This window comes from Brevundimonas sp. EU05-FHT14B11, assembly GCF_058790835.1.
Window position 1 is genome coordinate 551,085 of the sequence record NZ_JBYTCY010000001.1, and the last position, 52,197, is coordinate 603,281.

The 52,197-nt window shown below is 69.3% G+C and carries 62 protein-coding genes and 1 tRNA gene (2 of these 63 running past the window's edge); 30 read left to right on the plus strand and 33 right to left on the minus strand.

Going from position 1 to position 52,197, the window contains the following annotated elements; all coding sequences use genetic code 11:
• Positions 1–526, plus strand: partial view of an alpha/beta hydrolase family protein gene (locus AC3WRV_RS02805; protein WP_492312061.1) — the end only. It extends 1,508 nt beyond the left edge of the window; 526 of the gene's 2,034 nt are visible here — the last part of the coding sequence; its start codon lies off the left edge, out of view; its stop codon occupies positions 524–526.
• On the opposite strand, the gene AC3WRV_RS02810 is transcribed toward AC3WRV_RS02805, so the two are convergent.
• The gene (locus AC3WRV_RS02810) at positions 511–1,260 is read right to left on the minus strand and encodes a HesA/MoeB/ThiF family protein (RefSeq protein ID WP_492312062.1); all 750 of its coding nucleotides are present in this window, start codon (positions 1,258–1,260) and stop codon (positions 511–513) included. The genes AC3WRV_RS02805 and AC3WRV_RS02810 overlap by 16 nt on opposite strands.
• 39 nt (positions 1,261–1,299) lie before the next feature.
• Positions 1,300–1,689: a BLUF domain-containing protein gene (locus AC3WRV_RS02815; RefSeq protein ID WP_492312063.1), complete on the minus strand. Its 390-nt coding sequence runs from the start codon at positions 1,687–1,689 to the stop codon at positions 1,300–1,302.
• A 143-nt stretch (positions 1,690–1,832) separates the two neighbouring features.
• Here AC3WRV_RS02815 and hslV point away from each other — a divergent pair, with 143 nt between their 5' ends.
• The 4 genes from hslV to AC3WRV_RS02835 all read left to right on the plus strand — a co-directional run bounded on the left by hslV (position 1,833) and on the right by AC3WRV_RS02835 (position 5,275).
• Entirely contained in the window at positions 1,833–2,387 is a 555-nt protein-coding gene (hslV, locus tag AC3WRV_RS02820; protein WP_492312064.1) for an ATP-dependent protease subunit HslV, read from the plus strand.
• Between the two features lie 71 nt (positions 2,388–2,458).
• Positions 2,459–3,361, plus strand: a complete 903-nt coding sequence (locus AC3WRV_RS02825; RefSeq protein WP_492312065.1) for a DUF4440 domain-containing protein — start codon at positions 2,459–2,461, stop codon at positions 3,359–3,361.
• A 19-nt stretch (positions 3,362–3,380) separates the two neighbouring features.
• Complete coding sequence (hslU, locus tag AC3WRV_RS02830; RefSeq protein WP_492312066.1) at positions 3,381–4,679, plus strand: ATP-dependent protease ATPase subunit HslU; 1,299 nt, start codon at positions 3,381–3,383, stop codon at positions 4,677–4,679.
• A gap of 74 nt (positions 4,680–4,753) precedes the next feature.
• Positions 4,754–5,275 carry a lipocalin family protein gene (locus AC3WRV_RS02835; RefSeq protein WP_291839709.1) on the plus strand — a complete coding sequence of 174 codons (522 nt, stop codon included), beginning with the start codon at positions 4,754–4,756 and terminating at the stop codon, positions 5,273–5,275.
• Here AC3WRV_RS02835 and AC3WRV_RS02840 read toward each other — a convergent pair.
• Positions 5,269–5,496 (minus strand): hypothetical protein, encoded by a 228-nt coding sequence (locus AC3WRV_RS02840; protein ID WP_492312067.1) that lies wholly within the window; start codon positions 5,494–5,496, stop codon positions 5,269–5,271. The two genes, AC3WRV_RS02835 and AC3WRV_RS02840, sit on opposite strands and share 7 nt — an antisense overlap.
• A 102-nt stretch (positions 5,497–5,598) precedes the next feature.
• Between AC3WRV_RS02840 and mmcB the strand changes: the two genes are divergently transcribed.
• A complete protein-coding gene (mmcB, locus tag AC3WRV_RS02845) occupies positions 5,599–6,054 on the plus strand; it encodes a DNA repair putative endonuclease MmcB (RefSeq protein WP_492312068.1) in 456 nt (151 codons plus the stop codon).
• 109 nt (positions 6,055–6,163) lie between these two features.
• Here mmcB and AC3WRV_RS02850 read toward each other — a convergent pair whose 3' ends face one another.
• The 4 genes from AC3WRV_RS02850 to AC3WRV_RS02865 all read right to left on the minus strand — a co-directional run bounded on the left by AC3WRV_RS02850 (position 6,164) and on the right by AC3WRV_RS02865 (position 9,360).
• Positions 6,164–6,616: a COG3650 family protein gene (locus AC3WRV_RS02850; RefSeq protein ID WP_291839702.1), complete on the minus strand. Its 453-nt coding sequence runs from the start codon at positions 6,614–6,616 to the stop codon at positions 6,164–6,166.
• 56 nt (positions 6,617–6,672) lie between these two features.
• Positions 6,673–7,632, minus strand: coding sequence for a magnesium transporter CorA family protein (locus AC3WRV_RS02855; protein ID WP_492312069.1), 960 nt, complete (start codon positions 7,630–7,632; stop codon positions 6,673–6,675).
• Between the two features lie 30 nt (positions 7,633–7,662).
• Positions 7,663–8,190, minus strand: a complete 528-nt coding sequence (locus tag AC3WRV_RS02860) for a CHAP domain-containing protein (RefSeq protein ID WP_492312070.1) — start codon at positions 8,188–8,190, stop codon at positions 7,663–7,665.
• Positions 8,191–8,259: 69 nt separating this feature from the next.
• Positions 8,260–9,360: an acyltransferase family protein gene (locus AC3WRV_RS02865; RefSeq protein ID WP_492312071.1), complete on the minus strand. Its 1,101-nt coding sequence runs from the start codon at positions 9,358–9,360 to the stop codon at positions 8,260–8,262.
• Between the two features lie 130 nt (positions 9,361–9,490).
• Between AC3WRV_RS02865 and AC3WRV_RS02870 the strand changes: the two genes are divergently transcribed.
• Positions 9,491–10,219: a hypothetical protein gene (locus AC3WRV_RS02870; protein WP_492312072.1), complete on the plus strand. Its 729-nt coding sequence runs from the start codon at positions 9,491–9,493 to the stop codon at positions 10,217–10,219.
• 1 nt (position 10,220) lies between these two features.
• Here AC3WRV_RS02870 and AC3WRV_RS02875 read toward each other — a convergent pair whose 3' ends face one another.
• Together AC3WRV_RS02875 and rph are read right to left on the minus strand one after the other, a co-directional pair.
• Complete coding sequence (locus AC3WRV_RS02875; RefSeq protein ID WP_492312073.1) at positions 10,221–10,586, minus strand: hypothetical protein; 366 nt, start codon at positions 10,584–10,586, stop codon at positions 10,221–10,223.
• 80 nt (positions 10,587–10,666) lie between these two features.
• Positions 10,667–11,392 (minus strand): ribonuclease PH, encoded by a 726-nt coding sequence (gene rph, locus AC3WRV_RS02880; protein WP_291838041.1) that lies wholly within the window; start codon positions 11,390–11,392, stop codon positions 10,667–10,669.
• A gap of 46 nt (positions 11,393–11,438) precedes the next feature.
• On the opposite strand from rph, the gene AC3WRV_RS02885 reads away from it, so the two are divergent.
• Genes AC3WRV_RS02885 through grpE form a run of 3 tightly spaced genes read left to right on the plus strand, consistent with a single transcriptional unit; the run spans position 11,439 to position 13,692 of the window.
• A complete protein-coding gene (locus AC3WRV_RS02885) occupies positions 11,439–11,990 on the plus strand; it encodes a GNAT family N-acetyltransferase (RefSeq protein ID WP_492312074.1) in 552 nt (183 codons plus the stop codon).
• Positions 11,987–13,075 carry a heat-inducible transcriptional repressor HrcA gene (hrcA, locus tag AC3WRV_RS02890; protein ID WP_492312075.1) on the plus strand — a complete coding sequence of 363 codons (1,089 nt, stop codon included), beginning with the start codon at positions 11,987–11,989 and terminating at the stop codon, positions 13,073–13,075. Before AC3WRV_RS02885 ends, hrcA begins: the two co-directional genes overlap by 4 nt.
• A complete protein-coding gene (gene grpE / locus AC3WRV_RS02895; RefSeq protein ID WP_492312076.1) occupies positions 13,072–13,692 on the plus strand; it encodes a nucleotide exchange factor GrpE in 621 nt (206 codons plus the stop codon). The genes hrcA and grpE overlap by 4 nt, the downstream gene beginning before the upstream one ends.
• On the opposite strand, the gene AC3WRV_RS02900 is transcribed toward grpE, so the two are convergent.
• Both AC3WRV_RS02900 and AC3WRV_RS02905 read right to left on the minus strand, forming a co-directional pair.
• Entirely contained in the window at positions 13,689–14,591 is a 903-nt protein-coding gene (locus tag AC3WRV_RS02900; protein WP_291838032.1) for a dienelactone hydrolase family protein, read from the minus strand. The genes grpE and AC3WRV_RS02900 overlap by 4 nt on opposite strands.
• 58 nt (positions 14,592–14,649) lie before the next feature.
• The gene (locus tag AC3WRV_RS02905; RefSeq protein WP_492312077.1) at positions 14,650–15,294 is read right to left on the minus strand and encodes an alpha-ketoglutarate-dependent dioxygenase AlkB; all 645 of its coding nucleotides are present in this window, start codon (positions 15,292–15,294) and stop codon (positions 14,650–14,652) included.
• Positions 15,295–15,352: 58 nt separating this feature from the next.
• Between AC3WRV_RS02905 and AC3WRV_RS02910 the strand changes: the two genes are divergently transcribed.
• Positions 15,353–15,757: a Tat pathway signal protein gene (locus AC3WRV_RS02910; protein ID WP_492312078.1), complete on the plus strand. Its 405-nt coding sequence runs from the start codon at positions 15,353–15,355 to the stop codon at positions 15,755–15,757.
• Between the two features lie 2 nt (positions 15,758–15,759).
• Here the strand turns inward: AC3WRV_RS02910 and AC3WRV_RS02915 are convergent, their stop codons facing one another.
• On the minus strand, positions 15,760–16,734 hold the full coding sequence (locus tag AC3WRV_RS02915; protein WP_492312079.1) for an ABC transporter ATP-binding protein: 975 nt from the start codon (positions 16,732–16,734) through the stop codon (positions 15,760–15,762).
• Between the two features lie 100 nt (positions 16,735–16,834).
• On the opposite strand from AC3WRV_RS02915, the gene AC3WRV_RS02920 reads away from it, so the two are divergent.
• The gene (locus AC3WRV_RS02920; protein ID WP_291838021.1) at positions 16,835–17,074 is read left to right on the plus strand and encodes a zinc-finger domain-containing protein; all 240 of its coding nucleotides are present in this window, start codon (positions 16,835–16,837) and stop codon (positions 17,072–17,074) included.
• Between the two features lie 4 nt (positions 17,075–17,078).
• Here the strand turns inward: AC3WRV_RS02920 and AC3WRV_RS02925 are convergent, their stop codons facing one another.
• Both AC3WRV_RS02925 and AC3WRV_RS02930 read right to left on the minus strand, forming a co-directional pair.
• Positions 17,079–18,932: a DUF885 domain-containing protein gene (locus AC3WRV_RS02925; protein ID WP_492312080.1), complete on the minus strand. Its 1,854-nt coding sequence runs from the start codon at positions 18,930–18,932 to the stop codon at positions 17,079–17,081.
• A gap of 71 nt (positions 18,933–19,003) precedes the next feature.
• A complete protein-coding gene (locus AC3WRV_RS02930) occupies positions 19,004–19,315 on the minus strand; it encodes a metalloregulator ArsR/SmtB family transcription factor (protein ID WP_291838015.1) in 312 nt (103 codons plus the stop codon).
• An 88-nt stretch (positions 19,316–19,403) separates the two neighbouring features.
• Between AC3WRV_RS02930 and AC3WRV_RS02935 the strand changes: the two genes are divergently transcribed.
• Together AC3WRV_RS02935 and AC3WRV_RS02940 are read left to right on the plus strand one after the other, a co-directional pair.
• Complete coding sequence (locus tag AC3WRV_RS02935) at positions 19,404–19,862, plus strand: hypothetical protein (protein ID WP_492312081.1); 459 nt, start codon at positions 19,404–19,406, stop codon at positions 19,860–19,862.
• 550 nt (positions 19,863–20,412) lie between these two features.
• Complete coding sequence (locus AC3WRV_RS02940) at positions 20,413–20,637, plus strand: hypothetical protein (RefSeq protein WP_492312082.1); 225 nt, start codon at positions 20,413–20,415, stop codon at positions 20,635–20,637.
• On the opposite strand, the gene AC3WRV_RS02945 is transcribed toward AC3WRV_RS02940, so the two are convergent.
• Both AC3WRV_RS02945 and AC3WRV_RS02950 read right to left on the minus strand, forming a co-directional pair.
• Positions 20,634–21,251 carry a DUF6655 family protein gene (locus AC3WRV_RS02945; protein WP_291838007.1) on the minus strand — a complete coding sequence of 206 codons (618 nt, stop codon included), beginning with the start codon at positions 21,249–21,251 and terminating at the stop codon, positions 20,634–20,636. The two genes, AC3WRV_RS02940 and AC3WRV_RS02945, sit on opposite strands and share 4 nt — an antisense overlap.
• Entirely contained in the window at positions 21,248–21,688 is a 441-nt protein-coding gene (locus tag AC3WRV_RS02950; protein WP_291838004.1) for a VOC family protein, read from the minus strand. The genes AC3WRV_RS02945 and AC3WRV_RS02950 overlap by 4 nt, the downstream gene beginning before the upstream one ends.
• Positions 21,689–21,832: 144 nt before the next feature.
• Between AC3WRV_RS02950 and AC3WRV_RS02955 the strand changes: the two genes are divergently transcribed.
• From AC3WRV_RS02955 to AC3WRV_RS02970, 4 genes are all read left to right on the plus strand, one after another.
• A complete protein-coding gene (locus AC3WRV_RS02955; RefSeq protein ID WP_492312083.1) occupies positions 21,833–22,411 on the plus strand; it encodes a YqaA family protein in 579 nt (192 codons plus the stop codon).
• Positions 22,412–22,572: 161 nt separating this feature from the next.
• On the plus strand, positions 22,573–23,106 hold the full coding sequence (locus AC3WRV_RS02960; protein WP_291837998.1) for a disulfide bond formation protein B: 534 nt from the start codon (positions 22,573–22,575) through the stop codon (positions 23,104–23,106).
• A 4-nt stretch (positions 23,107–23,110) separates the two neighbouring features.
• Positions 23,111–23,692, plus strand: a complete 582-nt coding sequence (locus tag AC3WRV_RS02965) for a demethoxyubiquinone hydroxylase family protein (protein WP_492312716.1) — start codon at positions 23,111–23,113, stop codon at positions 23,690–23,692.
• Between the two features lie 77 nt (positions 23,693–23,769).
• Positions 23,770–24,072 (plus strand): hypothetical protein, encoded by a 303-nt coding sequence (locus AC3WRV_RS02970; RefSeq protein ID WP_291837992.1) that lies wholly within the window; start codon positions 23,770–23,772, stop codon positions 24,070–24,072.
• 54 nt (positions 24,073–24,126) lie between these two features.
• On the opposite strand, the gene AC3WRV_RS02975 is transcribed toward AC3WRV_RS02970, so the two are convergent.
• Together AC3WRV_RS02975 and cobT are read right to left on the minus strand one after the other, a co-directional pair.
• Positions 24,127–25,116 (minus strand): esterase-like activity of phytase family protein, encoded by a 990-nt coding sequence (locus tag AC3WRV_RS02975; protein ID WP_492312084.1) that lies wholly within the window; start codon positions 25,114–25,116, stop codon positions 24,127–24,129.
• Complete coding sequence (gene cobT, locus AC3WRV_RS02980; RefSeq protein WP_492312085.1) at positions 25,113–26,987, minus strand: cobaltochelatase subunit CobT; 1,875 nt, start codon at positions 26,985–26,987, stop codon at positions 25,113–25,115. The genes AC3WRV_RS02975 and cobT overlap by 4 nt, the downstream gene beginning before the upstream one ends.
• Before the next feature lie 102 nt (positions 26,988–27,089).
• Between cobT and AC3WRV_RS02985 the strand changes: the two genes are divergently transcribed.
• Entirely contained in the window at positions 27,090–27,695 is a 606-nt protein-coding gene (locus AC3WRV_RS02985; protein ID WP_492312086.1) for a hypothetical protein, read from the plus strand.
• A gap of 63 nt (positions 27,696–27,758) precedes the next feature.
• Here AC3WRV_RS02985 and ppa read toward each other — a convergent pair whose 3' ends face one another.
• Positions 27,759–28,316 carry an inorganic diphosphatase gene (ppa, locus tag AC3WRV_RS02990; RefSeq protein WP_291835585.1) on the minus strand — a complete coding sequence of 186 codons (558 nt, stop codon included), beginning with the start codon at positions 28,314–28,316 and terminating at the stop codon, positions 27,759–27,761.
• Positions 28,317–28,482: 166 nt separating this feature from the next.
• Here ppa and AC3WRV_RS02995 point away from each other — a divergent pair, with 166 nt between their 5' ends.
• Positions 28,483–29,166, plus strand: a complete 684-nt coding sequence (locus AC3WRV_RS02995) for a DUF599 domain-containing protein (RefSeq protein ID WP_492312087.1) — start codon at positions 28,483–28,485, stop codon at positions 29,164–29,166.
• Positions 29,167–29,418: 252 nt separating this feature from the next.
• Here AC3WRV_RS02995 and AC3WRV_RS03000 read toward each other — a convergent pair whose 3' ends face one another.
• Positions 29,419–30,285, minus strand: coding sequence for an N-formylglutamate amidohydrolase (locus AC3WRV_RS03000; RefSeq protein ID WP_492312088.1), 867 nt, complete (start codon positions 30,283–30,285; stop codon positions 29,419–29,421).
• A 146-nt stretch (positions 30,286–30,431) separates the two neighbouring features.
• On the opposite strand from AC3WRV_RS03000, the gene cpdR reads away from it, so the two are divergent.
• The 6 genes from cpdR (at position 30,432) to AC3WRV_RS03030 (ending at position 34,370) form a co-directional block, all read left to right on the plus strand.
• The gene (gene cpdR / locus AC3WRV_RS03005; RefSeq protein ID WP_291835577.1) at positions 30,432–30,788 is read left to right on the plus strand and encodes a cell cycle two-component system response regulator CpdR; all 357 of its coding nucleotides are present in this window, start codon (positions 30,432–30,434) and stop codon (positions 30,786–30,788) included.
• A 96-nt stretch (positions 30,789–30,884) separates the two neighbouring features.
• Positions 30,885–30,959 (plus strand) — tRNA-Val (locus AC3WRV_RS03010).
• Positions 30,960–31,167: 208 nt separating this feature from the next.
• On the plus strand, positions 31,168–32,274 hold the full coding sequence (locus tag AC3WRV_RS03015; RefSeq protein ID WP_492312089.1) for an ATP-binding protein: 1,107 nt from the start codon (positions 31,168–31,170) through the stop codon (positions 32,272–32,274).
• Positions 32,271–32,972, plus strand: a complete 702-nt coding sequence (locus tag AC3WRV_RS03020) for a response regulator transcription factor (RefSeq protein ID WP_291835571.1) — start codon at positions 32,271–32,273, stop codon at positions 32,970–32,972. Before AC3WRV_RS03015 ends, AC3WRV_RS03020 begins: the two co-directional genes overlap by 4 nt.
• A 49-nt stretch (positions 32,973–33,021) precedes the next feature.
• Positions 33,022–33,840: a DUF3313 family protein gene (locus tag AC3WRV_RS03025; RefSeq protein ID WP_291835568.1), complete on the plus strand. Its 819-nt coding sequence runs from the start codon at positions 33,022–33,024 to the stop codon at positions 33,838–33,840.
• Between the two features lie 71 nt (positions 33,841–33,911).
• Positions 33,912–34,370 (plus strand): hypothetical protein, encoded by a 459-nt coding sequence (locus AC3WRV_RS03030; protein ID WP_492312090.1) that lies wholly within the window; start codon positions 33,912–33,914, stop codon positions 34,368–34,370.
• Here AC3WRV_RS03030 and AC3WRV_RS03035 read toward each other — a convergent pair.
• From AC3WRV_RS03035 to AC3WRV_RS03050, 4 genes are all read right to left on the minus strand, one after another.
• Entirely contained in the window at positions 34,354–35,160 is an 807-nt protein-coding gene (locus AC3WRV_RS03035; RefSeq protein ID WP_492312091.1) for an alpha/beta hydrolase, read from the minus strand. The two genes, AC3WRV_RS03030 and AC3WRV_RS03035, sit on opposite strands and share 17 nt — an antisense overlap.
• A 27-nt stretch (positions 35,161–35,187) precedes the next feature.
• Positions 35,188–36,009 (minus strand): alpha/beta fold hydrolase, encoded by an 822-nt coding sequence (locus AC3WRV_RS03040; protein WP_492312092.1) that lies wholly within the window; start codon positions 36,007–36,009, stop codon positions 35,188–35,190.
• 125 nt (positions 36,010–36,134) lie between these two features.
• Complete coding sequence (locus tag AC3WRV_RS03045; protein ID WP_492312093.1) at positions 36,135–36,917, minus strand: alpha/beta hydrolase; 783 nt, start codon at positions 36,915–36,917, stop codon at positions 36,135–36,137.
• A 211-nt stretch (positions 36,918–37,128) separates the two neighbouring features.
• Positions 37,129–38,058, minus strand: coding sequence for a LysR family transcriptional regulator (locus tag AC3WRV_RS03050; protein WP_492312094.1), 930 nt, complete (start codon positions 38,056–38,058; stop codon positions 37,129–37,131).
• Positions 38,059–38,170: 112 nt separating this feature from the next.
• Between AC3WRV_RS03050 and AC3WRV_RS03055 the strand changes: the two genes are divergently transcribed.
• Positions 38,171–38,869, plus strand: a complete 699-nt coding sequence (locus AC3WRV_RS03055) for a pirin family protein (RefSeq protein ID WP_492312095.1) — start codon at positions 38,171–38,173, stop codon at positions 38,867–38,869.
• A gap of 122 nt (positions 38,870–38,991) precedes the next feature.
• Here the strand turns inward: AC3WRV_RS03055 and AC3WRV_RS03060 are convergent, their stop codons facing one another.
• Positions 38,992–39,693 carry a glutathione S-transferase N-terminal domain-containing protein gene (locus AC3WRV_RS03060; protein ID WP_492312096.1) on the minus strand — a complete coding sequence of 234 codons (702 nt, stop codon included), beginning with the start codon at positions 39,691–39,693 and terminating at the stop codon, positions 38,992–38,994.
• A 232-nt stretch (positions 39,694–39,925) separates the two neighbouring features.
• Here AC3WRV_RS03060 and AC3WRV_RS03065 point away from each other — a divergent pair, with 232 nt between their 5' ends.
• Positions 39,926–41,314: a methylmalonyl-CoA mutase family protein gene (locus tag AC3WRV_RS03065; RefSeq protein ID WP_492312097.1), complete on the plus strand. Its 1,389-nt coding sequence runs from the start codon at positions 39,926–39,928 to the stop codon at positions 41,312–41,314.
• A complete protein-coding gene (gene scpA, locus AC3WRV_RS03070; protein WP_492312098.1) occupies positions 41,311–43,449 on the plus strand; it encodes a methylmalonyl-CoA mutase in 2,139 nt (712 codons plus the stop codon). Before AC3WRV_RS03065 ends, scpA begins: the two co-directional genes overlap by 4 nt.
• A gap of 3 nt (positions 43,450–43,452) precedes the next feature.
• Here scpA and AC3WRV_RS03075 read toward each other — a convergent pair whose 3' ends face one another.
• The 6 genes from AC3WRV_RS03075 to AC3WRV_RS03100 all read right to left on the minus strand — a co-directional run bounded on the left by AC3WRV_RS03075 (position 43,453) and on the right by AC3WRV_RS03100 (position 49,412).
• Positions 43,453–43,869: a hypothetical protein gene (locus AC3WRV_RS03075; protein ID WP_492312099.1), complete on the minus strand. Its 417-nt coding sequence runs from the start codon at positions 43,867–43,869 to the stop codon at positions 43,453–43,455.
• A gap of 32 nt (positions 43,870–43,901) precedes the next feature.
• Entirely contained in the window at positions 43,902–45,713 is a 1,812-nt protein-coding gene (gene mnmC2 / locus AC3WRV_RS03080) for a tRNA (5-methylaminomethyl-2-thiouridine)(34)-methyltransferase MnmC2 (protein ID WP_492312100.1), read from the minus strand.
• 96 nt (positions 45,714–45,809) lie between these two features.
• On the minus strand, positions 45,810–46,097 hold the full coding sequence (locus AC3WRV_RS03085) for a hypothetical protein (RefSeq protein WP_492312101.1): 288 nt from the start codon (positions 46,095–46,097) through the stop codon (positions 45,810–45,812).
• Between the two features lie 143 nt (positions 46,098–46,240).
• Positions 46,241–46,531 (minus strand): hypothetical protein, encoded by a 291-nt coding sequence (locus tag AC3WRV_RS03090; protein WP_291840726.1) that lies wholly within the window; start codon positions 46,529–46,531, stop codon positions 46,241–46,243.
• 133 nt (positions 46,532–46,664) lie between these two features.
• The gene (gene motA, locus AC3WRV_RS03095) at positions 46,665–47,531 is read right to left on the minus strand and encodes a flagellar motor stator protein MotA (RefSeq protein WP_492312102.1); all 867 of its coding nucleotides are present in this window, start codon (positions 47,529–47,531) and stop codon (positions 46,665–46,667) included.
• 81 nt (positions 47,532–47,612) lie between these two features.
• Positions 47,613–49,412 (minus strand): long-chain-acyl-CoA synthetase, encoded by a 1,800-nt coding sequence (locus AC3WRV_RS03100; RefSeq protein ID WP_492312717.1) that lies wholly within the window; start codon positions 49,410–49,412, stop codon positions 47,613–47,615.
• Between the two features lie 325 nt (positions 49,413–49,737).
• Here AC3WRV_RS03100 and AC3WRV_RS03105 point away from each other — a divergent pair, with 325 nt between their 5' ends.
• Positions 49,738–50,280 carry a hypothetical protein gene (locus AC3WRV_RS03105; RefSeq protein ID WP_492312103.1) on the plus strand — a complete coding sequence of 181 codons (543 nt, stop codon included), beginning with the start codon at positions 49,738–49,740 and terminating at the stop codon, positions 50,278–50,280.
• 57 nt (positions 50,281–50,337) lie between these two features.
• On the opposite strand, the gene AC3WRV_RS03110 is transcribed toward AC3WRV_RS03105, so the two are convergent.
• Both AC3WRV_RS03110 and AC3WRV_RS03115 read right to left on the minus strand, forming a co-directional pair.
• Entirely contained in the window at positions 50,338–51,663 is a 1,326-nt protein-coding gene (locus AC3WRV_RS03110; RefSeq protein ID WP_492312104.1) for a PQQ-dependent sugar dehydrogenase, read from the minus strand.
• A gap of 11 nt (positions 51,664–51,674) precedes the next feature.
• Positions 51,675–52,197, minus strand: partial view of a lipocalin family protein gene (locus AC3WRV_RS03115; RefSeq protein WP_492312105.1) — the 3' portion only. 23 nt of this gene lie beyond the right edge of the window; only the last 523 of its 546 coding nucleotides appear in the window; the start codon falls outside the window, past its right edge; it ends in the stop codon at positions 51,675–51,677.

Consider the following 52,197-nt stretch of genomic DNA (forward strand, 5'->3'; position numbering starts at 1 on the left):
CATGCAGGAGGACATTGAGGACGCGGTCGCCCATGCGATAGCGCTCAAGGGTCTGGACGCCGGCAAGGTCGCCATCATGGGCACCAGCTACGGCGGCTACGCGGCCCTGATGAGCGCCGCCAAGCGACCGGATCTCTACAAGGCCGCGATCGGCATCTGCGGCGTCTACGATCTGCCGGACATGCTGGCCTGGGAAGAGCGCGAGGATGATCTGGCGGGCAAGCCGATCTACGAGTTCTGGACCAAGCGCATCGGCGACCGCCGCACGGAGGCCGCCGCGATCGAGGCCGCCTCGCCGCGGCGTCGGATCAGTGACATCACCTGCCCGGTGCTGCTCGTCCACGGCGTCGAGGACGGCGTCGTGCCGATCATACAGTCCCGGCGTATGCGCGACGCCTTCCGCGCCGCCGGACGGCCGGTTGAGCTGATCGAGGTCGAGGACTTCGGCCACGGGGACTGGGAGGACGACAAGGAGCAGGAACTTATGACCCGCTACGTCGCCCTGTTCCGTCAGGCCTTCGCCTGACCCCCGCAATCGGGGCAATCCGGATCGGGGGCGACGCGGACCGTGCGCGCCGTCCCCGCCAGTCCGTCATAGATCAGCAGGCGGCCTGACAAGGGCTCTCCGGCGCCGGCGATCAGCTTGATCGCCTCGAGCGCCGCCATCGCTCCGACCACGCCCGCCAGCGCGCCGACGACGCCGACGCGGCTGCAGGTGTCGGCGTCGGGCGGCGTCTCCGTTACCAGACAGCGGTAGCAGGGGCCGCCGTGGAAGACCCCGACCTGACCGCTCCATCGGCCCAGGGCACCCGAGACGAGCGGGATCCGGCAGGCGAGGCAGGCGGCGTTGACGGCAAAGCGGGCGCCGAAGTCGTCCGTCCCGTCGATGACCACGTCGCAACCCTCGATCAGGGCGGCGGCGTTGGCCGCGGTCAGGCGTTCGGCGCGCGGCTCCAGGCCGACATGGGGATTGAGCGCCGCCAGGGTCTCGGATCCGGCGATCACCTTGGCCCGGCCGACGTCCGCTGTGTCGAAGACGATCTGGCGCTGCAGATTGGACAGGGAGACGGCGTCGTCGTCGATCAGGCGCAGGGTGCCGACCCCGGCGGCGGCCAGATACAGGGCCGCGGGCGCGCCGACGCCGCCCAGGCCGATCAGGCCGACCCGCGCGGCCTTCAGCCGCTGCTGACCCGGGCCGCCGACCTCGGACAGCACCAGATGGCGGGCGTAGCGTTCGATTTCGTCTTCGGAAAAGCTCACCGGCTCCAGTTAGGCGCTGCGGCGGCGAAGGTCACGCCCTCAGGCGGCGTACTTCAGGTCGAGCAGGGCCTCGGCCTCATTGGCCGTGAGGCGTGAGATCTCGCCCACGCCGGCGCCCCGAAGAATCGCCTGAGGGTCCGGGCAGACGCTGACGGGATCGCTCAGAAGGCGGTCGGTGATCGGCGTATCGACCAGAATCCGCAGTCCTGTATGGCGACGGTCGGCCAGCAGGCGGCGCATCAGGCGGTCGATATCGACGCGCTTGCCCTCGATGGCCTGCACGATATGGCCGCGGTGGAACATGATGGCGGCGGTGATCTCGTCGCGCCGGTTGTTCACCTCGGACACGCCGAGAATCTGGGCGATGGAAAGAGTCGACACCCCCGTCGGGCCAACGGCTTCGCTGGCGTAGATCACGCGATGAAGCACGAAGCCTCCCTTAATTTGCGAAAATGGGGTACGGATTGACAATGTAACGCGTTACATGGGCTATATTGCGGCGGAGCCGGAACGTTGTTTTCCCAAGCTTTTCGCTTGCCGCGCCGCATTCCGGTCTCCATCTGCAAGGAATGATGAACAGCACCTCCTCATTTCCTGACTGGCACGGCACCACCATCCTCGCGGTGCGCAAGGACGGCCGCACGGTCATTGCCGGCGACGGCCAGGTCTCCATGGGGCCGACCATCGTCAAGGGCGCCGCGCGCAAGGTGCGCGTCCTGGCCGGCGGCAAGGTCCTGGCGGGTTTCGCCGGAGCGACAGCGGACGCCTTCACCCTGATCGAGCGGCTGGAAGTCAAGCTGGAGCAGTATCCGGACCAGCTGGCCCGCGCCTGCGTCGACCTGGCCAAGGACTGGCGCACGGACCGCTATCTGCGCCGGCTGGAGGCGATGCTGCTGGTCGCCGACCGCGACTCGATCTTCACCGTGACCGGGGTGGGCGACGTGCTTGAGCCGGAATACGGGGTCGCGGCGGTCGGCTCGGGCGGCAACTACGCCCTGTCGGCGGCGCGGGCCCTGATGGAGAACACCGACCTGGACGCCGAGGCCATCGCGCGCCGGTCGATGGCCCTGGCGGCGGAGATCTGCGTCTACACCAACGGCAATCTCACCGTCGAAACGCTGGAGTAGCGCCGGCTTTCCGCGATTTAACGGGACAGATCCCCGCTTCTGCCGCTCCATGGCGGCGGGAGGACTATCCAATGCGCGCTCTGATCTTCGCCGCGGCCCTGATCGCCGCCTCGCCCGTCATCGCCCAGACGCCGGACGCGGCCCCGGTCGTGGCCGCCGAGCGGGCGTTCGCTGCGGATGCGCCGTCGATGGGCGTCGCCGGCAGTTTCAACAAATGGTCGACACCGGACGCCATCGTCATCGGCGGCGGGCAGGTGCAGCGCGTGCGTGACGCCTATCCTGACGGGCTGCGACCGGCCGACGAGCCGCTGTTGGAGTGGTGGCCGAACTTCGCCGGCGTCTCGCGGTCGGGCGACATGGGTTTCACCACCGGCGGGGTGCAGGTCGGCGGTCGCCGCACCGGCCACTATTTCACGATCTGGCAACGCCAGCCCGACGGGTCCTGGAAGTGGGTCTATGACGGCGGTTCGGGTGCGAGCGCCGCGGACGTGCCGGGGCCGGAGACCGAGCCGGCGATCCTCGAACCGGGGCCCCAGCTGGTGCTCGCGGTGGGGCCGAACGGCGAGCGTCCGGCCGGCGTTCCCAGCGAATGGGCGATGCGGGATGTCACGGCGAGGGAAGTGCAATTGGCCCGGGCGGCCGCGACCGACCAGAGGACGGCCCATCTGGCGGCCATGGCCGACAACGGCCGTCTCTACGTCGCGCCGAGGCCCCCGGCGATCGGGCGCGCCGCCTTCGCCGAAGCGCTATCGGCGTGGCCGGCGACGTTCCGCTTCGGCCCCACCGAAGGCGGCGGCGCATCCCGCTATGGCGACCTCGTCTGGACCTATGGGACGGCGGCGTGGGAGCGGGACGGTCAGGCGCGAACCGGTCACTACGTCCGCCTGTGGCAACGGCAGGAAGGCGGCTGGAAGATCGTCCTGGCCCAGTTGATCCCCGCGCCGATCGCCGCGCCCCCTCCCGCCGGCGGCTGAGGCGTCCTATCTCGGTCCCATGACCGATCTGTCTCCCCGCGAAATCGTTTCCGAACTCGACCGCTTCATCGTCGGCCAGGACGACGCCAAGCGCGCCGTCGCCGTCGCCCTGCGCAATCGCTGGCGCCGCAAGCGCGTGCCTGACGACCTACGCGACGAGGTGACTCCCAAGAACATCCTGATGATCGGGCCGACCGGCGTCGGCAAGACCGAGATCGCCCGCCGGCTGGCCCGGCTGGCCGGCTCGCCCTTCCTGAAGGTCGAGGCGACCAAATTCACCGAGGTCGGCTACGTCGGACGCGACGTGGACCAGATCATGCGCGACCTGGTCGAGGCGGCGCTGGTCATGGTGCGCGACAAGCGTCGCTCGGGTGTGAAGGCCAAGGCCGAGGGCGCCGCCGAGGAGCGGATTCTGGACGCCTTGGTCGGGCCCGGCTCCCAGCCGGCCACGCGCGACAGTTTCCGCAAGAAGCTGCGGGCCGGCGAACTGGACGACAAGGAGATCGAGGTCGAACTGGCCGACACCGCCTCGCCGATGCAGGGCATGGACCTGCCCGGCGGCAACGTCGGGATGATCAACCTGTCCGAAATGTTGGGCAAGCTGGGTGGCGGTCGCACCAAGAAGGTCCGGCTGGCGGTCAAGGACGCGGTCGCGCCCCTGACCACTGAGGAGAGCGACAAGCTGCTGGATCAGGAGAGCCTGACCAACGAAGCGCTTCTGCTGGCCGAGAACGAGGGCATCGTCTTCATCGACGAGATCGACAAGGTCGCGGCCCGGTCCGAGGCGCGCGGCGGCGATGTCAGCCGCGAAGGCGTGCAGCGCGACCTGCTGCCGCTGATCGAGGGCACCACGGTGTCGACCAAATACGGGCCGGTGAAGTCCGACCATGTGCTGTTCATCGCCTCGGGCGCCTTCCACGTGGCCAAGCCGTCGGACCTGCTGCCGGAACTGCAGGGCCGCCTGCCGATCCGGGTCGAACTGAAGGCCCTGAGCCGGGACGACTTCAAGCGCATCCTGACCGAGCCCGAGGCCAATCTGATCCGTCAGAATCAGGCCCTGCTGGCCACGGAAGAGGTGACGCTGGTCTTCACCGAGGACGCGGTCGAGGCCATGGCCGACGCGGCGGTGGCGGCCAATTCGGCGGTCGAGAACATCGGCGCGCGGCGGCTGCAGACCGTGCTGGAGCGGGTGCTGGAAGAGACCAGCTTCAAGGCCTCGGACCTGACCGGCCAGACCGTGACTTTCGACGGCGACAAGGTGCGCGAGCGCATCGGCGACTTGGCCAGGAACGCCGACCTGAGCCGCTACATTCTCTGACCCGGTTCTGACCGGCGCATCCGATCCGAGCCCTGGCGCGTAAACAGGCGTCGGGACCACAGGAGAACTGCGCCATGATTCATCGTCCCGCCGTTGTCGTCCTCGCCCTGGCCTGCGCCCTGTCCGCGAACGCCGCTGTCGCCCAAGCCGTGGACATGGACCGCTTCGACGGCCGCTGGTTCGAGATCGCGCGCAGTCCCAACGATGTCCAGAAGGACTGCCGCCGGGCCCAGATCGACTTCACGCCCCAGGCGCGGGCCGACCGCTACGGCATCGTGGTGACCTGCACCCGCCGCGCCGACGGTCGGGTGGAGACGCTGCGGGCCAACGCCCGGGTCACCGACCCCGGCGAGAACCGCAACCTGCGTTTCAGCCTGACGGGCCTGCTCAGCTTCGGCGGGCTGGCCGGGCAGAACTACCGGGTGCAGGCGCACGCGCCGGACTACAGCTGGGCGATCCTGTCCCTGCCCAACCGGTCGGACTGGTGGATCTGGCATCGCAGCCAGAGCCCGTCAGAGGCCGTCCGGGCCGATCTGTTGCGGCGTGCGGCGGCGCTGGGGCTGGAGACCGGGGCGGTCGTGCAGACCGGTCAGTAGGGCTCCGCCCCTCCCTTCGGCGGGGCGTGCGCGGGAATGGACGATGGCGCTTCCGCGTGGGCCACGACGGCATCCAGCTCGCGGCTGGCGCGCTGATCGGCGGCGATCGACTTCAGCACGACGGCGACGATGAGCAGGGCGACCGCGACGCCGAGCGCCGCCAGCAGCCAGAGGCCGCGCGGGTTGCCGCGATTGCGTCGGGCGACGCGGTCTTCGGGCATGGACTGGGTCCTTCAGGGCGTTTCAAGGCGAGCTTATCACCCGCTCTGCGGCCAAGCTTAATCCTCTCTTGAACCGTGAACAGAGCCGGAACATAAAGGCGGATGGCCGCCGCCGCCCTGCAGATCGACCTCGTCTTCAGTCGTCCCGACACCACGCTGTCGGTGACGCGCGGGGCCGCGCGGCTGATGCTGAATCTGGGCTATGCGCCCTTGCTGGAGGTCGGCCTGCCCAACGGGCGGCGCGCCGACGTCATGGCTCTGGGGCCGCGCGGCGACATCGTCATCGTCGAGGTGAAGTCCGGGATCGAGGACTATCGCGTCGACCGCAAATGGCATGAGTACGGGCCGTTCTGCGACGCCTTCTATTTCGCCGTCGCGCCCGAGTTTCCGCAGGGCGTCCTGCCCGACGAACCGGGGCTGATCGTGGCTGACGGCTTCGGCGGGGCGGTGGTGCGCGAGGCGCCGTCCAGTCCGCTGGCCCCGGCCCGGCGCAAGGCCCTGACCATCGCCTTCGCCCGTCTCGGGGCGATGCGCACCCTCAGGGATCAGACAGTCTAGACCATTTTTGCTTCAGGTCGGATCGACCTGAATCCAAAAAGTGGTCCAGCATCAAACTGGAGCGAAATCTGAGCCGAGTTGGACTGCGTCCAACTCAACCGATTTCGCTCTAGACGACCAGGCCGCTCTCGCCCGCGCGCGCCAGGGCGGCGGTCGAGGCCGCGCAGCCCATCAGCGTCTCCTCGCCGACCTTGACCACGGCGGTCAGCGGATAGGTGCGGTCGCTCATCCCGTCGCTGCATTCGGTCGCGGTCAGGGTGATGTCGAAGGTCGTGCCCGCCGCCGACTGGGTCTGGAAGGTGGCGACGGTGCCCTGAACCTCGATCTTCGGCTGCGGCGCGCGTTGCTCGGGGCGATCCAGGCCTTCGTAGATCAGTTCCGCGCCGGTCAGCTTGATCGTCCAGAACGGCTCCGTGCCCGACACGGTCACCGGTTCCGACAGGTTCACGCCCGACAGCACCGGCGGCGGCCCGGCGGGCTCGGCGGGCGCGGCCGGCGTCTCGGCCCCCTGCGAACAGGCCGACAGGATCAGGGCTGAGGCGGCGAGGGCGAGCAGGCGCATGAAGGACTCCGGCGAAGGGCGGGCAGGAAGCCCCGACCGGCGGGGCGGGTCAAGCTCTACAGCCAGCCCTTGTGCTTGAACCACATCAGGGGAAGCAGGGCCGAGATGACCATGGCGGCCACCGCCAGCGGATAGCCGCCCATCCAGTGGAGCTCCGGCATATGGTCGAAATTCATGCCGTAGATGGAGGCGATCAGGGTCGGCGGCAGGAAGGCGACGGCGGCCACCGAGAAGATCTTGATGATCGACGACTGCTCGATGTTGATCAGGCCCAGCGCGGCCGAGAGCTGGAAATTGATCGAGGCCGCGACCGACTGGTTATGCGCGGTCAGGCTTTCCACGTCGCGGCTGAGCGAGCGCAGGTGGGCGCGGGCCTCGCCGCTGTCGATCCGTTCGTCGATGGCCACGAAGGCGAAGACCCGGGTCAGGCCGGCCAGGCTCTGCTCGATGCGGGTGTTGGCGATCTGGGCCCGGCCCAACTTACCGATCAGCTTCTCGAAGCCGACCGTCTTGCCACCCGAGAAGACGTGGCTGGCGATGCCTTCGACCCGCGTCACGGTCCGGGACAGGATGTCCGAGGCGCGGTCTACCACCAGCTCCATCAGGTGCAGGAACAGTTCCGCACCCGAGGCGCACAGTCCGGGCTCGCGCTCCAGCTTCTCCAGCAGCATCGTGAACGGCTTGGGGTCCACATAGCGGATGGTGATCAGCGGGCCGGTGGTCAGGACGAAGGTCACCGGCTCGATGCCCGGGATGTCCTCGTCGCCCCGGGTGATGATGTCTGCGGTCAGATAGGTGGCCCCGTTCTCGCGATAGACGCGGCTGGACGCCTCCAGTTCCTGCATCTCTTCGCGCGTGGGCACGGAGACGCCCAGGACGGCTTCGACGGCGGCGTCTTCCTCGCGCGTCGGGTTGATCAGGTCGATCCACAGCACGTTCGGCCCCAGCTTCAGGGCGCCGGCCTCAAGCTGCACGTCCTCGCAGGCCGAGCCTGTCGAGCGATAGAGACGGATCATGCGGAAGGCCCCGTCGACGAGGCCGAACCCTCAATGCTGGCCGGGGCCGACCGGCTGGACCGAAGCCATCTGCACGCCGGCGGCCTGCGGGGCCTGCTGGTAGATGAAGCCATGGGTCGGGTAGACGGTCGTGCCGAGGTCATGGATCGGGTTGTACCAGACCTTGACCGCCGTCCAATCGTTGCTGTTCGAGACGTCCACGACGGTGACGTTTTCCTCGACCTTGCCGCGGCTTCCGCCCCAGTTGGCGTGGGTCACGCGGATGACGCGGTCAGTCAACACTTCCGAGACGACGGCGACGTGGCCGCGGTTCATGCGGCCATTGGCTTCGAAGGCGAGAACCGAACCGGTCTGCGGACGATGGCCGGTGGTGAAGCGGCCCTGGGCCTGACGCCACCAGGTTACGGCGTCGCCGAAGATCTGGATGCCCGAGAACATGCGGGCGAAGGTCACGCACTGCCAGTACGGCTCATCGGCCTTTGCGGGAGCGGGCGCGACGCCCAGCGCAAAAATCCCGAGGGTCGTCGCAACTGCGACGGCTGTGAGCCGTTTGGTCATGCTGTGGCTTTTCCCGACTGCCGCTGAAACAACCCGTAACGGATAGTTCCGGAGGGTTGAAGACCCCTTTCAGGCGAGTCGGGTGTGCGCTTTCGTCGCGGCTTGACCTGAGCCGTTGCGGTCCGCCAACCGCCGCAAAGCCTTACGGGCCGGGCGTTCGACGAGGTGGTAGGTCAGCATGGCGGCCACCGGAATGGCCGCGACAATCCCCAGCCACACAATGATGTGAAAGCGCTTGTCGTCGGCTCCGGTCAGGCGGGCGGCGACGTTGGTCATGACCAGAAGGACCGGCGCGCAGACCATGTAGATCGAGTAGCTGATCTCGCCGAGATAGACGCCGGCCTTCGAGGCCAGCGGCCCCGCGCGTTCGTTCGTCATCGAGCCCAGGCCCAGGATCAGACCGCCCGCGAACAGGACCGTGATCGGGTCCCAGAGGCCCAGCGAGGCGCTGATCAGCACGCCCGCGCCGCTCAGCAGGGCGACCGGCCCGGCGAAGGGGATCGGGGCGCGGCGGTAGACCAGGTACAGGGCGCAGCCCAGCAGGAAGCACGGCACGATGCGCAGCGCGCCCCAGCGGAAGGTCGCCTCGGTCAGGGAGAAGCCGGCGAGGGGCTGGAAGGCGGCGTAGATCCCCAGCGCCACGGCGGCGGCCAGGACGGTGGCCAGCACCGGCCGGTTCCGCAGTCGCCAGGCCACGAAGGCGAAGGCCGGGAAGCTCAGATAGGCGAACCATTCCGCAGAGATCGACCACGAGGGGTGGTTGAAGGCTGATGACGGGGCCAGACCCCAGGCATGGGTCAGGGTCAGGTGGGCGGGCAGGGCGCGCCAGTCGGTCAGGCTGTCGCTGACGGACAGCCCCGCGACCACCGCACCGACGCCCAGCACGGCCATGCCCGCGAGGGTGACCAGATGCAGCGGATAGACCCGCGCTATCCGCGCCCACAGGAAGCCCTTGTACGAATAGCGCTTTTCGCCCGCCGCCTCGAGATAGACGTGGCTGAGGATGAAGCCCGACAGAACGAAGAAGACCTCGACCCCCAGATAGCCCTTGGTCACCGCCACCGGCGTGAAGCCGACGTTCAGGTGCGGCCAGGCCGTGTAGAGCACCACCCACGCCGCCGCGAGGAAGCGCAGGGTGGTCAGGGCGCGAAGATCAGCGGGTGTGGCCATGGGCGTCATGCCCGCGACCGTACAATTCCAATCTCCCAAAAATTGTTAAGCGCACAAATTCGGTTGTCTACGCAGGTGGACTCGCCCCAAAATTGTAATCCAACAGTCCGCTGTCACAGGAGATGCTCAGTTGGACGAGCAGAAAACTCATACGGTGCAGGCGACACCGAAGCTGTCCGTCAGGAGTTTGGCCGACTATTTCGCCGCGTCCGATCAGGCTCGACGAACGATCCTGCGGGATTGCAAGTACCGACCCATCGCTCGGCTACCCCAACATGATGAGGCCAAACTAGCTGCTTCAAATTACCTGAGGACAGGTGGTGCCGATCCTGAAGTGCTCAAGGCGCGGGCGGAATACATTCGCGCTAAAGTCACAGAAGGGGATTTCGACCGCGACCTGAATGAGGTCAATGCAGCTTACCTTGACCGGTTTGCAGAGGTGGTTGAGCAGGTAGTCCTTCCAACTGCAGAGGTTCAGAACGCAGAAAGCTTTTCTGCGATCGAACTCAATGGCGTGAAAATCACATTCCGACCAAACTTATTGCTGTCTCGCACGACCAAGAAGACCAACAAAATCAAAAAGGGCGCGCTTTTGCTCCGCTATGCAAAGGGCAAACCCTTGTCTGAGAAGACGGGGCTAATTCAATCTGCGGCCATACTCGGTGTCCTTAAATTGCACGAGGAGGAGCACGGGGTAGATGTCGACAAATCGTTATGCCTGACCTTGGACGCTTTCGCGGGCACTCTATTCCCAGCGCCTGGTAACTCTGTGAGCCTATTCAATAACATGAAGGCCGCTTGCGCGACCGTGGCCGAGTGCTGGGACAAGATTCCCAAGCCGCTTAAGGCTGTGGTTTAGCCTAAGCCTCGCACTCGCCCGGCTTGGTCTCGCCCGGCTTGTACATGGCGCAGGACCGGTCGATCTCGTCCTGGATCATCTGGCAGGGGTTTTCCGGGTTGCACGGCGGGTGCGAGGCCGGGCTGACGCGGGTGCAGCGGCTGGCCAGGGCGACGGCGGCGTCCGACCCCTGGTCGAGCGTGCACGAGGTCGAGGACGCCTCGACGGGCGCGATCGCTTCTTCCTGCGGCGGGGCGTCGGCCGGCATGACCGGATCCGGCGTCGCTTCAGCGGCGGGCGCGGCGGCGTCGGGGCCCTTGGGCGCGGCCTGCTGGTCGCAGGCGGAAACCAGCAAAAGGGCGGCAGTCAGCAGGATCGGCAGGCGCATCGTCATCTCCCCGGACGTTGTGAAATGACGATGCCTGCTTTCGGCGAACGATGAAACCCCGAGCGCCTGTAAGGCGAAGCTTACCGGCCCAGCGCGGCCCGTTGCAGGGCGAACAGCTCGGCGCAGCCGCCGTCGGCCAGCTGGAACAGGCGGTCGAATTCGGCGCGAGTGAAGCCGCGCTTCTCGCCGGTGGCCTGGATCTCGACGATCGTGCCCGAGCCGGTCAGGACGAAATTGCTGTCGGCCTCGGCGGTGGAATCCTCTTCGTAGTCGAGGTCCAGCACCGGCTGGTCGTTGCACACGCCGCACGAGACGGCGGCGACCTGGTCCAGGATCGGATCGGTCTTCATCACGCCCTCGGCGCGCAGATAGTCGAACGCGCTGGCCATCGCGACCCAGGCGCCGGTGATGGCGGCGGTGCGGGTGCCGCCGTCGGCCTGGACCACGTCGCAGTCCAGCACCACCTGACGTTCGCCCAGCGCCTTCAGATCGACCACGGCGCGCAGGGACCGTCCGATCAGGCGCTGGATTTCCTGCGTCCGGCCGGTCTGCTTGCCCGCGGCGGCCTCGCGGCGGCCGCGGGTGTGAGTGGCGCGGGGCAGCATGCCGTATTCGGCCGTCACCCATCCCTGACCCTTGCCGCGCATCCAGCCGGGCACGTTCTCCTCGACCGAAGCCGTCACCAGCACCTTGGTATGGCCGAAAGTGACCAGGCAGGAGCCCTCGGCGTAGCGGTTCACCCCGGTCTCCAGCGTCACCTTGCGCAGTTGTTCGGGGGTGCGGTCGGAGGGGCGGGGTGTCGTCATGGTCATGGTCCTTGGAAGCCGTCGCGGCGCTGCTTATCCTGAAACCATGAGCCTGTCCCCCTCCACGCCCGGTCTGGTGCGCCTGCGTCCCGCGACGGTTGCCGACGCGCCGATGCTGGCGCTGTGGGATCGCGAGCCGCATGTGATCGCCTGTTCCAGCGACGACGCCGACGCCGAGGTCGCCTTCGGCGGTCAGGACTGGATCGAGGAGATCCAGGCCGGGTCCGCCGTCAGCTTCCATGTCATCGCCGAGGTGGACGGCCGTCCCGTCGGCGTCATGCAGGTCTGCGACCCGCATCTGGAACCGACCCACTACTGGGGCGAGATCGAGCCGAACCTGCGGGCCATGGACATCTGGATCGGGCCGAAGGACGCGCTGAACCGAGGCTACGGCACGCAGATGATGACCCTGGCGATCGACGACGCCTTCGCCGATCCGGCGGTCACGGCCATCGTCATCGATCCGCTGAACACCAATACGGACGCTCACCGCTTCTACCTGCGCCTGGGCTTTGCTGTCGTCGAACGGCGGATGTTCCACGAAGACGACTGCCTGATCATGCGTCTGGAGCGCGGGGCGTGGGAGACGCGGGCATGAACCCCCCTCTGTTGACCTCCACGGCGCTGGAGCCGAGCGGCCTAGCCGGGCTGGACCAGCGCGCGCGCGATATCTTCCGGCGCATCGTCGAAAGCTATCTGCAGACGGGGGAGCCCGTCGGATCGCGGACCCTGTCGATGAGCGGAGTCAGCCTGTCGCCAGCCTCCATCCGCAACACCATGCAGGACCTGACCCTGGCCGGGCTGCTGGGCTCGCCGCACACCTCGGCGGGACGCATCCCGACCCATGCGGGCCTGCGCCTGTTCGTCGACGGCCTGCTGGAGATCGGCGACATCTCCACGGAAGAACGGCGCGAGATCGACGGACGCCTGGCCGGCCGCGGCCGCAGCTTCGACGAGGCGCTGAACGAGGCGTCGTCCCTGCTGTCCGGCCTGGCGGGCGGAGCCAGCATCGTGGCCAGCCCGGTGCGCGACGCCGGGGTCAAGCATGTGGAGTTCGTGGCCCTGGGCCGCGATCAGGCCCTGGCCGTGCTGGTCGGCGACGACGGCTCGGTCGAGAACCGGCTGATGCCGCTCAAGGCCGGGGTCACGCCCTCGACGCTGCAGGAGGCGTCGAACTTCCTCAACGCCCGGCTCAAGGGCCGCCCGCTGCACGAGGCGCGCACCGAAATGCGCACCGAACTGGACGCCGCCCGGCGCGAACTGGACGAGACCGCGGCACGGCTGGTCGAGGACGGTCTGGCCGCCTGGTCCGGCGGTGCGGAGCGCGAGCGGGCCCTGATCGTGCGCGGCCGCGCCAACCTGCTGCAGGACGCGGGAGCCATGGAGGACCTGGAAAAGGTCCGGATCCTGTTCGACGATCTGGAGCAGAAGGAACAGCTGATCGGCCTGCTGGACGGGGTATCCACGGCCCAGGGCGTGCGCATCTTCATCGGGGCCGAGACGCGACTATTCTCACTTTCGGGTTCCGCCGTGATCGCGGCGCCCTATATGAGCGGCCGACAGCGGGTTCTCGGCGCCATCGGCGTCATCGGCCCCGCGCGACTGAACTACGCCCGTGTGATCCCGTTGGTGGACTATACCGCCAGGGTGCTGGGCCGGATGCTGGACGGACAAGACACGTGAACGATACCCCCGACTACGATCCCGAAACCGAGCTGGACGCCGACCTCGGCGAGGCCGCAGGCTTTGACGGCGAGGACGATCTGGCTCCGCTGGACGCGATCATCGCCGAGCGCGACCAGTGGAAGGACCGCGCCCTGCGCGCCGTCGCGGAGACCGAGAACGTCAAGCGCCGCGCCGAGACGCAGAACAACGACGCCCGCGCCTACGCCATTCAGAAATTCGCGCGCGACCTTCTGGTCGTGGCCGACAACCTGGAGCGCGCCATCCAGGCCGCGCCCAAGGACGCCAACGCCGGCGAGGCCGGTCTGGTCACCGGTCTGGAGCTGACCCAGAAGGCCCTGTTGTCGGCCTTCGAGGCCAACAACCTCAAGCGCGTCGCGCCGGAGCCGGGCGAGGCCTTCGATCCGCACCTGCATCAGGCGATGATGGAACAGCCTTCCGACACGGTTCAGGGCGGCCAGGTGCTGCAGACCCTGCAGGCCGGCTACGCCCTGTTCGGCCGCACCGTGCGTCCGGCCATGGTGGTGGTCGCCGCCAAGGGCTCCGGCGCTGCGGCGGGCAATGCGGCCTACGCCGCCGCCCAGGCCACCGGCGGGAATTTCGACGGCAAGGCCTAGGCCTTCAGCCGCGCGCCGAAGAAGGCCAGCAGCTTGCCCCACCCGTCGGCGGCGTCCGCGGCGCGGTAACTGTCGCGATAGTCGGCGTGGAAGCCGTGCGGGGCGCCCGGATAGATGACGATCTCGCTGGAGGTCTGGCCCGCGCGGGCCAGGGCGCTGCGCATGGCCTCGACGCTGGGCAGGGGAATGCCGCGGTCTTCCGCGCCGTACAGGCCCAGAACCGGGCATTTCAGGTCGTCGGCCAGGTCGACCGGCCACGGCTGGCCGCTGCTGACCTGTTCCGGGGTGGCGGTGGCCGCCGGGGCCAGGCGACCGTACCAGGCGACGCCGGCGTCCAGCACGGCGAAGCGGGCGCAGGCCTGCCACACCACCTTGCCGCCCCAGCACCAGCCGGTGATGCCGATCCTGTCGCCGTTGGCCCAGAGCTGCTGGCTGACCCAGTCCAGGGTGGCCGAGACGTCGCCCATCACCTGCTCATAGCCGGCGGCGCCGACGATCTGCTGGATGCGCTGCATGTCGGACAGGGGCGCCGGGTCCTCGACCCTGTTGAAGAAGGCTGGAGCCACCGCCGCATAGCCGGCCTTGGCCAGGCGGCGGCAGATGTCGCGGATGTATTCGTGCACGCCGAAGATCTCGGAGACGACGATCACCACCGGGAAGGGGCCGTCGCCGTCCGGGCGGGCGACGAAGGCGGGCAGCTGGAAGCCGTCGGGGGCCGGGAAGCTGACCTCGCCCTGCGACAGGCCCGCGCCGTCGGTCGTCACCGGACTGGCCTGGGCCGCCAGGGCCGCGGGTGCATAGCCGGCGAAGAACAGACCGCCCAGCGTTCCGGCGCCCAACGTCCGGCGGCTCAGGATCACATCATCGGCCTGCGGGCCTTCGGGACGGATCAGCGACATTGGCGGGCTCCGGGCTGTGGGAGGCGGGACAGTGGCGGCGGCGCCCGCCAGCGTCGAGTCACGATTGCCGTGAAGACGGCCCCCCGACGGGGCCTGCCCGGCGCAGGGTCAGATTGATGCGCCCGCCGCCCGGAATCAGGCTCGACGAGCCGGGCAGCAACCGGTCGATCCCGTGCCGCGCCAGCCGGGCGGGCCCGGTCAGGGCGCAGACGTCGCCTGAGGAGAGTCGGACGGACCTGGTCGGTCCGCCGCCGGCGGGGCCGACGCGGAAGATCGCCGTGTCGCCCAGCGAAACGGACAGCACCGGCGCTTCCAGATCGGCCTCGTCCCGATCCTGATGCAGGCCCATCTTCGCGCCGTCCTGATACAGATTGACGAGGCAGGCGTCGGGCGGCTCGGGCCAGCCGGTCAGGTCGCGCCACAGATCGAGCAGGGCTTGCGGGATCGGCGGCCACGGCGCGCCGGTCTCCGGATGGGTCGCCTGGTAGCGATAGCCGTCCCGGTCCGACACCCAGCCCAGCGGCCCCAGGTTGGTCATCCGCACCGAGAAGGGCCGTCCGCCCGGTGTGACCGGCCGATAGAAGGGGCTGTCGTCCACCGCCGCCATCACCTCGGTCAGCAGGGCGGCCTGCGCCTTGGCGTCCAGCCCCCCGGGCCACCAGCGGAAGCCGTCCAGTCCGGTGTCGATCTCGCGCGGGCTCATGACTCCGAGGTAGGCCGGGCTCAGGGGAATGTTAAGCGGTGTCCGCTATGGAGAGCGCATGGAACGTCGCGCTATTCTCGGCCTCGCGGCCATCGCCACCGCTGCCGCCGCCACGCCCGCCGCCGCCGCCTCGTCGGGCGGGGGTGGAAGTTCGTCGCAGGCCAGCTATCTCGGCCTGCCGACGGTGACGGGCAATGTGCGCCGCCCCGGCGGAAGCCTGGGCGTCATGACGGTCGAGATCGGGGTGGATACGCCGGACGCGGCCCTGCGCGCCCGCGTGGCGCAGTCGGCCCCGCGCCTGCGCGCCGCCTACGCCCAGGTGGTGCAGCAGAGCGCCGCGGTCCTGCTGCCGGGCGCTCCGCCCGACATCGAACGGCTGGTCGCCCAGCTCCAGACCGCCACCAACACCGTCATGGGCCGCGCCGGCGCGCGCCTGCTGATCGGCACGGTGATGGTGGTCTAGCCTCAGTCCTTGGTCGGACTCACCTGGCTCGCATCGCCGTAGGTCAGCGCCAGGAAGACATCTTCCAGGTCGGGGTCCTCGGTCGAGATGTCGGCGATGGTCACCCCTGCGGCGCGGACGGCGGCCAGGACCTGCTCCACCGACGACTGGCCCTTCTTGTAGCTGATGGCGAAGGCGCCGTTCGGACGCGGCACGACATCGAAGCCCTTGACCGTCGGCAGGGCGGTCAGCTCTCCCTCGGGAGTCACGACGACGTTGCGGGTGTCGAGGCGGCGCAACAGTTGCGGCGTCGGTTCGCAGGCCACCACCTCGCCCCGGTTCATGATGGCGATGGTGTCGCAGAGCTCCTGCGCCTCCTCCAGATAGTGGGTGGTCAGCAGGATGGTCACGCCCTCGGCGTTGATCTTGCGGACGTATTCCCAAAGCTGGCGGCGCAGCTCGACATCGACCCCGGCGGTCGGCTCGTCGAGGATCAGGATCGGCGGATTGTGCACCAGCGCCTTGGCCACCATCAGGCGGCGCTTCATGCCGCCGCTGAGCGCGCGGACGTAGGCGTTGGCCTTGTCCGACAGGCCCAACGCGGCCAGCAGCTCGTCCGAGCGGCGCTCATTGGCCGGCACGCCGTAGAAGCCGGCCTGAACCTCCAGCGCCTCCCTGGGGGTGAAGAAGACGTCGGCGACGATCTCCTGCGGCACGACGCCCAGGGCGGCGCGGGCGTCGCGCGGCTGCTTGTCGATGTCGCGGCCCCAGATCGAGGCTGTGCCGCCGGTCTTGTTTACGATCCCGGCCAGGATGTTGATCAGGGTCGATTTGCCCGCGCCGTTCGGGCCCAGCAGGCCGAACATCGAGCCGCGCGGGATGACCAGATCGACCCCGCGCAGGGCGGTCTTGGGCGGCGACTTCTTGTTGCCCGCATAGGTCTTTTCCAGCCCCCGCACCTCGATGGCGTTGACGGGCAGGGTGTCGGTCTCGGTCATTCGGCGCTTTCGGGTGTTTCGAGCGGCTCCGTTTGACGGTATGGAGCGCGCGCGCATACCTATGCACCCTCGCACCAATCGCCAAGTCAGAGCCGTCCGAATGTCCTCGCGACCCACCACCGTGATCATCCCGCCGCCGGAAGAGATCGTGGTGACGTCCAAGCGCGTCGCCTGCGACGGTGGCGGCGGCGCCCTCGGCCACCCGCTCGTCTACATGGACATGGGCGAGGACGATCACGTCGAGTGCGGCTATTGCGACCGCCGCTTCGTGCTCGGCAAAAAGAAGAAGGCCGAAAGCGAGTACCACAGCCCGGCCGCTCGCCCGCCCGAGGCGCACTGACCCCTTACGAGGCGGGCGCGCCGCCGCCCGCCGCGATCCAGGCGTCGACCTGAACCTCCAGCACGTCCAGCGGCACCGAGCCCGAGCCCAGCACGACCGCGTGGAAGTCGCGGATGTCGAAGCGTTCGCCCAGCGCCGCGCGGGCCCGCGCGCGCAGCTCCATGATCTTCAACTCGCCGATCTTGTAGCTGGTCGCCTGGCCGGGGCTGGTGATGTAGCGCTCGACCTCCTTCTGGATATCACGCTCGCTCAGCAGGGAGTTCTGGCGGAAATAGTCCATCGCCTGCTCGCGGCTCCAGCGCTTGGCGTGCAGGCCGGTGTCGGTGACCAGACGCACCGCGCGCCACAGCTCGGTCGAGAGGCGGCCGAAGTCGGAATAGGGGTCCTGATAGAAGCCCATCTCCTTGCCCAGCTGCTCCGCGTACAGGCCCCAGCCCTCGGCATAGGCGCCGTAGCCGCCGAAGCGGCGGAACGACGGCAGGCCCTGCATCTCCTGCGCGTAGGCGATCTGGAAGTGATGCCCCGGCGCGCCCTCATGATAGCTGATGCCCTCGATCTGGGGTTTCAGCACCTGGGTCATGTCCGACAGGTTGACGTAGTAGATGCCGGGGCGCGAGCCGTCGGGCGCCGGGGCGTTGTAGAAGGCGATGGAGGCGGTGGCCTCGCGCCACGCCTCGACCGCGCGAACCTCCAGCGCCGCCTCGGGCAGGTCGCTGAACCAGCGCGGCGCGGCCTCCATCACCTGGGCGATGAAGGCGCGGGCGTCGGTCAGATACTGCTCCTTGCCCTCCGGCGTGTTCGGATACTGGAAGCGCGGATCGGTCTTCAGCAGGGTGAAGAACTCCTGCAGCGTGCCGGTGAAGCCGACACGGGTCATGATCGTCTGCATTTCGCCCTGCAGGCGCGCCACTTCGCCCAGGCCGATCTGGTGGATCTGGTCGGCGGTCAGGTCGGTGGTGGTCGAGAGCTGCAGGCGGGCGTTGTAGTAGGCTTCGCCGTCCGGCAGCCGCCAGACGCCGCCGTCGCGGTCGGGCATGACGGCGGCCTGCTGCTGGACCTCGGCCAGCGCCGTCAGCACCGTCTCATAGCCGCGCTTCCATTCGCCGGTCAGGGCCGCGCGGCCCTCGCCCAGCAGGCGGTCCTTGGTCGCCTGGTCCGTATCCAGGGCGCCGACCTTGCGCTGGAAATCGGCCCAGACCGGATTGTCGGCCCCGCCGTCGAACGGCGCGCCGGTGATGATGTTGCGGGTGTTGGCGATCGAGGGCTCGAACACGAAATTCGGCGAGATGATTCCCTTCGACGCCCGATCCCGCAGTTCATCGGCGATCTCGCCCATCACCTGCTCGGAAGCGCGCAGGCGCGAGACATAGGCCTCGGCGTCCGACACGCTGGAGACGCGGTGGTTGTTGATCAGGAAGACCGGCAGCCCCGTGGTCGGATTGCCGTTGGCGGCGAACTGATAGCCCCAGTCGCGCCAGCGGTTCGACAGGCGCGCCTGCGCCACCCCGTATTCGAACAACCGCATCGACATCCGGCTGTCTGCGTTCACGGTCGCCGGATCGAATCCGCTCTTCATCCGGGCCAGCTGGCTCTCGGCCAGGGCCAGCGACCGGTCCGCCGCGGCGTCGGTGACGTCGTCCAGCTTGTCGTAGTCCGTCTTGATCCCCAGCGAGGTCATCTGCTGCGGCGACAGGGCGATCCGCTCCTGCCACGCCTGTTCGAAGAAGGCCGCCAGCCGCGCGTCCTCGGTCTGGATCGACATGTCCGCGGTCGGGGCGGCGGTCTGGGCCATGGCGACGGCGGGCGCCCCGGCCAGAACGGCGACGGCGCAGGCGGTGGTGATCAGAAGACGACGCATGGAAACCCTCCCGGAAACATGACGGCCGGGACCTTCGACGGTCCGGCGGAGGGACGCAAGGTACGGCGGCGTCAGGGCTTGCGCGTCTTGGCGATGTCCGCGCTCTCGGCCTTCAGGGGCTTGGAGACCGGACAAACCTCTTGCGCATAGCTGTTCAGGGTGTTGGCCAGATGGTCGGGGACCAGGCTGTAGTGGACGTACTGGCCGCGCTTCTCGCTGGTCACCAGCCCGGCGTTCTCCAGCACGGTCAGGTGCTGGCTGACCGCGGGCTTGGAGATCTCGAACCGCGCGGCGATCTCGCCCGCCGTCAGGTCGGTGTGGGCGAGGTAGGCCAGGATCTTGCGCCGGATCTGGGAGGAGAGGGCTTCGAACACGCGCTGCATGGCTGCGACATTTAAGCGATTTGCGAACCACTTGCCAGAGGGATCATTCGGCAGTTAGGTAATGGCTTAAATACTAAATGAGCTGACCATGATGCGGACGGACAAGATCAGGCGAGGGCTGGCCCAAGGGGGGCTGGGGGTCATAGCGCTGCTGGCCGCGAGCATCACCGGGTGCGCCGCGGCCTCGGTCTTGCTCGGCGCCGTAGGGCTGTTCGCAGGTTTGGGCGGACTGGGCCTCGGCCTCATGATCGGCATGGCGACGCTGCCGTTCTGGGTCGGCGGCCTGTTTCTGGTGGGGGGACCGGTATGGGCGGTTCTGCACTGGGCGCGGCGACGGGATCGCCTGACGGCCGTCGTCGTCGGGGGCGGCGTCGCGGCCGTCGCGACCCCGTTCACCTTGTGGGCGTTCGCCACAGGGCTGAGCTTCACTGTGGACCCGAACGCCGTGGGGATTGTCCTTCTGAGCGCTCTCCCGGCTGCGGTCGGGGGCGCCGCCGCCGGGTTCACGGCATGGCGCTTAGCCTATGACGACGGTCAGGTTCGGTGAGCGGCGACCACTCTGACCCCTGCGCGGTCAACAGCTTGGTCGAAACGCCCAGCTGCTCGCCCGTCGAGGGCCGGGTCGTCTGGGATCCGATCCATTCGACCTGGAACGGCGGCATGCTGGCGGGCGCGCTGGTGCTGGGGCCGCTGACGGTCAGTCCGGGCGCGGCGGCGGTGTTCGCGATCACGACCGGCGCCGGCCTGCTGCTGGGCCATTCGGTCGGCTTCCACCGGCGGCTGATCCACGGCAGCTTCAAATGCCCGCTATGGCTCGAGCATGTCCTGGTCTGGGTTGGGACCGCCGTGGGCATGAGCGGGCCGTTCTGGATGATCCGCACCCACGACCTGCGCGACTGGGCCCAGCGGCAGGCGGACTGCCACGACTGGATGCTGCAACAGGTCCCCATCGCCGCCGGGCTCTATCTGATGGGCGGCTGGGGCTTCGTGGTCTGGGGCGTCTGCGCGCGGGTGGCGGCTTCGGTCTCAGGCCACTGGTTCGTCGGCCATCTGGCCCATCGGCGCGGGCCGCAAAGCTGGCTGGTCGAGGGCGCGGGGTGCAGGCGCATGACGTGCCATGGGCGGCGATCCCGACCATGGGCGAGGCCTGGCATAACAACCACCACGCCTTCCCGGGCTCGGCGCGGATCGGCCTGTACCCCGGCCAGAGCGACTGGGGCTACCGTTTCATCCGGCTGCTCGAGCGGCTTGGACTGGCGTGGGATGTGCGCACGCCGGAGACGATGGGCGTCCGCAAGGTGCTGGTTCCGGCGAAACCCTAGAACTGCCGCCAGCTGTCGCCCGGGTCGCGTTCGCCGGGATCGACGGTCTGCTGGCCCCAGGCCACGATCATCAGCAGCTTGTGGCTGCGGATGCGGAACTGCCCGGTCATCGGCAAGACGGCGCCCAGCGGGGCGCCGGTCTTGGGCTCGTAAAGGAAGCCCGAGAACTCGGCGACGCCGATCCGGTCGCGGCGGCTGTAGACCGACAGCTCGGGGATCGAGACCACGTTGAAGCTCTCGTTGATCGGCACCCGCATGTCCGGCAGGCCGAAGACGCGGCGCATCTGTTCCAGCGACAGGGCCCCGGCGCGCAGTTCGAACACCGCGTCGGCCTCGGCCCGGGACGGGGCCAGGGCGTAGCCGGCGTCCGACAGGGCGTTGCGCACCGCGCTGACGGCGTAGGGGCTGTTCTCGGCGCGGAAATAGGTGTCGTCCACGAACACGCGCGAACCGGCCGGAATCGGCAGGGTCAGGCCCTCGACCGCGCGGTCGGCGGCGCGCGAGATCAGAAGCTGCTCCGTCGCGGTGCGCGACGGGTAGGTCTCCGAGGTCGAGGCGCAGGCCGCGAGGCCCAGCAAGGCCAGGGGCAGAAGCGCGAAAGCTTTCAAGATCACCAGCTCCCGGTGTTGGGCATCGAGGCCCAGGGTTCGGCGGGGGGCAGGGGCGCGCCCTCCTGGAGAAGTTCGATGGAGATGCCGTCCGGCGACCGGACGAAGGCCATGTTGCCGTCACGCGGGGGCCGATTGATGACCACCCCGCCGTCCATCAGGCGTCGGCAGGCGGCGTAGATGTCGTCGACCTTGTAGGCCAGATGGCCGAAATTCCGCCCGCCGGAATAGGTTTCCGGATCCCAGTTATAGGTCAGTTCGACCTCCGGCGAGCGCTCGGCCTCGGAGCGCGACAGGTCCGCGGGGGCGGCGAGGAAGATCAGGGTGAAGCGCCCGGCTTCGTTCTCCATCCGGCGCATTTCGTGCAGGCCCAGCAGGTCGCACCAGAAGCGCAGGGAGGCGTCGAGGTCCGTCACGCGGACCATGGTGTGCAGGTAGCGCATGGTCTTCCGATCCGAGGGGGAGGTGGGCGGAGGCGGCCTTATAGCGGCGGATCGCCGCGACCGCGACTCAAGCTGCGTTTCGGCGGATGCGTCGGACCGCGCGCCCTGCTAGACGCGGAGGCTCGGCCTTTCGCCGGAGGATCGATGCTCCGCAAGCTTTACGACTGGGTTTTTGCACAGGCCCGCAGCAAGCACGCCACCAAGGCGCTGGCCGTGGTGTCCTTCGCCGAAAGCTCCTTCTTCCCCATTCCGCCGGACGTCATGCTGGCGCCGATGGTGCTGGCGCGGCCGGAACGGGCGTATTTCTACGCCGCCGTCTGTACGATCGCCTCGGTGCTCGGCGCCCTCCTCGGCTATGCGATCGGCTATTTTCTCGAACCCGTCGGCCTGGCGATCCTGGCCTTCCTCGGCAAGGCGGACACCTTCGAGACCTCCAAGGCCCTGTTCCAGGAGCACGGCGCCTGGGTGATCCTCATCAAGGGGCTGACCCCCATCCCGTTCAAGCTGATTACCATCGCGTCGGGTATCTTCCAGTTCAATCTGGCGCTGTTCCTCGCGCTGTGCGTGATCACGCGCGGCGCCCGCTTCTTCGCGGTGGCCTTCGTGCTGAAGACCTGGGGGCCGGCGGTGCTGGCGGTGGTCGAGAAGCGGCTGGCGATGTGGACCTTCATCGGTCTTGCCGTGCTGGTCGGCGCCTTCGTGGCGGTGAAGTTCCTCTTCTAGAGCGAAATCGGCCGAGCTGGACGCAGTCCGGCTCGGCTCAGATTTCGCTCCAGTTTGATGCCGGACCATTTTCTGGATTCAGGTCGATCCGACCTGAAGCGAAAATGGTCTAAACCCGCCCAATCGACGGATGGCTCAAGCCTCGCTATGAACGTCGTCTGATGAGAGGCCTGTATCGACTCCTGACGCGGTGGTGGACCGCATTCGCGCTCGTGGCGTCGCTGGCGCTGCTGGGCTTCGCCCACCTGTCGGAGACGATCTGGGACATCTCGCCCTGCAACCTCTGCCTCAAGGCGCGCGAGGTCTACTGGGGCGCCGTCGTCGTCGCCCTGCTCGCCACCGTCTGGCATCTGGTCAGCCGCGGCAGCCGCGGCACGCCGCGCATCGCCGCCTTCCTGCTGGCCGTGATCTTCGCGACCGGAACCATCACCGCCGTCTTCCACATGGGCGGCGAGCTGAAGTGGTGGGCCCTGCCCGCGACCTGCGCCGCCGGCGGTTCGGTCGATCTGGAAAGCATGACCGCCCTGGCGCTGGGCACGGGTCCGGCGCCCCGGGTGGCCATGTGCGACGCCGTGACGTGGACCTTCCTCGGCCTCAGCATGGCAGGATGGAACGCGCTGATCTCCGCCGCATTGGCCGGGTTCAGCCTTCTCGCCGCCAAGAGGCCCAAGGATGCCCGCGCCCCGCGATCCTGATCCGATGACCGGCTCCCCCGAGGGCGACCGCCGCATCCCCCTGCCCCGCCCCGGCCGCGGCGCCAGCAAGCGCCGCCGGGATGAGATTCTGCGCGTCGACCACGCGGGCGAATACGCCGCCGTCCACATCTACCGCGCCCAGCACGCCGTCTTCGCGGGCCGCGCCGGCAAGGAAGCCATCACCGCCGACATGGCGGAGATGCGCGGCCAGGAGCAGGTCCATCTGGAGCGCTTCCAGGCCCTGCTCAAGGCCGAGAACGTGCGCCCCACCGTGATGACCCCGGTCTGGCGCCTAGCCGCCCTGGCGCTGGGCGCCGGCACCGCCCTGATCGGCGAGAAGGCGGCCCACGCCTGCACAGAGGCGGTCGAGAGCGTGATCGAGGAACACTACGCCGACCAGATCGCCGAGATCCGGGACCGCGATCCCGCGCTGGCGGCCGAGCTGACGAAATTCCGCGAGGAAGAACTGGCCCACCACGACCACGCCGTCGAACACGGCAGCCGCGAGGCCCCGGCCTATGAGCTGCTCAGCGCCGTGATCAAGGCGGGTTGCCGCGTGGCCATCAAGGTCTCGGAGAGGGTCTGACGCCCTGAGTTGATTTATCATCCTGGGCAGGCACTACTCGCGCCCAAGGTCATCAATCAGCAATGGTGCGTTTGGTCATGGTTCTTGCATCGGCCGTTCTAGCGTTTGCAATCGTAGCGCAGGCTCCCCAGGTCCCCGCATCGCCAACGGTCGATGCGGCCCAGACCGCGAGCGCCCAGACGTCGGCGACCGGGACCTCCGGCGCCGCCGCGACCGCGGGCAACGACGCAGAGATCGTATGTCGCCACGAGGCGGTGACCGGTCGCCGTGTCCAGGTCCGGGTCTGCCGCAGCCGCGCGCAGATGCGGGCCGAGGCCGCCGCGGGCCAGGACGCCCTGCGGCGGGCGCAGAACAACCACCGTAGAACCCAGAGCGAATAGGGTCGGAGCCGGCGACGCCGGGACCGCGTCAACGCGGGCCCCGGTCTCGAGGGTCTAGTCCGCCACGTCGAACGCCAGCAGCAGCGTCCGCTGGGCGGGATTGCTGTTGTCGTCGGACAGGATGTAGAGGCGCATCCCGCCCTCGCGGGCGACGGCGGCGATCCCTTCGAAATTGTCGGTCGTGCCGGGCAGCTTTAGTTCGACCAGCACCGGACCGAGCGCGCCGTCCTCGCCCATGCGGCGGATGCGGGCGCGGGCGTCCAGCGGGGGCCGGTACGAACGCTGGACGATGACATAGCCCTGACCCGCCGGATCACGATCCATACCGGTGGTGCGGTAGTCGCCGTCGGTCGGCGGCGTCGCGGGCGGGGGCGTTACGACGCGGCAGGCGGCGGGGCGGCAATCCCAGACGCCGCCGTTCTCCGCCGTCACCCGCCAGCCGCCGTCACGGGCGGCCGAGATCCCCTCCATGCCGTCGTTCAGCGGCAGCGCCACGTCCGGGTGACGCACGGGCGTCGGCATGGGGCGCGGGGCGTCAGCGGAGCCGTAGTCCCAGATGCGGTGATTGCGCTCGAAGCTGATGAACAGGTCGCCGCCGTCGGTGACCAGCAGGCCCTCGGCGTCTCCGTCGACCTTGTCCACGATGGGTGCGCCGTCCAGCAGGGTCAGGCGACGGTGCTGCAGGCCCGAGACGCCGGTCAGCCGCCCCCGGGCGTCCAGCACCAACCGGCCCCGCACCAGGTCGCCCGCGTCGGTGACGCTGACGAAGCCCCCATTGCCCTGAGCGTCGCCGGTCAGCTTCAGATCGGACAGGCTATGCAGGGGAGAGGTCGGGTCCAGAACCAGTTCGATCCCGCCGGCGAAGCGGACGCCCTCGGCCAGGCGGGCGCCGCCGGGCAGGCCTAGGCCGACGGGCCGCGTCGAGGCCGCTCCGGTCGTCCAGCCCGCGATCGGCGTAAGCGGCGGCGTCACCGAAACCGCGCCGGCGCAGGCCGCCAGGGTCACGGCCGCGAGCGCGGGCAGCAGGCGGCGCAGCATCGTCATGCGGCCTTCTTCCGGCGGCCGGCGGGAGTCTCGGCCCTGGCGTCGAACAGTTCGGCCAGCTTCTCGATCATCGCGCCGCCCAGTTGCTCGACATCGACGATGGTCAGGGCGCGGCGGTAGTAGCGCGTGACGTCGTGCCCGATTCCGATGGCCAGGAGTTCGACAGGCGACCGGGTCTCGATGAATTCGATGACCTCGCGGATGTGCTTCTCCAGGTACATCGCCGCATTGGCCGACTGGGTCGAATCATCGACGGGCGAGCCGTCCGAAATGACCATCAGGATTTGCCGCGCCTCGGGCCGGGCCATCAGCCGGTCGTGGGCCCACAGCAGGGCCTCGCCGTCGATGTTCTCTTTCAGCAGGCCCTCGCGCATCATCAGGCCGAGGTTCTTCTTGGCCCGTCGCCAAGGCGCGTCCGCCGACTTGTAGATGATGTGGCGCAGGTCGTTCAGACGGCCCGGCATCGCCGGCTTGCCCGCGGTGATCCACGCCTCGCGGCTCTGGCCGCCCTTCCACGCCCGGGTGGTGAAGCCCAGGATCTCGACCTTGACGCCGCACCGCTCCAGCGTCCGCGCCAGGATGTCGGCGCACACCGCCGCGACCATGATCGGCCGCCCGCGCATCGAGCCCGAATTGTCCAGCAGCAGGGTCACCACCGTGTCGCGGAACGGGCTTTCGCTCTCGGCCTTGAAGCTCAGCGGACTGGTCGGATCGGTGATGATCCGGGTCAGGCGGGCGGTGTCCAGAACCCCCTCTTCCAGATCGAAATGCCAGCTGCGGTTCTGCTGCGCCATCAGGCGGCGCTGCAGCTTGTTGGCCAGCCGGGCGACGACCGAGCTCAGCGCCGTCAGCTGCTGGTCCAGCAGGCCGCGCAGGCGTTCCAGCTCATTAGGATCGCACAGGTCGGCGGCGTCGACGATCTCGTCGAAGGCGGTGGTGAAGACGCGATAGGCGTCGATCGCCCGGCCGTCGTCCATCGTCTGCTGACGGTTGGGCAGGGCGCCTTCGTTCAGGTCGGGGCCGTCCTCGCTGGCCTCTCCGTTCGGATCGGCGGGCGAGCCGTCTGGACGGGCGTCGCGCTCGTCGCTGGCGGTCTGGTCGTCGGTGGAGCCGTCCATCGACTGGCCCTCGCCGCCGCCGGCGTCATCCTCTTCCTCGTCCTCGGGATCGGCGGCGTCCGGATCCTGCGGGTCGGGTTCGTCCTGGCCCGGATCGTCGGAGACGTCGTCGCCGCGCCCGTCGCCCGGGTCCATGTCCAGCGCCTTGAGCACGTCGCGCAGCCGCTCCGCGAAGGCCGTCTGGTCGCCCGCGACCTCGGCCAGGGCGTCGATCTTGCGGCCCGCCTTGTTCTCCAGCTCGGCGCGGACCAGGTCCAGCAGGGCCCCGGCGCCGTCGGGCGCGCGCTGGCCGGTCAGCCGCTCGCGGACCAGCAGGGCCACGGCCTCGGCCACCGGAACGCGCTCGGCGTCCGTCACGCGCAGGGCGCCGCTCTTCTCCAGCCGGGTCAGCAGGGCGGAGTTCATATTGGCCCGCACGCCGGCCAGCGACTGCGAGCCGACAGCCTCGACGCGGGCCTGTTCAACGGCCTCGAACACCTCGGCGGCGCGGCTGTCGACGGGGCGCAGGCGGGCGTGGACGCCCTCGTCGTGATTGGCCAGCCGCAGGGCCAGCCGGTCGGCCTGCCCTCGCAGGGCGGCGCTCTCGGGCGCGCCCGGATCGCGCGGCGGATGCGGCAGGGTCAGGACGCCGTTGGCCAGCTTGGGTCCGTCCGAGCCGAACACGACCTCCAGCTCCGATTGCTCAGCCAGGGCCCGCGCGGCGTGGGCGAGGGCGCGTTTGAACAGGTCGGAAGGGGTCTCGGCGGCGGCCATGGGGGACACTTAGCGCAGACGGCGGAGAGGGGAAGGGGCGTTATCGAACTGACAACCGGATCGGGCGATTCTGTCCGGTCTTCTGTGAAGTGGAGTACGCCCGTGAGAACCGCGATCATGAAAGGCGTCGGCCTGCTGTTCATCATGGTCGGTTGCGAGGCTGAGGCGCCGGCGATCAGTCGCGAAGCGCGCGCCGAACTGGCTGAAACGGCCGAGCGCGCGGACAAGGCGCTGGAGAGCGGTTCAGCCGGTTTCGAGGCGCCTGCCTGCCGCCGCAGCGAACGGGTCATCTACGCCTGCGATTTCGGCGACCGGCGCGTGGCGGTCTGCGCCACCGGCAACCGGCTCAGCTACCGCTTCGGCGATGCGCGCCGGACCGATCTGGAGATCGATTCCCGGCCCGGCCATGTGCGCGCCCATACCGGCGGCGTGGTCGGCGGCGGCGGCGGGCGCCAGGAACACATCCGCTTCAGCAACAACGGCTACCATTACATCGTGCACAGCATGGAGGCGGGAAGCCTGACGGATATTCCCGGCAAGCGCATATCGGGCGTCACCGTGGTGCGCGGCGAGACCGGCGCCTCGCCCATCGTGCGGAGCCTGAATTGTCCGCTGGCGGGTCCGGCCCAGTCCATGGATCAGTTCAATGCCCTGCCCGCGGAAACCTTCGCGGCGGAAACGGACGAGACCTGGGACGCCTGGTGGTGAGGTCCTGGAACGAAAAAGGCCCCGGCGTCTCCACCGGGGCCCTTCTGATCTCTGTCTGACGGATCAGGCCGCGTTGGCGGCCTTGGCCTTCAGCTTGTCCTGGTGGGCGCGCATGCCCGCGGCGATCAACTCGGCGGCCTCGCCGGCGTCGCCCCAGCCCTTGACCGTGACCGACTTGCCCTTCTCCAGATCCTTGTAGCGGGTGAAGAAGTGCTCGATCTGCTCGACCAGGATGGCCGGCAGCTGCCGGTAGCTGGCGATGTCGGTGTAATAGGGGTTCAGCTTGTCGACCGGCACGGCCAGGATCTTCTCGTCGCCGCCGGCTTCATCGACCATCTTCAGCACGCCGATCGGGCGCGAGCGGATGACGCAGCCCGGAACGACCGGGGCGGGGTTGAGCACGATCACGTCACAGGGGTCGCCGTCATCCGACAGGGTGTGCGGGATGAAGCCGTAGTTGCCCGGATAGTACATGGCCGTGTGCAGGAAGCGGTCGACGAACAGCGCGCCCGAGGCCTTGTCCATCTCGTACTTCACCGGCAGGCCGCCCTGCGGGATCTCGATGACGACGTTGATGTCCCAGGGCGGGTTCGGGCCGACGGGAATGGCGTCGAGGTTCATGACGGGCTCGTCTATGTTGCATCTGCGAACGGAAGGCCCGGGGTGATAAGCCTCCACGGCGCCCGAAGCAAGGCGCAGGCGTTGTTAAGACCGGCGGTATTCTCAGTCGTGGCTTGAGCGCGAAGGCGATGCGGGCGACTGTGTCGCGGGGCGACAAGGAACACGCATGACGATCCTGGACTACCTGGCGCTCGCCCTCTTCTTCCTGTGCTGGCTGGGCTACGGTCCGCTGCTCAAACTGCTGGCGCATCGCACCGGCACGCTGAACGACGACATGGGCGTCGTGCGCCGGGTCTGGATGACGGCCATGACCCACCGCGAGATGCGGCTGGTCGATAGCCAGCTGATGGGCCACTCCATCAACTCCGCCAGTTTTTTCGCCTCGACCAACCTGCTGCTGATCGCGGCCGTGGCGGGCATTCTGTTCGGCGGCCAGACGGCGTTGGACGGCTTCGCCTCGATCGGCGCCGAGGCCGTGCCGACCCGGGTGCTCGAGGCCAAGCTGGCGCTGGTGCTCATCTGCCTGGTGCGCGGCCTGCTGGATTTCATCTGGGCCCTGCGCCAGATGAACTACACCCTGGCCCTGATCGGCGCCGCGCCGGAAATCCATACCGAGGCGGACCGGGTGGCCCTGGGCGCGGCGGCCACCGACCTGCTGAACCCGGCGCTGAACACCTTCAGTCAGGGCGTGCGGGGCTATTATTTCGCGCTGGCGGCCGCGGCCTGGCTGTTCGGGCCGGTATGGCTGGCGGCCGGGGTGGCGGCGGCCTTCTGCCTGCTGGTCTGGCGTCAGTCCGGCTCGCCCGCCGCGCGGGCCATCCGCAGCGCGCGCCGGCTGCTCGAACCCTGACTTTTCCAGATACGGCCATGCTCGTTCGCAGTCGCGTTGTGCTCGGGGCGATTTTCTCCCCTGAAAACGGTTACCTTGCGGAAATACGACAGAAGTGTGCCGTTACACGGCGTTACCGCAGGCGCGAAATACCCGCTTGACCATTTGTGCACTGCACACTAGCTTGGTTTTCGACGCCGCGAGGCGTCATGCCCTTCCTGGGCGTTTCCTCCCTATAGACTTTATATGCCGCGCCCTCGGGCGCGGCTTTTTTTATGTCCCGAGGCCCGTCTGGCCGCCCGCCACGGCGGCGATGACCCGCGCCACGCCCTTCTCCGTGCGCGACCAGCCGATCCCGGGACGGCGCTCCATCTCGTCGAAATACAGCGCGCGGTTCAGCTCGACCTGGACGGCGTGGAAGCCCTCGTCGGGCCGGCCCCAGCTCTGGGTGGTCCAACCGCCGGCGTAGGGGTGGTTCAGCGCCACCCGCCAGCCCAGCGCCTCGAACGCCGTCCGCAGCCGCCGCGTCAGCTCCGCCGAACAGGACGAGCCGTGCCGATCGCCCAGCACGACGTCCGGACCCCGCGGCCCGCCGGGCGCGCGGGTGGCCCGCTCGGGCATGGAGTGCCAGTCGATCAGCACCGCCTCGCCGAACCGGTCGCGCGCCGCATGCATTTCGGCGGCGAGGGCCGCGTGCCAGGGCGCGTGGACGGTTTCCAGCCGCGCTCTGGCCTCTTCCAGCGTCAGGCGCCGCGCATACAGGGGGCGGCCGTCGCCGGTCAGCCGGGGAAGGACGCCGTACCCCGCCGACGACCGGGGCGAGGCTGGATGCTCCAGCCCTTCGATCAGTTGCGGGTCCAGATCCGCCGGGTCCCGGTTCAGGTCCACATAGGCGCGGCCCAGCCGCGCCAGCACCAGGGTCGCGCCGTGGGCCGGGCCGGGCGCGATCAACCGGTCGACCAGGGCGTCCTCGGCGCTGCGCAGGCTGGCTTCGGACAGGGCCGGGTCGGCGTTCAGGTCGCCGGGATACACGGCGCCCGAGTGGGGCGAGGCGAAGATCAGCCGTCCGGGCGCGGCCGGACGCACGACCGTCACCGCCGCCTGCTCCTCCCGCGTCTCGCCTGCATTCACCGTCGTCATCGCAAACCGCATAGCCTGTTTCGCGGCTTCATCCACAGACGGGCCGCATCCCTGCGGCTCGCCCTTACGGCGTTTTTCATGGCGGGTTTACCAGTGCGGGCCTAGCTTCAGGGTCCAAGACGATCCGGGGCGGACGACGAAACACCATGGCGCGCATCCTTCTGGCTGAAGACGACAATTCGCTTCGCGGCTTCCTGACCCGCGCGCTGGAGCGCGCCGGCCACGAAGTCGTCGACTGCGAGAACGGCGACGACGCCATCGACGCGCTCGATCAGGGCCCGTGGGACCTGCTGCTGACCGATATCGTCATGCCCGGCGCCGACGGCATCGAGGTGGCCCGCGTGGCCGCCGCCCGCCAGCCCGGCATCCGCATCATGTTCATCACCGGCTTTGCCGCCGTGGCCCTGTCCGCCGCCCAGGCCAGCCCGCAGGCCAAGGTCCTGGCCAAGCCCGTCCACCTGCGTGATCTGGTGGGTGAAGTGGAGCGGATGGTCGCCGCCTGAAGATTCAGGGCGGTTTCGCCCTTGCGGTCCGCGAGGCCGTCGGGTTATAGACCGCGCCTTCCCGCCCGGGGGGCTTGCTCCCAGGGCCGTCAAGGCGGACGCGTAGCTCAGCGGGAGAGCACTACGTTGACATCGTAGGGGTCACAGGTTCAATCCCTGTCGCGTCCACCATTCCTTCCCCCCCGACATCGCCGCCCGGCGTCCTCGCGGGTTCCTCCTGACATCGCTTTGACGTCGACCGCTCGCCGCGGTGATCGACCCGCGCCTTGAAAGCTCCATGAAAGGCGCGTCCCCTATCGCTGCAATCCGGCGGGGCGCCGGCGCATCGGGGACGGACATGGCAGGACCAGCATCGCCGCGCCGCAGCGGGCGCTCCCTGATGGGGATGATCTTCCCCATCCTCGTGACCGTCACCCTGTTCGTCTACTTCGCCCAGGAGGTGCTCGGTCTCGATCCCGACCCCGACGACATGACGCCGATCGAGCGGATCACGACAGGCTACATCCTTGCCGAGGCGCGGGAGGTCCTGCCGATGCTGGGATTCTACCTGGCCCTGATCAGCGTCGTGGTCTTCGCTGTGCTGCATTTCGGGCTGAAGCCCCTGCGCCGGATGTCCGAGCAGGCCGCCCAGATTGGTCCCGCCACGCTCGAGGATCGCCTGGACCTCAAGGTCACCCCCGCCGAGATCGCTCCGCTGGTCGAGGCGTTCAACGGCGCCCTGGACCGGCTGGAGAGCGGCTGGCGGGCCCAGCGCGACTTCTCCGCCAACGCCGCCCACGAACTGCGCACACCGCTCGCCGCCCTGCGCGCCCAGGTCGAGAACCGGCTCGAACCGGAGGATCGCGAGGATGCGGTCCGCGAGTTCGACCGACTGTCCCGCCTGATCGCGCAACTGCTCATGCTGGCCGAGACCGAACATGGCCAGGCCCGCGCGGTCGAGAGCTTCGATCTGGTCGCCGTCGCGCGCCGGACGGCCAGCGACCTGGCCCCCGCCATCGTCTCGGGCGGCCGCCAGCTGGAGTTCGGGTCGGTGGTCGAGACCTGGCCGGCGCGCGGCCATCCGCTGATGGTCGAGGTCGCGCTCCGGAACCTGCTCGAGAATGCGATCCGGCACACGCCCGACGGCGCCGCCATCACCGTCACCGTCGGCGGCGCGGGGACGGTGGTTGTCGCCGACGACGGTCCCGGCGTCCCCGCCCCCTTCGTCGACCGGCTGTTCGACCGGTTCAGCAAGGCGGATTCGACCAGCGGCGGCGCGGGCCTGGGCCTGTCCATCGTCGCCCGGGTCATGGCGTTGCATGAGGGGCGGGCCCGGTTGATCCGCACGGCGCGCGGCGCCTGTTTCGAACTGGATTTCTCCAGCGCGGGCGACCGTCCGGAAGCCGAGGTCCGTCCTGCCGAGACGCGCACCGACCTGGGATCGCGCTGGCGATCCTTCTGCGCGAAAGCTTGGCGCAAGACTGGTCCGGCAAAGGTCGCGGCATGAAGGTTCTGCTTGTCGAGGATAACCGGCTGCTGGGGGAATCGACCGCCCGGTCGCTGACCCGGGCTGGCTTCTCGGTCGACTTGGCCGACCGGTTCGAGGACGGCTGGCATGCCTGGCGGACGGCGGACTACGACGTGGTCGTCCTTGACATCATGCTGGGCGAGGACAGCGGTCTGGACCTGCTGGCCCGCGCGCGCGCCGCCGGACGTGTCTGTCCGGTGCTGCTGCTGACGGCGCTGGGCGACATCGACCGCCGGGTCGAGGGGCTGAACGCCGGCGCGGACGACTATCTGGTCAAACCCTTCGCCCTGGAGGAGCTGATCGCCCGGTTGCGCGCCCTCGCCCGCCGCCCGGCCTCGATGCTCGACCCGGTGCTGCGCTACGGCAACGTCCGGTTCGACACCGGCGCCCGCGAGGTCGCCGTCGACGACCAGGTCGCCCAGCTCTCGCGCGGGGAGGGCATTGTGCTGGAGCGCTTCCTTCGCACGCCGGACCGGATCATCACCCGCGAACAGCTGGGCGAGAGCCTCTATTCGTACGACCAGGACTACACCGAGAATTCCATCCAGGTTCACGTCCATCGGGTCCGGCGCAAGCTGGCCGAACTGAACGCCGGCATGTCGATCCGGGCCATCCGCGGCCTCGGCTACATGGCGATCGAGACTCAGCCTTCCCCCATGCCGCCTCCTGTTTCCTGACGTTTCCTCCCCGGACGCCTCCCTCCCCCCACATCGAAGGACGACCCCCATGGTTCGATACCTGAACGCCCTGACCGCGACGGGCCTGCTGGCCGTGGCCGCCTGCCAGACGGCGCCCGAGCCCCACGCCGGCTTCCTGACCAGCTACGAAGGGCTGGAGCGCAAGTCGGGCACCATCCGCGCCTCGATCCGCCAGCGCCGCGACGACGCCGAGGCGGCGACCCTCGAGCGGGTCTTCATTGAGCCCAGCCTGCTGGTCGGCGACGCGGCGCCCCACTTGAAGGAGGGCGAGCAACAGGCCGTCCTGCGCGAGATCGACCGGCAGATCTGCTACGAGGTCAGCGAGCGCTTCACCGTCCTGTCCGAGGCGGCTCCCGACGCGGCCCGCATCCGCGCCGGCGTGACCCGGATCGATCCGACCGGAACGGCGGGCTCGGCGGCCTCGGCCGCGGTCAACTACTTCATCCCCGGCCCGCTCGGCGTGCGCGTGCCCGGTTCGACCGGCGGCCTGGCGGTCGAGACCGAGCTTCTGGCGCCCGGATCGGGCCGGCAGGTGGCGGCCCTGCTCTGGGCCCGCAACGCGACGGCGGTGGGAATGGATGATCCGTCGCTGTCCCGGGTCGGCGACGCGCTGCAGTTCGCCGAACCCCTCGGCGATGCGGTGGGCGACGCCTTCTCGCCCCCGGACCGCAAGCCGCGCGACATCGCCAAGCCCGATCCGTGCGAGGGCTTCGGTCCCCGCTTTAACGCCGGCGGCATGGTGGCCGGCGGTCTGGTCGGCATGGCGACGGGCCTCTACGTGCCGGAGCTGGACCGCGCCCGCCCCGCCGCCGCCGCGCCGACGGAGCCCGCTCCCGCCCCCCGCTGACCTGTCCTCTGGCCGTCGCTCGACAGCTGTGAGAGGTTCGCCGCTCATCGGATGTGGACAGGGAGGCGCAAATGCACTGGATCGTGAGTCTTCTGGCGGTGCAGACGCTCACCGTGCCGGCCTATTCGCCGCCCGCGGCCCTGCCGCCGCCCGTGCCCGAACGCCTCAGCCTGGTCGTCGCCACCACGGTGTCGGAAACCGATCCGCAACCGCTGTGCGACCGGCCCAACTGCACCTCGCTGTTCCTCGGGCGTTACACCGGCGCGCGGACGCTGGCCGGGCCCGCCGTCGAGACCGATTTCGCGGCGCGGGTCGAGATGGGGTCGCCCTGGATCCGGCCTTACCGGCTGGCGCTCATCGTCGAGCAACGGCCGGGCGCCGAACCGCTGGTGCGGGCCATGACCGGCTTCAGTCAGCGCACCGGACAGGCCTGTTTCGGCGCGGATGAACTGACCCCGCTGGGTTGGGCGCCGCAGGGCGCGGGCATCGCGGTGACGGACGGCGCGGTCTGCGTCACTGCGCCCGAGTAGGCCGGCGCGGGCTTAAGCCCTCGGCCCAGTCGATGCAGACCTTCGCCACCTCGTCCCAGCCGGGCTCGGCCAGCAGCAGGTGGGAGCGACCGGGGAAGCGGTGGAAGTCCGTCGGCGCGGCGGACCGCGACTGCAGGCGCCAGGCGGCGCGCGACAGATACGGCGTCACCAGCCGGTCGCGGTCGCCCGAGGTGATCAGCAGCGGCTGCGTCCGTCGGCGCGGATCGACGCGCGTACCCAGCCAGAAGGCGGCCTGGTAGAAGACCCGCCCCGGCGTGGGGATCACATAGGCGTCGTACGATCGGTTCTGCAGCTCCGCCGGGGCGGCGTTGGCGAAGCGTTCGGCCCAGCGCCTGCGGCTCATGGCATAGGGCCGGTTCCAGCCGTTCCAGCGCAGGATGGGCGGCAGGGCGGCGGTCAGGGTCCACCAGCCGGGAACGATCCCGCCGATGGGCGCGGGATTGATCGCGATCCCCGCCCGCCCCGCGCCCCGGTCCAGCAGCATCTGGGTGAACAGCCCGCCGAAGGAATGGCCGACCAGCAGGGGCGGGGTCGGCAGGGCCTCGATGAAGGTCTGCAGCCCGTCGACGATCTTTCCGACCGTCAGCCCGCCCAGTTCGGCGGGCGGAGAGGCGTTCAGCGATGCCGCCGAACGCCCCTTCAGCACGTCCCAGGTGGGGGTCAGCACGGTCCAGCCGGCTTCTTCCCATGCGGTTCGAAACTCTCCCCAGGAGTCCGTCGTCACCCACAGGCCGTGGATCAGGACGACCGTCTTGTCGGTGTCGGCCATGACGGACTCCTTTCGGAGAGGCGAGGTCTAGCTGCGGATGAATTCCAGCAGGTCGGCGTTCAGGCGGTCCTGCTCCGTGGTGGCCAGGCCGTGCGGGCTGCCCTCATAGACTTTCAGGATCGAGCCCTTGACGATCTCGTGCGACTTGCGGCCCGCGGCGTCGATCGGGACGATCTGGTCGTCGCTGCCGTGGATGATCAGGGTCGGCTTGTCGAACTTCTGAAGGTCGGGGGTGTAGTCGACCTCCGAGAACTCGTGGATGCAGTCCAGCTGGCCCTTGATGCCGCCCATCATGCCCTGCAGCCAGAAGCTCTCGCGCACCCCTTCCGAGATTTTCGCGCCGGGTCGGTTGTAGCCGTAGAAGGGCAGGGTCAGATCTTTGAAGAACTGGCTGCGGTCGTCATAGGTCCCCTTGCGGATGCCGTCGAAGACCTCGATCGGCAGGCCGCCCGGATTGGCCTCGGTCTTGAGCATCAGCGGCGGCACCGCCCCGATCAGCACGATCTTGGCGACCCGGCTGGAGCCGTGGCGGCCGACGTAGTGGGTGATCTCGCCGCCGCCGGTCGAGTGGCCGATCAGGACGATGTCCTTCAGGTCCAGTTTCTCGATCAGGGCGTGCAGGTCGTCGGCGTACTGGTCCATGTGGTTGCCGTCCCAGGTCTGGTCCGAACGGCCATGGCTGCGGCGGTCATGGGCGATGACCCGATAGCCGTTCGAGCCCAGGAACTGCATCTGGCCGTCCCAGGCGTCGCTGCTCAGCGGCCAGCCGTGGCTGAACAGGACGGGCTGACCCTTGCCCCAGTCCTTGTAGAAGATCTGGGCGCCGTCGTTCGCGGTGATGAAGGCCATCGAAGTCTCTCCTGAAGGTTCGGCGGGTGCCGCCGTCGGTGGTTGACGAACGGATCATCGCTCGGGATCGATCCGGCGAAAATGGAAACGATCGAAACTCAATCTTTCCAGGAAGTAGTCTCGGTTCAGCGTTGGATCTGGTGTTCCACGGCCCAGTCGAGCGCGTAGTCGGCGACGGCTTCCCAGCCCTCGTCCATGCAGTTCCAGTGCGAGCGGCCCGCGTATTCCTTGTAGTCGGTGCGGGTCGGGGCCTGGGTCTGCTTCTTGTAGATGTTGCGCACCATGCCGGCGTCCGCGATCAGGTCGATCTCGCCGGCGATCAGCAGCAGCGGCGCGCGCTTGGGGTTCTTCCAATGGATCTTGCCCGAGGCGCCGGTGACCCCGTCCCAGTAGACCTTGCCCGGCGTCGGCACGATGTAGGCGTCGTACAGCGCCGTGACCTGGTCGCGCGGCGCGGTCTGGGCGAACCGCTCGGCGAAGAATTTCCGCGACATGGTCTTGGACTTCTTCCAGCTGAACAGGTCCAGCAGCACCGGCAGGGCCGAGACGATGGCGTGCGGTCCCAGCGGGACGCCCGGCGTCGGGGCCGGATTGATGGCCACCCCCGCCACGCCGAGGCCCCGGTCCAGCAGATGCTGCACGCAGACGCCGCCCATGGAGTGGCCGATGAGGATCGGCGTCTCGGGCAGGGCCCGGATCAGCCGCTCATAGTGGTCGAACAGGTCGACCTGCCCGATCTTGGCCAGCGCCTTGTTCGGGTAGTCGCGCAACTCGGCCGGGGTGCGGTCGTCATAGGGCCAGTCGGGGGCCACGACGGTATAGCCCTTGGCCTCATAGCGGGCCTTGAAGCCGGCCCAGCTGGCCGAGTTCAGCCAGGCGCCGTGGATCAGCATAATGGTCTTGGTCATGGTCAGCCTCATGATCGGGCGCGACGACGCCGCCGCGCGGTCAGACGGGTCTCTCGCCGCAGGGAGGCGGCGCAACGCGGACGCTTGGAGGACGGGTTCACCGGGATCGGAAGCGGCGAACGCGCTGATCAACTGACAGCTTGGCCATTGAGCCACGGATTGGACCGGGAGGGAAGATAACACCGGGATCAACTCCGATGTCGCGGCGTTATCAGCGCTTGCCGACCGTATCGCCCGGCCACAGCGGACCCGAGAATTTAGCCGCCAGGTAGGTCATCAGCGCCGTCACCCGCGCCGGTCGCGGGCCGCCGCCGGGGGCGACCAGATGCAGGGCGATGGGCGGCAGGCTCCAGTCGGTCATCACCGTCTCCAGCTTCCCGGCGGCCACATCGCGCCAGTAGATGAAGTCCGGCTGCGGTGCGACGCCCAGCCCGGCGCACAGGGCATAGGTCAGGGCGTCGGCGTTGTTGGCGCGGAACGGCCCGTGCGGCCGCACCGCCGTCTCCTCGCCCGCCTTGTTCACGAACCGCCACAGCTCGGCGTTGGGCAGGTAGGCGTAGCCGAGGCAGGCGTGGCGCACGAGGTCGGATGGATGCGCGGGCCGCCCCCGCTGGGCCAGATAATCGGGCGACGCGACCAGATAGCGCTGGATCGGCCGCAACCGCCGCGCCATCATCGACGAGTCCGCCAGCGCCGCGATCCTCAGCGCGCAGTCGAAGCCGCCGCCGACCAGGTCGATGACCTCGTCCGACAGGTGCAGGTCCACCGACACGTCTGGATGGGTCGCCAGGAATTCGGGCAGGGCGGGCGCCACATAGGCCATGCCGAACGACATCGGCGCCGCCAGCCGCACCAGACCGCGCGGCCTCACCGCCTGGTCCAGCATCTCGCCTTCCGCCGCCTCGGCCTCGCTCAGCATCTGGCCCGCGCGCGCCGCCAGCGTCCGTCCCGCATCGGTCAGGGAGAACCGGCGCGAGGTCCGATGCAGCAGGGTCGTGCCCAGCCTGAGCTCCAGCCGGCTGACCGCCTTGGACACCGTCGCCTTGGACAGGGCCAGGGCCTCCGCCGCGCGCGAGAAGGACTGGGTCTCCGCCACCTTCGAGAAGATGGCCAGCGCCTCCAGGTCCGGTAGTTTCGACATGCGCGCTCCGCGAAACGATGAGTTTCAGCTGTTTCTATTTTGGATCCGAAGCCGATCGCTATCTTGTCGTCAAGCAACAGCGGCCCCGACGGCGGGGCGCGGAGACAAGACCATGATCGAGCTGAGACCGTTCGACAGCCTGGGTGGCGCGAACCACGGCTGGCTCAACGCCAAACACCATTTCTCGTTCGCCAACTACTATGATCCCAAGCGGATGAGCTGGGGTAATCTGCGTGTCTGGAACGACGACGAGATCGCCGCCGGCACGGGCTTCCCGCCCCATCCGCACTCGGACATGGAGATCATCACCTATGTCCGCGAAGGGGCCATCACCCACGAGGACAGTCTGGGCAACAAGGGCCGCACCGAGGCCGGCGACGTCCAGGTGATGAGCGCGGGCACGGGCATTCGCCACGCCGAATACAACGCCGAGCCGGACCTGACCCGGATCTTCCAGATCTGGATCGAGCCGACCCGCCGCGGCGAGCAGCCGGCCTGGGGCTCGCGGCCCTTCCCCAAGGGCGACCGCGCCGGCCAGTTCGTGGTCCTCGCTTCGGGTTTTGAAGGCGACGGCGACGCCCTGCCGATCCGCACAGACGCCCGCATCGTTGCGGCGACCCTGAAGGCCGGCGAGACCGCCGAGTATCCGCTGGGCGCCGCCCGTCGCGGCTATCTGGTCCCGGCGGTCGGCGAGATCGAGGTCAACGGCGTGCGCGCCAACGCCCGTGACGGCGTGGCCATCGCCGAGGTCGAAACGGTTACGGTGAAGGCCCTGTCCGACACCGAACTGGTCCTGGTCGACGCGGCGTAAGCCCTCGACCGGAGCGGGTCCGCGGTCCCTGTCTGCCCCCCCCCCGACGCCGCGGGCCCGCAGCCTTCAAGAGAAAGGGGGACGACCTCTCGGCCGTCCCCCTTTTTCATTCACAAATCCGTTCATCCCCGCGCCGGAATCTCCAGCCCGCGCTGCACCGCCGGACGGGCCAGGCCGCGCTCCAGCCACGCCGGCACGTTCTTCAGGTCGTCGAAGCCGACCAGATCGCGGGCCTCGTAGAAGCCGATCAGATTGCGCACCCAGCCCAGGGTGGCGACATCGGCGATCGAATAGTCGCCCATGATCCAGTCACGGCCCTCAAGCCGGGTGTCCAGGACGCCCAGCAGGCGCTTCGCCTCGCCGACGTAACGCTCCAGCGGACGCTTGTCCTCGAAGGCCTTGCCCGCGAATTTGTTGAAGAAGCCGACCTGGCCGAACATCGGCCCGATGGCGGCCATCTGGAACATGACCCACTGCAGGGTCTCGTAGCGCAGGGCCGGATCGCTCGGGATCAGCTTGCCGGTCTTCTCGGCCAGATAGACCAGGATGGCGCCCGACTCGAACAGAGCCAGCGGCTTCCCGCCCGGACCGTCCGGATCGATGATGGCCGGGATCTTGCCGTTGGGGTTCAGCGACAGGAATTCCGGGCCCCAGGTCTCGTTCTTGGTGATGTCGACCAGATGCGCCTCATAGGGCAGGCCGATCTCCTCCAGCATGATGGAGACCTTCACCCCGTTGGGGGTGTTCAGCGAATACAGCTGCAGTCGCTCGGGATGCTGGGCGGGCCAGCGTTGCGTGATCGGGAAGGCGGAAAGGTCGGCCATGTGGGGTCCTGTGAAGCTCCGGCAGGATGTAGGGCGGCCCGCTTCAATCGCAACCGTGTCAGCAGCGGATTGATGCGTCCGAACTTGACGCATGGTGAGCCTACCATGACCTCAACGCCTGCTCGACCATCCGGACGATCCGAACGCATCGGACGCATCGGACGGTGTTTTCGCGGAGTCCGGATCGTTCGCTCTCTGGACCCGGAGCGTCCGTGGGGGCAATGGAGACGCCATGACCTTTCCCACGCCGTCCCCCGCCGAATGGAAGACGCTCGCCGAGAAGGCGTTGAAGGATAAGCCCTTGGAAAGTCTCGTCCATATGGACGCGGACAATCTGGTGGTGCGCCCGCTCTACGCCGGAGCCACCGGGGTAGAGACGGTGTTCGCCCCGCGTCCGTCGGACGCCGAGGGCCGGGCCTGGGACCTGCGCGCCCTGGTCGAGGGCGATGATCCGGCGGCGGTGAACGCGGCGATGCTGGCCGACCTGCAGGGCGGGGCCGCCTCGGTGGTGCTCAAGGGCGCCGTGCTGGCCGACAGCGAGCCGCTGGGCCGGGCTCTGGACGGGGTGGCGCTGGAACTGGCGGCTGTCGGCCTGGACGCCGGGCTGGAGGGCCCGGACGCGGCCAACGCCCTGGCCGTTGCGGCGAAGGGGTCGCCGCGCGCCCGGCTGATGTTCCACATGGATCCGGTCTCGGCCTTCGCGGAGGCCGGCGCCGCGCCGCGCCCGATCACCGAACACCTGACCCTGGCCGCCAACACGGCGGCGCGGCATGCCGGCGCCTATCCCGACGCGACCTTCTTCATGGCCTCGGGCCGGGTGGCGCATGAGGCCGGCGGTTCCATCGCCCAGGAGCTGGCCTTCGCCGCCGCCAACGCCGTGGCCCTGATCAACGCCGCCGTCGAGGCCGGGATGCCGGTCGAGGCCGCGCTCAGGGGCGTGGTGCTCTCCGTCGCCGTGGATCAGGAGTATTTCGACGGCCTGGCCAAGGTCCGGGCCCTGCGCCTGATGTGGCGTTCGATCTCGAAGGCCTACAGGCACGAGGTCCCGGCGCTGATCGAGGCCCGCTCGTCGCGGCGCATGCTTTCGGCGCGCGACCCGTGGCCCAACCTGCTCAGGCTGACGGCGGCCGGGTTCGCCGGCGCGGTCGGCGGGGCCGATGCGGTGGTGCTGGACGGCTTCGTCCGCGCCGAGGGCCGGGCCGACGCCTTCGCCCGGCGCCAAGCCCGCAACACCCAGCTAGTGCTGATGGAAGAGGCCAGCCTGGGCCGGGTCGACGATCCGGCGGCGGGCAGCTGGTATCTGGATCACCGCACCCGCGAACTGGCCGAGGCCGGCTGGGCCGAGTTCCAGGTCATCGAGGCCGAGGGCGGCCTGGTCGAGGCCCTGCGCGGCGACCTGATCCAGTCCCGCGTCGCCCGCGCCCGCGAGGTGCTTGAACGCGCCCTGTCCAACGGATCGAAACAGATCGTCGGCGTCACGAAATTCGTGGACCCCGACCCGCGCCCGACCACCTTCGACGCGGACCCCGGCGGGTCTCCCGCGGGCGGCGGCGACGCCTGCACGCCCCTGACCCCCTTCCGCCTCGCCGCGTCCTTTGAAGCCGGGGAGGCCGCCCGATGAGCCCGAAATTTTCCACCCTGCCGCTCGACCTGTCGCCGACTGGAACCGGCCCGGATCGCGCCCCGTGGAAGACGCCCGAAGGCCTGACCGTCGCGACGTCGTACGACGCCTCGGCTCTGGACGGGCTGGACTTCATCCACGGCCTGCCGGGCATCGCCCCCTATCACCGCGGCCCCTATCCGACGATGTACGCGGGCAATCCCTGGACCATCCGCCAGTACGCCGGCTTCTCGACGGCGGAGGAGTCCAACGCCTTCTACCGCCGCAACCTCGCCGCCGGTCAGAAGGGCCTCAGCATCGCTTTCGACCTGGCCACCCACCGGGGCTACGATTCGGACCACCCGCGGGTGAAGGGCGACGTCGGTATGGCCGGCGTGGCCATCGACAGCATCTACGACATGCGCACCCTGTTCGACGGTATCCCGCTGGACCAGATGTCGGTCTCCATGACCATGAACGGCGCGGTGCTGCCGGTGCTGGCTCTCTATATCGTGGCGGCGGAAGAGCAGGGCGTCGCCCACAGCGCCCTGACCGGGACCATCCAGAACGACATCCTCAAGGAGTTCATGGTCCGCAACACCTACATCTACCCGCCGACGCCCAGCATGCGGATCATCGCCGACATCTTCGCCTGGACGGCCGAGCATGCGCCCAAGTTCAACTCCATCTCGATCAGCGGTTACCACATGCAGGAGGCCGGGGCCTCGGCGGACCTGGAGCTGGCCTACACCCTCGCCGACGGCATCGAATACCTGAAGGCCGGGGTCGAGGCGGGCATGGACGTGGACCGGTTCGCGCCGCGCCTGTCCTTCTTCTGGGCCATCGGGATGAACTATTTCATGGAGGTGGCCAAGATGCGGGCCGGCCGCCTGCTGTGGGCCGAGGCGGTGGCGAAGTTCGGGGCCAAGGATGCCCGCTCCCTGTCCCTGCGCGCCCACTGCCAGACCTCGGGCTGGAGCCTCGCGGCCCAGGACGTGTTCAACAACGTCTCGCGCACCATGGTCGAGGCCATGGCCGCCGCGGGCGGCCAGACCCAGTCCCTGCACACCAACGCCCTGGACGAGGCCCTGGCCCTGCCGACCGACTTCTCGGCCCGGATCGCGCGCAACACCCAGATCCTGCTGCAGATGGAGACGGGCCTGACCAAGGTCATCGACCCGTGGGGCGGCAGCTTCTACGTCGAGCGCCTGACCCACGAACTGGCCGAGCGCGCCCGCGCCCACATGGCCGAGGTCGAGGCGCTGGGCGGCATGGCCAAGGCCATCGAGGCCGGCATCCCCAAGCTGCGCATCGAGGAATCGGCGGCCAAGACCCAGGCCCGCATCGACACCGGCCAGCAGACGGTGGTCGGGGTGAACAGCTATTTCAACGACACGCCCGACGACATCCCGATGCTGAAGGTCGACAACGCCGCCGTGCTGGCCGCGCAGATCGACAAGCTCAAACGCCTGCGCGCCGAACGCGACGAGGCGGCGACCGAGGCCGCGCTGGGCGCCCTGACCCGGGGCGCGCACGGGACGGAAAACCTTCTCCAGCTGGCCGTCGAGGCCGCCCGGGCCAAGGCCACGGTGGGCGAGATCTCGGACGCGCTGGAGGCCGCCTTCGGCCGCCACATCGCCACCGTGAAGACCGTCTCCGGCGTCTATGCCAAGGAAGCCGGCGACGACCCGAAGATCAGCCGCGCCCGCGACATGGTCGCCGCCTTCATCGAGAACGACGGCGGTCCGCCGCGCATCCTGATCGCCAAACTGGGTCAGGACGGCCACGACCGGGGTCAGAAGGTGGTCGCCACCGCCTATGGCGACCTGGGCGTCGACGTCACCGCCGGCTCCCTGTTCCAGACCCCGGCCGAGGCGGCCAGGGAGGCGGTGGAGCGCAACGTCCACGCGGTCGGCGCCTCCTCCCTGGCCGCCGGCCACCTGACGCTGGTGCCCGAGCTGAAGGCCGAGCTGGAGAAGCTGGGCCGGTCCGACATCATGATCGTCGTGGGCGGGGTGATCCCGCCGTCAGACGTGCAGCCGCTGCTCGAAAGCGGCGCGGCCGCCGTCTATCCGCCCGGCTCGGTCATCGCGGACACGGCCATCGATCTGATCGAGAAGCTGAACCAGCGCCTCGGCTACGCCCAGAAGGCCTAGGACCTAAGGCTTGTAGGCGGCGGGCAGGGCTTCGACCTCTGCATCGGAGAGTCTGCGGGTCAGGCGGACTCGGCAGACCTCGGTCGGATTGGCCGACCCCGGCACGACCACGCGGGCCCAGTCGCCGGTGCACAGCCGCGATCCGGCGACGCCGCCCGCGTCCGGCACGATGGCCATCCGGTTGGCGAAGTCCAGGTCGCGGCAGGCGGCGCCGGTCATCTCATAGACGTCGCTGCGGCCCACCCGCAGGAATACCTGGTCCATGCGGCCCTGCCGGAAATTGCTCACCTGCTGGACGTTGAAACACTGTCGCGCCAGAGGCGCTTCGGCGCGGTCCCCGGTGGTGGCGGTCGGCGCGCAGGAGACGGTCATCAGGGCGGCGGCGGAAAGACCCAGACAGGTCAGGACGGGCGTGCGCATGGAAAGCTTCCTCATGTCGGCCCCCGACAAGCTCAACCGTCGAACGATACGTCGGGTTTCGCAAGTCCCTTTGCGCCGGAAAGGCGCGACGGCGTGACCCGGATCGCCAGATCGCGCGCCAGCGGCGACGGGGCGCCGGTCGCCAAGGCCGCCACATGCTCGGCCAGCAGGGGCGCGGCGCAGAAGCCGCGCGAGCCCAGGCCGCCGAGGATGTAGAGCCCCTCCGCCAGAGCGCCGGCCAGCGGCAGCCGGTCAGGCGTCGTGGCGCGCACCGCGACACGGGACCGCGCCGGCCCCGCCGCCTCGATCCGCGCCGCCAGCCCGGGCAGGCGCGCCGCCACGGCCGTCCGGTTGCGAAGACGGGCCTCCTCCGAGGGCTCGGGATCGGTCACGCCCCGGTCGTGGGTGGCGCCGAACAGCAGGCCGGCGCCGGTCGGAACCGCATAGCCGCCCCAGGCGACCGGTCCACCGTCCACGCCCTCGACCATCTCCGCCTGCCCGGCCACGGGCGCCAGCGCAGGGTCGGGGGTCAGGGCCGCGCATCCCCATCCGGCGGTCAGAACCACGATGTCCGCCTCCATGAGGGTCGCCCCGTCGGCGGCGGTGATCCGCCAGCCGCTCTCAGCGCCTGGCTCGATCCCGGCGACGGCGCCGACGATCCGGTCCGCGCCAGCCAGCCAGGCGGCCAGCACGGCGGCGGGCTGGACGGCCATGGCGTCCCGCATCCACAGGCCGCCGGTCTGGACCGGCTCTCCCAGACGGGCGGTGCAGGCGGCGGCGTCCAGCGGGACCATGGCCTGCTCGGGCCACAGGTCCTGCGCGGCGACCTTGGCGTGTCGGCCCGCGTCGCGCGGGGCCTGTTCCAGCTGCAGCACGCCCCGGCTCAGCACCGCGCCGGGCGTGGCGGCGTAGAGGCGCGCGGCCCGCTCGAGGGCGCCGGCGTAGAGGGCGGCGATGCCGCGGTCGCCCGCGTCCAGGCGCGGCGTGACCAGGGCCGCCGCGAAGCCCGACGCGCCCGCGCCCGGCGCTTCGGCCTCGATCACGGCCGGGCGCAGCCCCAGGGCGGCGAAGGCGCGGGCCATGGCCGCGCCCGCGACGCCGGCGCCGATGACGGCGACGCGGGGCGGGGCGGGGTCGAGAACGCCGCCCGGCAGCCGGGCCTCCAGCCGCTCGCGCTTGCGGCCGTGGCCGGGCCGCTTCTCGACGGCGAAGCCCCGCTCGGTCAGGCCGCGCCGGACCGCGCCGGCCACGGTGAAGGTGGCCACGCGTGCGCCGGGGGCCGATCGGGCGGCGATCAGGTCCATCACCGCATCCGACCACATGCCGGGATTGGTCGAGGGGGCGAAGCCGTCCAGGAACCAGGCGTCCGCCGCGCCGGACCATTGGGTCAGGGCGTCCTCCACCTCGCCGACCGCCAGATCGAGGGTGGCGTTGAAGTCGGGGAGATCCAACCGGTGCAGGCCCGGCGTCGGGGCGGGCCAGGCGGCCAGCAGGGCCTCGGCGGCCTCGGCGATCTCGGGCCAGGCCGACAGGGCGCGCGCGGCTTCGTCGCGGGTCAGGGGAAAGCCCTCGACCGAGACGATGTGCAGCCGGCCCTCCGCCGGGCCCTCGCGCCGCCAAAGGTCCAGCAGGGCGGCGATGTTCAGCCCGGTGCCGAAGCCCAGCTCGGCCACGGTGAAGCGCCGCCGCCCGGTCCACGCCTCGGGCAGGCCGCAGCCCGCCAGAAAGACCGCACGGGTCTCGGCCAGGCCGTCCTCGCGGGAGAAGTAGACGTCTCCGAACCGGCCCGATTGGGGCGCGCCGTCTTCGGTCCAGAGCAGACGGGGCGAGCGGTCATCGGTCATGGCTCCGACCTACACGGGCGGGCGGCAACGAAAAAGGGCCGCCCGTGAGGGCGACCCTTCTCTCGAACCAGGCCCGAAGGCCGTGTTCGAAGGCTCTTAGTGAGCGGCAGCCGGAGCAGCGGCCGGAGCGGCCGGGGCGGCGGCCGGAGCCATCGCGCCGTCAGCGGCCGGAGCAGCCGCGGTGGCGGCGGCGGCGGACGCGTCGCCGGCGGCGGCGGTCGCGTCAGCGGCGGCTTGGTCGGCGGTCGCGGCGGCGTCCGTGGCGGTGTCGGCGGCGGCAGCGGCGTCGGCCGAGGCGTCAGCGGCCTTTTCTTCGGCGGCCGGTTGGCAGGCGGCCAGGGCCAGAGCGGCGGCCGAGGCGGCGATCAGAGCAGTGATGCGCATGGGTTTCATCCTTCAGAAGGTTCACGAGATCATGAGTCCTCGCACCCCGGAGCTAACGGGAAGGCGAGACGAAGCGCAAGTAAAAATCTCACGGCTTCGTGAACGGGTGTAACATACGGAAGCGTCAGCTTTCCGCGCCGGTCCTATGGGGCGGGCGGTTGCGTGGCCGGGGTGGACGGCGTCGTGCCGGGCTCCACCGGCAGGGTCGGCGGGGTTTGCGGCGCGCCGGCCGGATCGTGGGACGTCGGCGCGGCGGGATCGACCGGCGGCGGCGTGGCGGTGTCCGAGGGTGCGGGCGTTCCGGTGGTCGGCGCGGTCGCGGCGGCGTCTGCGCCTGCATCCGCGGCTGCATTGTTCTTTGCGTCATCCTGGCTCGAACAGGCCGCCAGAACCAGGGCGCCGGTCGTCGCCAAGGCGAGGGCGATCGCTCTCATGGGAGATCCTCCAACGGTCGCAGCGACGCCTGGAGCGGTCGCTTTCACGATCCGTCGGCCAGACAACCGGCGAACGGCCGGGGCGTTCCCGGAACCGTGATCAGCGTTGAGCGTCCGTGAAGACGGCGTGAGGCTAGACGGCCGGGGCGGCCGACAGGGTCTCTTCCATCTCGGCGAAGGACGGCTGGGCCGACGAGGGGATGTCGCCGCGACCGATCTCGACGGAGATCTGGGCCGCATTGCCGTGCAGGTGGGCGACCAGCACCGACTGGATGATCTTGTAGTAGGCGCCTTCCTCGTCGACGATCGCCTTCAGGCGCGCGGCCAGGGGGCCGACCAGGCCATAGGCCAGGAACACGCCCATGAAGGTGCCGACCAGGGCGCCGCCGATCATGCCGCCCAGGATTTCCGGCGGCTCGGTGATCGAGCCCATGGTCTTGATGACGCCCAGCACGGCCGCGACGATGCCCAGCGCCGGAAGGGCGTCGGCGAGGTTCTGCAGCGCGCCCGGGGCGCCTGACGCCTCGTGGTGGTGCTTCTCGAGCTGCTTCTCCATGGCGTCCTCGATCTGGTGAGGATCCTCCAGGTTCATCGTCATCATCCGCAGGGTGTCGCAGATGAAGTCCGTGGCGAAGTGGTCCTTCAGCACCTTGGGGTATTTCTGGAAGATGGTGCTCTCGGCCGGCTTCTCGATGTGGCTTTCCAGGGCGATGACGCCCTTGGACTTCATCGTCTTGGTCAGCTGGAACAGCAGCGACAGCAGGTCCTTGTAGTCCTGCTTCTTCCATTTGGGCCCCGCGAAGGCCTTGCCCAGGCCGCTGAGCGAGGACTTCAGCACCGGCACGCTGTTGGAGATCAGGAAGGCGGCGATGCCCGCGCCGCCGATCGCCATCAACTCGTGAGGCGCGGCGTGCAGGATCACCTCGAACTTGCCGCCCGAGATGGCGTAGCTGCCGAACACGAGGGCGAACAGCAGCACAATGCCGATAATCTGGAACATGAGAAGACGGGGAGCCCCAACGCGCGCGAGAGCCCGACCATCGCCGTTAATGATTAATCTGCGGTTGCGATTCCGCGGATATCAGAGACGCGTTTCGCCGGACAGGATCGCGGCGCGGGCCGCTTCGGTCAGCTTGGCGTAGCCGTTCTTGCCGCCGCGGACGTAGAGGGCGCCGTCCACCTTGTCCGGATCGAAGCCGTCGGCGACCAGGTCGACCTTGCGGTATTTGAAGGTCCCGGTCGTCTCGGCCGACTTGATCAGGCGGATGAAGGCGGGGCGGGCGTAGGACGGCAGTTCCTGATCCACCCATTCGGCGAAGACCTTGGCCGAGAAGCGGCCGTCGATCACCAGGGCGACCATGCCGGCCTTGCCTTCCTGGCCCGGCACCGGAACGCCGTAGGCCACGACCTCCTTGACGCCCGGCGCGTCGGCCAGCCGCTGTTCGACCTCGGCGGTCGAGACGTTCTCACCCTTCCAGCGGTAGGTGTCGCCGATCCGGTCGATGAAATAGATGTAGCCGTCCGAGTCCTGCCTCATCAGATCGCCGGTGCGGAACCAGCGGTCGCCCTTGGCGAACACGTCGCGCAGGATCTTCTTCTCCGACGCCGCCTTGTCGGCATAGCCGGAGAAGGCGTGGCGGGTGTCGTCGCCGATCTGGCCCAGGGCCTCGCCGACCTCGCCCGGTTTGGCCAGCTGGCACAGGCCGTCCGGACCCCGCACGGGCAGTTCGGTGTCGATGTCGAAACGGACCAGCCGACAGTTGATCTGCTTCTTCAGGAAGCCCGGAACGCGGCCGATGGCGCCCGCCTTGCCGTCGAAGTTGAACAGCGAGACGTTGCCCTCGGTCGAACCGTAGAACTCGAGGATCTCGGGCACGGCGAAGCGCTTCTGGAAGTCTTCCCAGACATCGGGGCGCAGGCCGTTGCCGAAGGCGAGGCGCAGCTTGTGGGCGCGCTCGTCGGGGTTCTCCGGGCAGTTGATCAGATAGCGGCACAGCTCGCCGATATAGACGAACAGGGTCGCGCCCGAGGCCTTCACGTCCGGCCAGAAATTGGTGGCCGAGAAGCGCTTGCGCAGGACCAGGCGGCCGCCGTTCAGCAGGGCGGGGCCGATGCCGACCAGGCCGCCGGTCGAGTGGTACAGGGGCAGGACGTTGAACGTGACGTCCTTCTCGGTTCCCGCGGTGGCTCCGGCGAAGGCGCGCATATAGGTGCGGGCGCGAGCGTGGGTGATCTTGGCCGCCTTGGGCAGGCCGGTCGTGCCCGAGGTGTAGATGTACAGCGCCGTGTCGCGGTTGGTCAGGCCCGAGCGGATCGAGCGGGCGGGCCGCACCGAGGAGCCGCTGCGCACCGGCTTGTCCAGGCCGCGGCGCTCATCGGCTTCATCCGTGTCGGACAGGCCCAGCACCCAGAGCATCAGGTTACGGTCGACCAGCGGGCGGGCGTCCTCGACCTTGCGCCAGCAATCCTCGTCGGTGACGACCTGCGAGGCGTTGGAGATGGTCAGGCAGTGGGCCAGGGCGTGGCCGGTCAGGTTGGTGTTGATCAGCGCCGTGCCGACCCCGACCTTGGAGAAGCCGATCCAGGCGGCGATGTATTCGGCCCGGTTCAGCATCACCAGGGCGACCGTGTCGCCCCGCTTCAGGCGGCGGCTGACCGCCCAGTGGCCGAACCGGTTCGCCATGGCGTCCAGGTCCCGATAGGAGATCGAGCGGCGGTCGTCCTGGATGGCGATGTGGTCGGAAAACTTGTCGACGGCCTCTTCCCAGTCGTCACAGACCAGATCGACGCTGTCCATGGTGATCGGCTTGATGCGGCCGAGCAGGCGGCGAAGGCCCTTCACGAACCGAATGTCTCGCCGGATGTTCGCCACCAAACCCATAGCCACGTCCACTCGCCAGATGCCCTCTCTGGTGATGAACAAGCCGGTCTCCCGGGTCAACCGGTGGGAGAATCGTCGCGTCGTTTTTGGCCGGTTGCGAACGGCTTGCGGACCAGTTTGCCGTGGGGCGTGGCGCCGAAGCGGCGGTGACGCAGCGTCACTTCAGGACCCTCTTGTCGCCTCATCCGGCCGGATGACGGCCGTCAAACGGGGCGCTTGCCGCCCCACATGTGTCAGCAAAGGTGTTTCTTCAGGACATTCAACCTGTTCGCGGAACCGCGCTCTTCCGGGGCGGTTGGAAACCCACGCTCAAGGAGGAACAGAGATGTCCGTTACCTATCCCCAAGACCGCGCCGACGTCGTTGGTGAAGAGACCTTCGTCCCCGTCTATGCACGCACCAAGGCCCAGCTTCGCCGCAAGGGCGGCATGCGCACCTGGATGATCCTGGCCCCGATCGGGGTTCTGGTGATCGGCGGCGCCGCGGCCATGATGCTGATGAACGGCGGCGGCGACGTCGCCGAGGCTCCGCTGGCCGAAGCGGCGGCGACCGCCCCGGTCCTGCCGATCACTCCGGCTCCGCCGATCGCGCCGCTGGCCGCTGAGCCCGCTCCGGTCGACGCCACGCCCGAGCCGGTGGCGCGTCAGGCCGCCCCAGCCCCGGTTCGCCGTGAAGCTCCCGTGGTCCGCCGCGCCGCGCCGCGCGCCGAGACGCCGGCCCCCACTCCCGCTCCGAGCGTCGCCGCGCCCGCGCCGTCGCCGGTGACCTCGACGCTGAACAGCGCTCCGGCCGCCCCGGCGCCGACCGTGACGCCGGCCCCGGCCCCGGCCGCGCCCCCGCCAGTCATCGTGGTCGAACCGCTGAACTGATCCCGGCGTAGACCCTTGCAAGGCCCCGGTGGAGCGATCCGCCGGGGCCTTCGCCTGTCAGGCGGTGGGCGACACGCGCCAGATGACGTCGCCCACGTCGTCGGCGACCAGCAGGGCGCCGGTGCGGTCGAACTGCACCCCGACCGGGCGGCCCATGGCCGTGTCCTGGGCGCTGATGAAGCCGGTCAGGATGTCCTCGGGCGGGCCGGACGGCACGCCGTTGACGAAGGGGACGAACAGCACGCGGTAGCCGTTGCGCGGCTTGCGGTTCCACGACCCGTGCTGACCGACGAAGGCTCCGCCGCGATAGCGGACCGGGAACAGCGTCCCCTCGCCGAAGGTCAGGCCCAGCGAGGCGGTATGGGCGCCTAGCGCGTAGTCCGGCCGCAATGCGCGGGCGACGAGGGCGGGATCCTGGGGCTCGACCCGTTCGTCGACGGTCTGGCCGTAGTAGCTGAACGGCCAGCCGTAGAAGCCGCCGGGCGTGACCGAGGTCATGTAGTCGGGGACCAGGTCGTTGCCGAGCTCGTCGCGCTCATTGACCGACACCCACAGCCGGCCGCTGTCGGGCTGCCACGCCAGTCCCACCGGGTTACGCAGGCCCGAGGCGTAGACCCGCCGCGCGCCGGTCGCCGGATTGATCTCCAGGATGGCGGCGCGGTCGGTTTCCTCGGCCATCCCGTTCTCGCCGATGTTGGAGTTCGACCCGACCCCGACATAGAGGCGCGATCCATCGGCGCTGGCGACCAGGCTCTTGGTCCAGTGGTGGTTCCGGCCTGCGGGCAGGTCGGCGATCTTGCGCGGTTCGGCCTCGATCCGCGTCTGGCCGGTCTGGTAGGGGAAGGCCACCACGGCGTCGGCGTTGGCGACGTAGAGGGTGTTCCCGACCAGGGCCATGCCGAAGGGCGACATCAGGTTCTCGAGCAGGACCGACCGGGTCTCGGCCACGCCGTCGCCGTCGGTGTCGCGCAGCAGGGTGATGCGGTCGGGGCTGGGCGTGCGCGCGCCGGCCCTCTTCATCACCAGCCCCTGCGCCCAGGCGCGGAAACCGCCCCCGGCGCCGTCGTCCAGCCCTTCGGGCTTGGGCGGCGCATTGGTTTCGGCCACCAGGATGTCGCCGTTGGGCAGACGGTAGAGCCAGCGCGGATGGGTCAGACCGGCGGCGAAGGCCTGCACCCGGAAGCCCGGGGCCGCGACCGGGGTCCGGCCCTGCGGCCAACCGGCGGCGTCGGCGATATTGACCGTCGGAAGCAGGGTGTGGCGGGGCGCGGGCAGCACCGGGTCAGCGCCGTAGCCGGCGGCGGGATCCAGCGTCGATTCCGTGCCGCAGGCGGCGAGCGTGAGGGCGAAGAGAGAAGAGAGGGCGAGGGCCGAGACACGCATGGGCGGGTCCTTCAAGGGGTAGGCTGGGCGGGAAACTCGAGGCGGCTGACATCATAGCCCAAAGCGCGGGCGCGTTCGGTCAGTCGTTCGCGCTGGGCAGGGCTCGGGATTTCACGGGTGTAGATGAACAACCGCTCGAAGGTCGGGTCGGCCGAGATGAACCAGGTGTAGGCCTCGTCGTGGTCCAGCACCCAGTAGTCCCAGGTCACGAACCCGCCGAGGTAGCGCACCCGAAGCTTCGTGTTCGTCCCCGGGTCAAGAATCTCGCCGCGCCCGCCGATGGACTTCTCGCGTCCGCCCGGCTGGCCCTGTTCGCAGGTGTCGCGCACGTCGACCCGCGTCGCCGAGACGAGGACATAGTTGGATGCGCCGGCGACGCAGCCGTCGGTCAGTCGGTCGGGCAGGCGGGCGACCTCGATCCAGCGGCCGGACCACAGACGGTCGGCGTCTACGGCGCGGGCGGGTTGAGGGGCGCGGTATTCGGACGGCGAGGGCGCGGTGACACAGGCGGACAGGGCGCCCATCAGGGCGACG

Bases quoted from the DNA above. Each gene is read 5' to 3' on its own strand.
- AC3WRV_RS02910 (WP_492312078.1), top strand. From the start codon at position 15,353: ATGGAACGTCGCGCTATTCTCGGCCTCGCGGCCATCGCCACCGCTGCC.
- AC3WRV_RS02950 (WP_291838004.1), bottom strand. From the start codon at position 21,688: ATGCGCTACCTGCACACCATGGTCCGCGTGACGGACCTCGACGCCTCC.
- AC3WRV_RS03075 (WP_492312099.1), bottom strand. From the start codon at position 43,869: ATGCGCACGCCCGTCCTGACCTGTCTGGGTCTTTCCGCCGCCGCCCTG.
- motA (WP_492312102.1), bottom strand. From the start codon at position 47,531: ATGTTCCAGATTATCGGCATTGTGCTGCTGTTCGCCCTCGTGTTCGGC.
- AC3WRV_RS02855 (WP_492312069.1), bottom strand. From the start codon at position 7,632: ATGATCCGTCTCTATCGCTCGACAGGCTCGGCCTGCGAGGACGTGCAG.
- AC3WRV_RS02885 (WP_492312074.1), top strand. From the start codon at position 11,439: ATGAGCCTGTCCCCCTCCACGCCCGGTCTGGTGCGCCTGCGTCCCGCG.
- AC3WRV_RS03025 (WP_291835568.1), top strand. From the start codon at position 33,022: ATGGTTCGATACCTGAACGCCCTGACCGCGACGGGCCTGCTGGCCGTG.
- AC3WRV_RS02900 (WP_291838032.1), bottom strand. From the start codon at position 14,591: ATGTCGCTGATCCGTCCCGAAGGCCCGCAGGCCGATGATGTGATCCTG.
- AC3WRV_RS02960 (WP_291837998.1), top strand. From the start codon at position 22,573: ATGAGAGGCCTGTATCGACTCCTGACGCGGTGGTGGACCGCATTCGCG.
- AC3WRV_RS02875 (WP_492312073.1), bottom strand. From the start codon at position 10,586: ATGCGCCTGCCGATCCTGCTGACTGCCGCCCTTTTGCTGGTTTCCGCC.
- hslU (WP_492312066.1), top strand. From the start codon at position 3,381: ATGACCGATCTGTCTCCCCGCGAAATCGTTTCCGAACTCGACCGCTTC.
- AC3WRV_RS02905 (WP_492312077.1), bottom strand. From the start codon at position 15,294: ATGAGCCCGCGCGAGATCGACACCGGACTGGACGGCTTCCGCTGGTGG.
- AC3WRV_RS02825 (WP_492312065.1), top strand. From the start codon at position 2,459: ATGCGCGCTCTGATCTTCGCCGCGGCCCTGATCGCCGCCTCGCCCGTC.
- AC3WRV_RS02935 (WP_492312081.1), top strand. From the start codon at position 19,404: ATGATGCGGACGGACAAGATCAGGCGAGGGCTGGCCCAAGGGGGGCTG.
- mmcB (WP_492312068.1), top strand. From the start codon at position 5,599: ATGGCCGCCGCCGCCCTGCAGATCGACCTCGTCTTCAGTCGTCCCGAC.
- AC3WRV_RS03090 (WP_291840726.1), bottom strand. From the start codon at position 46,531: ATGAGAGCGATCGCCCTCGCCTTGGCGACGACCGGCGCCCTGGTTCTG.
- AC3WRV_RS02865 (WP_492312071.1), bottom strand. From the start codon at position 9,360: ATGGCCACACCCGCTGATCTTCGCGCCCTGACCACCCTGCGCTTCCTC.
- hrcA (WP_492312075.1), top strand. From the start codon at position 11,987: ATGAACCCCCCTCTGTTGACCTCCACGGCGCTGGAGCCGAGCGGCCTA.
- AC3WRV_RS03030 (WP_492312090.1), top strand. From the start codon at position 33,912: ATGCACTGGATCGTGAGTCTTCTGGCGGTGCAGACGCTCACCGTGCCG.
- AC3WRV_RS03110 (WP_492312104.1), bottom strand. From the start codon at position 51,663: ATGCGTGTCTCGGCCCTCGCCCTCTCTTCTCTCTTCGCCCTCACGCTC.
- AC3WRV_RS03050 (WP_492312094.1), bottom strand. From the start codon at position 38,058: ATGTCGAAACTACCGGACCTGGAGGCGCTGGCCATCTTCTCGAAGGTG.
- rph (WP_291838041.1), bottom strand. From the start codon at position 11,392: ATGACGACACCCCGCCCCTCCGACCGCACCCCCGAACAACTGCGCAAG.
- AC3WRV_RS02970 (WP_291837992.1), top strand. From the start codon at position 23,770: ATGGTTCTTGCATCGGCCGTTCTAGCGTTTGCAATCGTAGCGCAGGCT.
- AC3WRV_RS02925 (WP_492312080.1), bottom strand. From the start codon at position 18,932: ATGCGTCGTCTTCTGATCACCACCGCCTGCGCCGTCGCCGTTCTGGCC.
- ppa (WP_291835585.1), bottom strand. From the start codon at position 28,316: ATGAACCTCGACGCCATTCCCGTCGGCCCGAACCCGCCCTGGGACATC.
- AC3WRV_RS03000 (WP_492312088.1), bottom strand. From the start codon at position 30,285: ATGACGACGGTGAATGCAGGCGAGACGCGGGAGGAGCAGGCGGCGGTG.
- cpdR (WP_291835577.1), top strand. From the start codon at position 30,432: ATGGCGCGCATCCTTCTGGCTGAAGACGACAATTCGCTTCGCGGCTTC.
- AC3WRV_RS03045 (WP_492312093.1), bottom strand. From the start codon at position 36,917: ATGACCAAGACCATTATGCTGATCCACGGCGCCTGGCTGAACTCGGCC.
- AC3WRV_RS03065 (WP_492312097.1), top strand. From the start codon at position 39,926: ATGACCTTTCCCACGCCGTCCCCCGCCGAATGGAAGACGCTCGCCGAG.
- AC3WRV_RS03085 (WP_492312101.1), bottom strand. From the start codon at position 46,097: ATGCGCATCACTGCTCTGATCGCCGCCTCGGCCGCCGCTCTGGCCCTG.
- AC3WRV_RS02835 (WP_291839709.1), top strand. From the start codon at position 4,754: ATGATTCATCGTCCCGCCGTTGTCGTCCTCGCCCTGGCCTGCGCCCTG.
- AC3WRV_RS03020 (WP_291835571.1), top strand. From the start codon at position 32,271: ATGAAGGTTCTGCTTGTCGAGGATAACCGGCTGCTGGGGGAATCGACC.
- AC3WRV_RS02840 (WP_492312067.1), bottom strand. From the start codon at position 5,496: ATGCCCGAAGACCGCGTCGCCCGACGCAATCGCGGCAACCCGCGCGGC.
- scpA (WP_492312098.1), top strand. From the start codon at position 41,311: ATGAGCCCGAAATTTTCCACCCTGCCGCTCGACCTGTCGCCGACTGGA.
- AC3WRV_RS02955 (WP_492312083.1), top strand. From the start codon at position 21,833: ATGCTCCGCAAGCTTTACGACTGGGTTTTTGCACAGGCCCGCAGCAAG.
- AC3WRV_RS02860 (WP_492312070.1), bottom strand. From the start codon at position 8,190: ATGACCAAACGGCTCACAGCCGTCGCAGTTGCGACGACCCTCGGGATT.
- AC3WRV_RS03055 (WP_492312095.1), top strand. From the start codon at position 38,171: ATGATCGAGCTGAGACCGTTCGACAGCCTGGGTGGCGCGAACCACGGC.
- AC3WRV_RS02930 (WP_291838015.1), bottom strand. From the start codon at position 19,315: ATGCAGCGCGTGTTCGAAGCCCTCTCCTCCCAGATCCGGCGCAAGATC.
- mnmC2 (WP_492312100.1), bottom strand. From the start codon at position 45,713: ATGACCGATGACCGCTCGCCCCGTCTGCTCTGGACCGAAGACGGCGCG.
- AC3WRV_RS03040 (WP_492312092.1), bottom strand. From the start codon at position 36,009: ATGGCCTTCATCACCGCGAACGACGGCGCCCAGATCTTCTACAAGGAC.
- AC3WRV_RS03060 (WP_492312096.1), bottom strand. From the start codon at position 39,693: ATGGCCGACCTTTCCGCCTTCCCGATCACGCAACGCTGGCCCGCCCAG.
- AC3WRV_RS03035 (WP_492312091.1), bottom strand. From the start codon at position 35,160: ATGGCCGACACCGACAAGACGGTCGTCCTGATCCACGGCCTGTGGGTG.
- AC3WRV_RS03100 (WP_492312717.1), bottom strand. From the start codon at position 49,412: ATGGGTTTGGTGGCGAACATCCGGCGAGACATTCGGTTCGTGAAGGGC.
- AC3WRV_RS02920 (WP_291838021.1), top strand. From the start codon at position 16,835: ATGTCCTCGCGACCCACCACCGTGATCATCCCGCCGCCGGAAGAGATC.
- AC3WRV_RS02915 (WP_492312079.1), bottom strand. From the start codon at position 16,734: ATGACCGAGACCGACACCCTGCCCGTCAACGCCATCGAGGTGCGGGGG.
- AC3WRV_RS03105 (WP_492312103.1), top strand. From the start codon at position 49,738: ATGTCCGTTACCTATCCCCAAGACCGCGCCGACGTCGTTGGTGAAGAG.
- AC3WRV_RS02850 (WP_291839702.1), bottom strand. From the start codon at position 6,616: ATGCGCCTGCTCGCCCTCGCCGCCTCAGCCCTGATCCTGTCGGCCTGT.
- AC3WRV_RS02975 (WP_492312084.1), bottom strand. From the start codon at position 25,116: ATGACGATGCTGCGCCGCCTGCTGCCCGCGCTCGCGGCCGTGACCCTG.
- AC3WRV_RS03015 (WP_492312089.1), top strand. From the start codon at position 31,168: ATGGGGATGATCTTCCCCATCCTCGTGACCGTCACCCTGTTCGTCTAC.
- hslV (WP_492312064.1), top strand. From the start codon at position 1,833: ATGAACAGCACCTCCTCATTTCCTGACTGGCACGGCACCACCATCCTC.
- AC3WRV_RS02965 (WP_492312716.1), top strand. From the start codon at position 23,111: ATGACCGGCTCCCCCGAGGGCGACCGCCGCATCCCCCTGCCCCGCCCC.
- cobT (WP_492312085.1), bottom strand. From the start codon at position 26,987: ATGGCCGCCGCCGAGACCCCTTCCGACCTGTTCAAACGCGCCCTCGCC.
- AC3WRV_RS02995 (WP_492312087.1), top strand. From the start codon at position 28,483: ATGACGATCCTGGACTACCTGGCGCTCGCCCTCTTCTTCCTGTGCTGG.